The sequence below is a fragment of the Streptomyces sp. TE5632 genome (assembly GCF_054061295.1).
Window position 1 is genome coordinate 2,287,805 of sequence record NZ_JBSSEA010000003.1, and the last position, 53,669, is coordinate 2,341,473.

61 protein-coding genes and 2 pseudogenes (2 of these 63 running past the window's edge) are annotated in these 53,669 nt (G+C 71.1%); 32 read left to right on the forward strand and 31 right to left on the reverse strand.

Translation table 11 applies throughout. The features are described from left to right. On the reverse strand, positions 1-496 hold the 5' portion of the coding sequence (locus tag ACVW19_RS15485; RefSeq protein WP_457459975.1) for a hypothetical protein. Its footprint begins 17 nt before the window's first position; the window shows 496 of its 513 coding nt (coding positions 1-496); its start codon is at positions 494-496; the stop codon falls past the left edge of the window. Next, positions 493-1,428 carry a class I SAM-dependent methyltransferase gene (locus ACVW19_RS15490; RefSeq protein ID WP_457459976.1) on the reverse strand — a complete coding sequence of 312 codons (936 nt, stop codon included), beginning with the start codon at positions 1,426-1,428 and terminating at the stop codon, positions 493-495. The genes ACVW19_RS15485 and ACVW19_RS15490 overlap by 4 nt, the downstream gene beginning before the upstream one ends. Positions 1,429-1,699: 271 nt before the next feature. Between ACVW19_RS15490 and ACVW19_RS15495 the strand changes: the two genes are divergently transcribed. The 6 genes from ACVW19_RS15495 (at position 1,700) to ACVW19_RS15520 (ending at position 4,657) form a co-directional block, all read left to right on the forward strand. Next, positions 1,700-2,002 (forward strand): hypothetical protein, encoded by a 303-nt coding sequence (locus ACVW19_RS15495; protein WP_457459977.1) that lies wholly within the window; start codon positions 1,700-1,702, stop codon positions 2,000-2,002. A gap of 207 nt (positions 2,003-2,209) precedes the next feature. Beyond that, positions 2,210-2,554 (forward strand): hypothetical protein, encoded by a 345-nt coding sequence (locus tag ACVW19_RS15500; protein ID WP_457459978.1) that lies wholly within the window; start codon positions 2,210-2,212, stop codon positions 2,552-2,554. Then, positions 2,551-2,913: a hypothetical protein gene (locus tag ACVW19_RS15505; protein ID WP_457459979.1), complete on the forward strand. Its 363-nt coding sequence runs from the start codon at positions 2,551-2,553 to the stop codon at positions 2,911-2,913. The genes ACVW19_RS15500 and ACVW19_RS15505 overlap by 4 nt, the downstream gene beginning before the upstream one ends. A gap of 118 nt (positions 2,914-3,031) precedes the next feature. After that, positions 3,032-3,928, forward strand: a complete 897-nt coding sequence (locus tag ACVW19_RS15510) for a phosphorothioated DNA-binding restriction endonuclease (RefSeq protein ID WP_457459980.1) — start codon at positions 3,032-3,034, stop codon at positions 3,926-3,928. A 19-nt stretch (positions 3,929-3,947) separates the two neighbouring features. After that, positions 3,948-4,238, forward strand: coding sequence for a CopG family transcriptional regulator (locus ACVW19_RS15515; protein ID WP_457459981.1), 291 nt, complete (start codon positions 3,948-3,950; stop codon positions 4,236-4,238). Then, the gene (locus ACVW19_RS15520) at positions 4,235-4,657 is read left to right on the forward strand and encodes a PIN domain-containing protein (protein ID WP_457459982.1); all 423 of its coding nucleotides are present in this window, start codon (positions 4,235-4,237) and stop codon (positions 4,655-4,657) included. Before ACVW19_RS15515 ends, ACVW19_RS15520 begins: the two co-directional genes overlap by 4 nt. Before the next feature lie 30 nt (positions 4,658-4,687). Here ACVW19_RS15520 and ACVW19_RS15525 read toward each other — a convergent pair whose 3' ends face one another. Next, a complete protein-coding gene (locus ACVW19_RS15525; protein WP_457459983.1) occupies positions 4,688-5,155 on the reverse strand; it encodes a DUF2000 family protein in 468 nt (155 codons plus the stop codon). Between ACVW19_RS15525 and ACVW19_RS15530 the strand changes: the two genes are divergently transcribed. Further along, positions 5,154-5,972 (forward strand): helix-turn-helix domain-containing protein, encoded by an 819-nt coding sequence (locus ACVW19_RS15530; protein ID WP_457459984.1) that lies wholly within the window; start codon positions 5,154-5,156, stop codon positions 5,970-5,972. The genes ACVW19_RS15525 and ACVW19_RS15530 overlap by 2 nt on opposite strands. A gap of 23 nt (positions 5,973-5,995) precedes the next feature. Here ACVW19_RS15530 and ACVW19_RS15535 read toward each other — a convergent pair whose 3' ends face one another. Further along, entirely contained in the window at positions 5,996-6,508 is a 513-nt protein-coding gene (locus tag ACVW19_RS15535) for a YbjN domain-containing protein (protein WP_457459985.1), read from the reverse strand. Continuing rightward, positions 6,501-7,838, reverse strand: a complete 1,338-nt coding sequence (gene mshA / locus ACVW19_RS15540) for a D-inositol-3-phosphate glycosyltransferase (protein ID WP_457459986.1) — start codon at positions 7,836-7,838, stop codon at positions 6,501-6,503. The genes ACVW19_RS15535 and mshA overlap by 8 nt, the downstream gene beginning before the upstream one ends. 252 nt (positions 7,839-8,090) lie before the next feature. Between mshA and ACVW19_RS15545 the strand changes: the two genes are divergently transcribed. From ACVW19_RS15545 to ACVW19_RS15555, 3 genes are all read left to right on the forward strand, one after another. Beyond that, positions 8,091-8,930: a class I SAM-dependent methyltransferase gene (locus tag ACVW19_RS15545; RefSeq protein ID WP_457459987.1), complete on the forward strand. Its 840-nt coding sequence runs from the start codon at positions 8,091-8,093 to the stop codon at positions 8,928-8,930. 165 nt (positions 8,931-9,095) lie between these two features. Continuing rightward, on the forward strand, positions 9,096-10,295 hold the full coding sequence (locus ACVW19_RS15550) for an NlpC/P60 family protein (RefSeq protein ID WP_457459988.1): 1,200 nt from the start codon (positions 9,096-9,098) through the stop codon (positions 10,293-10,295). A 306-nt stretch (positions 10,296-10,601) separates the two neighbouring features. Further along, the gene (locus tag ACVW19_RS15555) at positions 10,602-11,993 is read left to right on the forward strand and encodes a PP2C family protein-serine/threonine phosphatase (RefSeq protein ID WP_457459989.1); all 1,392 of its coding nucleotides are present in this window, start codon (positions 10,602-10,604) and stop codon (positions 11,991-11,993) included. Positions 11,994-12,015: 22 nt separating this feature from the next. On the opposite strand, the gene ACVW19_RS15560 is transcribed toward ACVW19_RS15555, so the two are convergent. The 3 genes from ACVW19_RS15560 to ACVW19_RS15570 all read right to left on the reverse strand — a co-directional run bounded on the left by ACVW19_RS15560 (position 12,016) and on the right by ACVW19_RS15570 (position 13,838). Continuing rightward, the gene (locus tag ACVW19_RS15560; RefSeq protein ID WP_457464622.1) at positions 12,016-12,348 is read right to left on the reverse strand and encodes a DUF2516 family protein; all 333 of its coding nucleotides are present in this window, start codon (positions 12,346-12,348) and stop codon (positions 12,016-12,018) included. A gap of 151 nt (positions 12,349-12,499) precedes the next feature. Continuing rightward, a complete protein-coding gene (locus ACVW19_RS15565; protein WP_457459990.1) occupies positions 12,500-13,132 on the reverse strand; it encodes a hypothetical protein in 633 nt (210 codons plus the stop codon). A gap of 76 nt (positions 13,133-13,208) precedes the next feature. Continuing rightward, positions 13,209-13,838, reverse strand: coding sequence for a helix-turn-helix domain-containing protein (locus ACVW19_RS15570; RefSeq protein WP_457459991.1), 630 nt, complete (start codon positions 13,836-13,838; stop codon positions 13,209-13,211). A 187-nt stretch (positions 13,839-14,025) separates the two neighbouring features. On the opposite strand from ACVW19_RS15570, the gene ACVW19_RS15575 reads away from it, so the two are divergent. Continuing rightward, the gene (locus ACVW19_RS15575; protein WP_457459992.1) at positions 14,026-14,469 is read left to right on the forward strand and encodes a hypothetical protein; all 444 of its coding nucleotides are present in this window, start codon (positions 14,026-14,028) and stop codon (positions 14,467-14,469) included. A gap of 85 nt (positions 14,470-14,554) precedes the next feature. Next, complete coding sequence (locus ACVW19_RS15580; RefSeq protein ID WP_457459993.1) at positions 14,555-15,406, forward strand: PP2C family protein-serine/threonine phosphatase; 852 nt, start codon at positions 14,555-14,557, stop codon at positions 15,404-15,406. 106 nt (positions 15,407-15,512) lie between these two features. Here the strand turns inward: ACVW19_RS15580 and rox are convergent, their stop codons facing one another. The 5 genes and pseudogenes from rox to ACVW19_RS15605 form a co-directional block, all read right to left on the reverse strand. After that, positions 15,513-17,021 (reverse strand): rifampin monooxygenase, encoded by a 1,509-nt coding sequence (gene rox / locus ACVW19_RS15585; RefSeq protein WP_457459994.1) that lies wholly within the window; start codon positions 17,019-17,021, stop codon positions 15,513-15,515. Positions 17,022-17,261: 240 nt separating this feature from the next. Beyond that, positions 17,262-18,302, reverse strand: a complete 1,041-nt coding sequence (locus ACVW19_RS15590; protein ID WP_457459995.1) for a vWA domain-containing protein — start codon at positions 18,300-18,302, stop codon at positions 17,262-17,264. 47 nt (positions 18,303-18,349) lie between these two features. Next, a pseudogene (locus ACVW19_RS15595) lies at positions 18,350-18,769 on the reverse strand (aminoglycoside phosphotransferase family protein); the annotation flags it as partial. 171 nt (positions 18,770-18,940) lie between these two features. After that, complete coding sequence (locus ACVW19_RS15600) at positions 18,941-20,212, reverse strand: GNAT family N-acetyltransferase (RefSeq protein ID WP_457459996.1); 1,272 nt, start codon at positions 20,210-20,212, stop codon at positions 18,941-18,943. A 79-nt stretch (positions 20,213-20,291) separates the two neighbouring features. Then, positions 20,292-21,020 carry an RsiG family protein gene (locus ACVW19_RS15605; protein ID WP_457459997.1) on the reverse strand — a complete coding sequence of 243 codons (729 nt, stop codon included), beginning with the start codon at positions 21,018-21,020 and terminating at the stop codon, positions 20,292-20,294. A gap of 177 nt (positions 21,021-21,197) precedes the next feature. Between ACVW19_RS15605 and dtd the strand changes: the two genes are divergently transcribed. Continuing rightward, positions 21,198-21,623 (forward strand): D-aminoacyl-tRNA deacylase, encoded by a 426-nt coding sequence (dtd, locus tag ACVW19_RS15610; RefSeq protein WP_109379231.1) that lies wholly within the window; start codon positions 21,198-21,200, stop codon positions 21,621-21,623. A 55-nt stretch (positions 21,624-21,678) separates the two neighbouring features. On the opposite strand, the gene ygfZ is transcribed toward dtd, so the two are convergent. Genes ygfZ through ACVW19_RS15625 form a run of 3 tightly spaced genes read right to left on the reverse strand, consistent with a single transcriptional unit; the run spans position 21,679 to position 23,720 of the window. Beyond that, the gene (gene ygfZ / locus ACVW19_RS15615) at positions 21,679-22,644 is read right to left on the reverse strand and encodes a CAF17-like 4Fe-4S cluster assembly/insertion protein YgfZ (protein ID WP_457459998.1); all 966 of its coding nucleotides are present in this window, start codon (positions 22,642-22,644) and stop codon (positions 21,679-21,681) included. A 9-nt stretch (positions 22,645-22,653) separates the two neighbouring features. Continuing rightward, complete coding sequence (locus ACVW19_RS15620; protein WP_457459999.1) at positions 22,654-23,091, reverse strand: Fur family transcriptional regulator; 438 nt, start codon at positions 23,089-23,091, stop codon at positions 22,654-22,656. Positions 23,092-23,144: 53 nt separating this feature from the next. Beyond that, on the reverse strand, positions 23,145-23,720 hold the full coding sequence (locus ACVW19_RS15625; protein WP_457460000.1) for an FABP family protein: 576 nt from the start codon (positions 23,718-23,720) through the stop codon (positions 23,145-23,147). Between the two features lie 234 nt (positions 23,721-23,954). Between ACVW19_RS15625 and ACVW19_RS15630 the strand changes: the two genes are divergently transcribed. Further along, positions 23,955-24,317: a DsrE family protein gene (locus ACVW19_RS15630; RefSeq protein ID WP_042174837.1), complete on the forward strand. Its 363-nt coding sequence runs from the start codon at positions 23,955-23,957 to the stop codon at positions 24,315-24,317. Between the two features lie 18 nt (positions 24,318-24,335). Here ACVW19_RS15630 and ACVW19_RS15635 read toward each other — a convergent pair whose 3' ends face one another. From ACVW19_RS15635 to ACVW19_RS15670, 8 genes are all read right to left on the reverse strand, one after another. Beyond that, positions 24,336-24,605: a DUF3099 domain-containing protein gene (locus ACVW19_RS15635; RefSeq protein WP_457460001.1), complete on the reverse strand. Its 270-nt coding sequence runs from the start codon at positions 24,603-24,605 to the stop codon at positions 24,336-24,338. Positions 24,606-24,715: 110 nt separating this feature from the next. Beyond that, the gene (locus ACVW19_RS15640) at positions 24,716-25,003 is read right to left on the reverse strand and encodes a DUF1416 domain-containing protein (protein ID WP_006139129.1); all 288 of its coding nucleotides are present in this window, start codon (positions 25,001-25,003) and stop codon (positions 24,716-24,718) included. 50 nt (positions 25,004-25,053) lie between these two features. Beyond that, on the reverse strand, positions 25,054-25,899 hold the full coding sequence (locus ACVW19_RS15645) for a sulfurtransferase (RefSeq protein WP_457460002.1): 846 nt from the start codon (positions 25,897-25,899) through the stop codon (positions 25,054-25,056). Positions 25,900-26,049: 150 nt separating this feature from the next. Then, positions 26,050-26,157: an Ms5788A family Cys-rich leader peptide gene (locus ACVW19_RS15650; RefSeq protein ID WP_350849312.1), complete on the reverse strand. Its 108-nt coding sequence runs from the start codon at positions 26,155-26,157 to the stop codon at positions 26,050-26,052. A gap of 242 nt (positions 26,158-26,399) precedes the next feature. Beyond that, positions 26,400-27,140 (reverse strand): LmeA family phospholipid-binding protein, encoded by a 741-nt coding sequence (locus ACVW19_RS15655; RefSeq protein WP_457460003.1) that lies wholly within the window; start codon positions 27,138-27,140, stop codon positions 26,400-26,402. A 199-nt stretch (positions 27,141-27,339) separates the two neighbouring features. Further along, positions 27,340-28,557 carry a hypothetical protein gene (locus ACVW19_RS15660; RefSeq protein WP_457460004.1) on the reverse strand — a complete coding sequence of 406 codons (1,218 nt, stop codon included), beginning with the start codon at positions 28,555-28,557 and terminating at the stop codon, positions 27,340-27,342. Positions 28,558-28,560: 3 nt separating this feature from the next. Then, a complete protein-coding gene (locus ACVW19_RS15665; RefSeq protein ID WP_457460005.1) occupies positions 28,561-28,815 on the reverse strand; it encodes a MoaD/ThiS family protein in 255 nt (84 codons plus the stop codon). Between the two features lie 41 nt (positions 28,816-28,856). After that, entirely contained in the window at positions 28,857-29,972 is a 1,116-nt protein-coding gene (locus tag ACVW19_RS15670; RefSeq protein WP_457460006.1) for an alpha/beta hydrolase family protein, read from the reverse strand. Between the two features lie 107 nt (positions 29,973-30,079). On the opposite strand from ACVW19_RS15670, the gene ACVW19_RS15675 reads away from it, so the two are divergent. From ACVW19_RS15675 to ACVW19_RS15700, 6 genes are all read left to right on the forward strand, one after another. Continuing rightward, on the forward strand, positions 30,080-30,862 hold the full coding sequence (locus tag ACVW19_RS15675) for a winged helix-turn-helix transcriptional regulator (RefSeq protein ID WP_457460007.1): 783 nt from the start codon (positions 30,080-30,082) through the stop codon (positions 30,860-30,862). 127 nt (positions 30,863-30,989) lie between these two features. After that, positions 30,990-32,012, forward strand: a complete 1,023-nt coding sequence (locus ACVW19_RS15680; RefSeq protein ID WP_457460008.1) for a LacI family DNA-binding transcriptional regulator — start codon at positions 30,990-30,992, stop codon at positions 32,010-32,012. A 129-nt stretch (positions 32,013-32,141) separates the two neighbouring features. Further along, a complete protein-coding gene (locus tag ACVW19_RS15685) occupies positions 32,142-33,194 on the forward strand; it encodes a S1C family serine protease (RefSeq protein WP_457460009.1) in 1,053 nt (350 codons plus the stop codon). Between the two features lie 69 nt (positions 33,195-33,263). Continuing rightward, entirely contained in the window at positions 33,264-33,458 is a 195-nt protein-coding gene (locus ACVW19_RS15690; RefSeq protein ID WP_457460010.1) for a hypothetical protein, read from the forward strand. 150 nt (positions 33,459-33,608) lie between these two features. Next, a complete protein-coding gene (locus ACVW19_RS15695; protein ID WP_457460011.1) occupies positions 33,609-34,349 on the forward strand; it encodes a response regulator transcription factor in 741 nt (246 codons plus the stop codon). Further along, positions 34,346-35,806: a sensor histidine kinase gene (locus ACVW19_RS15700; protein ID WP_457460012.1), complete on the forward strand. Its 1,461-nt coding sequence runs from the start codon at positions 34,346-34,348 to the stop codon at positions 35,804-35,806. Before ACVW19_RS15695 ends, ACVW19_RS15700 begins: the two co-directional genes overlap by 4 nt. A gap of 215 nt (positions 35,807-36,021) precedes the next feature. Here ACVW19_RS15700 and ACVW19_RS15705 read toward each other — a convergent pair whose 3' ends face one another. The 3 genes and pseudogenes from ACVW19_RS15705 to ACVW19_RS15715 form a co-directional block, all read right to left on the reverse strand. Further along, complete coding sequence (locus ACVW19_RS15705; RefSeq protein ID WP_457460013.1) at positions 36,022-36,945, reverse strand: immunity 49 family protein; 924 nt, start codon at positions 36,943-36,945, stop codon at positions 36,022-36,024. Positions 36,946-37,209: 264 nt separating this feature from the next. Continuing rightward, positions 37,210-37,416 (reverse strand): DUF397 domain-containing protein, encoded by a 207-nt coding sequence (locus tag ACVW19_RS15710; protein ID WP_457460014.1) that lies wholly within the window; start codon positions 37,414-37,416, stop codon positions 37,210-37,212. Further along, a pseudogene (locus ACVW19_RS15715) lies at positions 37,413-38,239 on the reverse strand (helix-turn-helix domain-containing protein). Before ACVW19_RS15715 ends, ACVW19_RS15710 begins: the two are co-directional and overlap by 4 nt. Before the next feature lie 126 nt (positions 38,240-38,365). Here ACVW19_RS15715 and ACVW19_RS15720 point away from each other — a divergent pair. From ACVW19_RS15720 to ACVW19_RS15735, 4 genes are all read left to right on the forward strand, one after another. Continuing rightward, positions 38,366-38,671, forward strand: coding sequence for a hypothetical protein (locus ACVW19_RS15720; protein ID WP_457460015.1), 306 nt, complete (start codon positions 38,366-38,368; stop codon positions 38,669-38,671). 92 nt (positions 38,672-38,763) lie between these two features. Continuing rightward, positions 38,764-39,090: a DUF6247 family protein gene (locus ACVW19_RS15725; protein WP_457460016.1), complete on the forward strand. Its 327-nt coding sequence runs from the start codon at positions 38,764-38,766 to the stop codon at positions 39,088-39,090. Further along, a complete protein-coding gene (locus ACVW19_RS15730) occupies positions 39,087-39,326 on the forward strand; it encodes a hypothetical protein (RefSeq protein WP_457460017.1) in 240 nt (79 codons plus the stop codon). The genes ACVW19_RS15725 and ACVW19_RS15730 overlap by 4 nt, the downstream gene beginning before the upstream one ends. Positions 39,327-39,356: 30 nt before the next feature. Continuing rightward, entirely contained in the window at positions 39,357-39,557 is a 201-nt protein-coding gene (locus ACVW19_RS15735; protein WP_457460018.1) for a DUF1737 domain-containing protein, read from the forward strand. A gap of 231 nt (positions 39,558-39,788) precedes the next feature. On the opposite strand, the gene ACVW19_RS15740 is transcribed toward ACVW19_RS15735, so the two are convergent. Continuing rightward, on the reverse strand, positions 39,789-41,645 hold the full coding sequence (locus ACVW19_RS15740; RefSeq protein ID WP_457460019.1) for a bifunctional metallophosphatase/5'-nucleotidase: 1,857 nt from the start codon (positions 41,643-41,645) through the stop codon (positions 39,789-39,791). Between the two features lie 278 nt (positions 41,646-41,923). Here ACVW19_RS15740 and mshD point away from each other — a divergent pair, with 278 nt between their 5' ends. Beyond that, positions 41,924-42,874, forward strand: a complete 951-nt coding sequence (gene mshD / locus ACVW19_RS15745) for a mycothiol synthase (protein ID WP_457460020.1) — start codon at positions 41,924-41,926, stop codon at positions 42,872-42,874. A 37-nt stretch (positions 42,875-42,911) separates the two neighbouring features. Here the strand turns inward: mshD and ACVW19_RS15750 are convergent, their stop codons facing one another. Beyond that, the gene (locus tag ACVW19_RS15750) at positions 42,912-43,142 is read right to left on the reverse strand and encodes a hypothetical protein (protein ID WP_457460021.1); all 231 of its coding nucleotides are present in this window, start codon (positions 43,140-43,142) and stop codon (positions 42,912-42,914) included. Positions 43,143-43,629: 487 nt separating this feature from the next. Between ACVW19_RS15750 and ACVW19_RS15755 the strand changes: the two genes are divergently transcribed. The 7 genes from ACVW19_RS15755 to pstB all read left to right on the forward strand — a co-directional run bounded on the left by ACVW19_RS15755 (position 43,630) and on the right by pstB (position 52,083). Further along, positions 43,630-45,867, forward strand: coding sequence for an RNA degradosome polyphosphate kinase (locus tag ACVW19_RS15755; protein WP_457460022.1), 2,238 nt, complete (start codon positions 43,630-43,632; stop codon positions 45,865-45,867). Beyond that, positions 45,848-47,125 carry a CHAD domain-containing protein gene (locus tag ACVW19_RS15760; RefSeq protein WP_457460023.1) on the forward strand — a complete coding sequence of 426 codons (1,278 nt, stop codon included), beginning with the start codon at positions 45,848-45,850 and terminating at the stop codon, positions 47,123-47,125. The genes ACVW19_RS15755 and ACVW19_RS15760 overlap by 20 nt, the downstream gene beginning before the upstream one ends. Positions 47,126-47,136: 11 nt before the next feature. Then, on the forward strand, positions 47,137-47,613 hold the full coding sequence (locus ACVW19_RS15765; protein WP_457460024.1) for an NUDIX hydrolase: 477 nt from the start codon (positions 47,137-47,139) through the stop codon (positions 47,611-47,613). Positions 47,614-47,966: 353 nt separating this feature from the next. After that, positions 47,967-49,097, forward strand: coding sequence for a phosphate ABC transporter substrate-binding protein PstS (gene pstS, locus ACVW19_RS15770; RefSeq protein WP_457460025.1), 1,131 nt, complete (start codon positions 47,967-47,969; stop codon positions 49,095-49,097). Between the two features lie 106 nt (positions 49,098-49,203). Next, complete coding sequence (gene pstC, locus ACVW19_RS15775) at positions 49,204-50,208, forward strand: phosphate ABC transporter permease subunit PstC (protein WP_457460026.1); 1,005 nt, start codon at positions 49,204-49,206, stop codon at positions 50,206-50,208. Continuing rightward, entirely contained in the window at positions 50,205-51,263 is a 1,059-nt protein-coding gene (gene pstA, locus ACVW19_RS15780; RefSeq protein WP_457460027.1) for a phosphate ABC transporter permease PstA, read from the forward strand. Before pstC ends, pstA begins: the two co-directional genes overlap by 4 nt. A gap of 43 nt (positions 51,264-51,306) precedes the next feature. Next, positions 51,307-52,083, forward strand: coding sequence for a phosphate ABC transporter ATP-binding protein PstB (gene pstB / locus ACVW19_RS15785; RefSeq protein WP_202279681.1), 777 nt, complete (start codon positions 51,307-51,309; stop codon positions 52,081-52,083). A gap of 112 nt (positions 52,084-52,195) precedes the next feature. On the opposite strand, the gene ACVW19_RS15790 is transcribed toward pstB, so the two are convergent. Further along, positions 52,196-53,197 (reverse strand): anion permease, encoded by a 1,002-nt coding sequence (locus ACVW19_RS15790; protein WP_457460028.1) that lies wholly within the window; start codon positions 53,195-53,197, stop codon positions 52,196-52,198. 8 nt (positions 53,198-53,205) lie between these two features. After that, positions 53,206-53,669, reverse strand: the 3' portion of a protein-coding gene (locus ACVW19_RS15795) for a DUF47 domain-containing protein (protein ID WP_361460165.1). The gene runs 157 nt beyond the window's last position; 464 of the gene's 621 nt are visible here — the last part of the coding sequence; its start codon lies off the right edge, out of view; its stop codon occupies positions 53,206-53,208.

Genomic DNA, 53,669 nt, shown 5'->3' on the forward strand with positions numbered 1-53,669 from the left:
ACCAGCGTCGGTGCACCGCGGGTTCGACGCACAGTACGGCGGCGCCCGCGATCGTGCCGACCAGCAGGGCGGAACCGCCGCCGCCGTTGAGGACCGCGCCGAGGCAGGCGGCGGCAACGGCGAGCGGGCGCAGCAGGGTCAGCGGGCCGAGGCCGATGACCATCGCGAGGGTGCCGGCGCGGAACGGCAGGGTGAAGTAGGCGGCGAGCGAAAGCAGTACGACGGTGGCGTAGACGGTGAGCGGGAGCAGGTAGCCGAGGCCGCCTGCTGCCAGAGTGTCGTAGGTCCGTGCCTGGTCGCGTGTGGTCAGCAGCAGGAGGGCGGCGGTCAGGGTGGGGGCCAGCAACAGGACGGCCCCGACGGCCAGTCCACGCAGGGCTGCTCGGGCGGTGGCCCGTTGTTTGCGGATGCGGGCGTCGCTGCCGGCGTAGGCGCGGAAGCCGCTGCACGCCGCATCGACCAGACCGAGGAGTATGAGCGGTATGGCGGGTGTCATCGGGTGGCCTCGGCGAGGTGCTCCGGGCCGACCATGCGGCGTGCGTCCCGCCCGAGGGCTCGGCGAAGCGGCGCCTCCAGGTGCGGGCGCACCCCGATGACCGGGCGCAAGGTGGTGCAGAACGGGTTCACCGCACCGCGCGGCTCGTACAGCAAGGCGCGGATGCCGGGTACCGCGGCGGCGCGCAGCAGTGTCTCGTCGCTGTGCGCGCGCCGGGCGGAGACGACGCCGTCGTGGCGGCCGAGCGGGTTGCGCATCCGGGCGCGGTGGAAGATCCAGGCGCCGAGGGGCGCGAGACGGGTTGCGGCGATGTCGAAGTGGCAGAAGGCGTGCGCCGGTGAGGCGGCCTGGGCCTGGAAGAACTCGGCCAGGGCGGGACCACGGAAATGGTGCAGCACGCCGGTGGAGACGTAGACGGTCGCGGCCTCCGGCAGGCCGAAGGCGTTTCCGCGGACGAAACGGCAGTCGAGCCCCTCCGCCCGGGCGAGGCGGTCCGCCTCGCCGACCAGCGCGGCGTCGAGGTCCACCCCGACCAACTCGACATCCGCGCCGAGGGCGTTGGTCGCCGCCAGCCAGCGGACCAGGTAGCCCAGGCCGCAACCGACGTCGACCAGACGGTACGGACCGGGCTGCCCGGTGGCCGACCGAATCGCGGTGAAGAGCGGGCCGAGCAGGTGGACCAGCCGTTCGCCGGTCCGCAGCTCCTCGTTCAGGCGCTGGAGCTCGGTGTGCACGCTGACGAGCAGGCGGTCCACGGCGTGCGGGTCGAGTACGCCGTCCTGGTCCGTGGGCAACCCTGCGACGATCCGGGCCGCGTGTTCGTCTCCGCTCTCGCGGAGCTGCCGGATCACCTCGGCGCGCCGGACCGGGAGCCGGTGGCCGCTGTGTGGATCCACCGCCGTGATCAGGTCGGAAATCTCAAGCTGGTGCACGGGACAGAACCCTATGGTCCTCCCTGCCGAGCCCGGCGGGCCGGCTGCCCCTGCCGTGGCGTGCCGACCACGTCCCGCGTTCTTTCGACACCGGCGCTGTTCGAGACCCGTGCACATTTCGATGCGCTCACCGAAGACGGCAGGGGAGTCGCCGGTGGAGGCCCGGCGATTCACCGGTGGCTTCACGGCACGTAAGAAAAGCCGAAAAGCCTTTTCCCTGGAATGAGTTGGCGAACAAGGGAACGGCGATCGGCTGTCCTATTCTTCTGGCATGGCGAAGCAGCGGCGGTCTCTGGCTGAAGCGTTCTGGGCTCTGGACCGGGTCCTGGGTGGGCAACAGCCTCCGACCCGGCTCCAGCAATGGGTGGCCCGTCACCCGGTCGGGGCCGGTCTCTGCATGGCCGTCCCCTTCACGCTCCTCTTCTGGCTGATGGCGGAGGAGGGAGAGCCCGGTCCTTTTCTGTTCGCCGTGCTCTGCGGGCTGCCCATCGCACTTGTCTTCGGGCTCACGGCCTTCTTGGAGCGGCTCCGGCAACGTCGGCTCAGGCGTCTGGGCATATGGGACGGCCCTTGAGCAGGCGGCGATCCGCCGGAGGTGAGGGGTGGTCGGCGCTGTCGGGGGCCGGAAGGCCACGGCATGGTCTCTTTGCCGTACCGGGCAGGTACGTGGGTCCGAGCGAGCGGTCATCATGACGGATGATCGTTCCGGTCGGGCTGTCGGTCACGTCGGTCACGGCCCTGACCGGGTGCGCGTGAAGCGGTGGAGCAGATGATCGAACCCATGGCAGAGCCGGCGGACACGGCCGTGGGCGTGTTGATGCTGGTCGTGGCGGCGGGTTGCACCTGGCTGGGATGGACGTCCCTGCGTCGGCCCCGGAAGGCTCCGGTGAGCGTGCAGGGGCCCAGGTGGCTCGTCCGCGCCTGGGGCCTCGGCTACCTGGTGCTGGGGGTGAGTCTTACCGCGCAAGAGGTGGGCCGGATAGCCGGTGAGGAACCGGCCTGGCCGTTGATTCTGATCCGCTGGATCGCCAGTCCGCTGGTGCTCTTCCCCCTGGTGGCCGGGGCGGTCCGGCGGTGGCGGGAGCGCCGCGCCGGCCGGGTGGCGAACGAGGGGCGTCGGGTGTGAACCGGCACGTCTCCTGGGGCGAGGCCCTGCTCGTGGCCCTGGTCTGCTGGGTGGTCAGCGGCCTGGGGTACGCCGTGTTCGCCGCCCTGGACGAGCCGGGCCTCACGATCGCGCCCTTCCTGGTCCCGCTCCTGGTCCAGTGGTTCTGGACGCGCCACCGTGTCTGGCCGGCCGCGGTCGCGGCGGGCCTCACCGGGTTCGTCGTCCTGTTCGGGGCCGTCGACCTCCTGCGACCGGACTGGGGCCGGTACGTCGGCGACGCACTGGCGACCGGACTCGGCGCGACGGCGGCCCTGGTCGTCTTCACCCTGACGTGCCGCGTCCGCACACGGGCCGGCGACCGAAACCACACAGCCTGACCGGGCGAGGACGTTCCGTTCGCCCGCGTGGCCGGCCGGAGCACCTGGGCGCCGGACGTGCTCGGCATACGGTCCGACCGTATGCCGGGCCGCCGGGCCGCCGTTACGATCGCGGCCCATGGACTGGGCAGAGCGTGCAGCGGAGTTGAGGCAGTGGAGCAGGAGCGGGGTCCGGGCCCCGCACAAGCCGTTGCTCCTGCTGTACGCCCTCGGCCGGTTCCGGGAGGACGCCGACGGGGAGTTGGCCTACAGCGCGGTCGAGGAGGATCTGAAGCGGCTGCTGGCCGAGTACGGGCCGCCCCGTCCGACCACGCCCGCCTACCCGTTCCATCACCTGGTCGGTGACGGGGTGTGGGAGGTGCGGAGCGACCGGGGGTCCGGCAGTCCGGGTACCGGGGTGCGGGAGTTGCGGGCGACGAACGCCGCCGGGCGGCTCGCGCCGGAGTTGCGGGTGGCGTTGCGGCGGGAGCCGTCGCTGCTCGGCCGGATGGCACGGGTGCTGCTCGACGCCAACTTCCCGCCCTCGCTGCACGGCGAACTGTGCGAGGCCGTCGGCCTGGCGCCGGAGCCCGCGGAGGCGACCCGTCTCACGGCCGTTCGGCGGCAGCGGGACCGCCGGATGCGGGAGCTGGTGCTGACCGCGTACGAGCACCGGTGTGCCTTCTGCGGTTACGACGGCCGGATCGGGAGCGTGCCCGTGGGGCTGGAGGCGGCGCATGTGCGCTGGTGGGCGTTCGACGGTCCGGACGACGTCGACAACGGGCTGTGCCTGTGCTCGCTGCACCACAAGCTCTTCGACAAGGGTGTCCTCGGTGTCGGCGAGAGCCACCGCGTCCTGGTCTCGCAGCGTTTCGTCGGGCACGGCGGCACGGCCCGCGCGCAGGTCACCGAGCTCTCCGGGCGGCCCCTCATCGGTCCGCAGCCGGGGACCGCCCCCGTCGCGGCGCCGCACCGCGCCTGGCACCTCGCGCAGGTCTTCCAGGGCGACCCGCGCCCGGCCGCCGCGATCTGGTAGGCACGCCGATACCACGAGTATGGTCGCCTGTACGGCGACCAAGAAAGTGACCGTGACGATCCCCGAGGACCTCCTGGAGGAGATCCGCGGGGAAGCCGCCGAGCGCGGACTGTCCGCGTACATCGCCGATGCGCTGCGCCTCAAGCGGGACCGTGACCGGCTCCGGGAACTGGCCGACTGGCTCCAGGAGGAGCACGGCCCGGTCACGGACGAGGAGCACGCGGCCGCGCTCGCGGAACTGGAGGACCTCGACGCCGAGCACGAGCGGCGCCGCGGGGCCAACGGCTCTCATGCGGGAGAGGCCGCGTGAGGAAGGGGAGCGGTGGGCGCGGACGGCCGCTCCGGGTCTTCGTGCTCGACTGCGAGGCCCTGTCCCTGGCCGTACGGGGCGATCGGGGGATGATCGCCCGGCTCGACCTCGCGGCCCGAGGTGAAGCGGAGGTGGTGACCTCCCCGATGACGCTGACCGAGACGTACGACGGCAGAACGACCGAGCAGCGCTGGGACTGGGTGCTCTCGCGGCTCAAGGTCGTGGAGATCGGCAGGGACGAGGCGCGACAGGCCCGCCGGCTCCTGGCCGACGCGCGGCTGCACGGCCACAAGTACGCGATCGACGCGGTACTCGCGGTGGTCGCACGTCAACAGAAGGGGCAGGTCACGGTCTTCACATCGGACGTGGACGTCGTGGAGAGGCTGGTCCCGGACACGGTCGTCGTCAAGAAGGTGTGACCCCGAGAGGGTGTGACCCGCCCGCACGGCTCACGGGTGCATCCGTGCCCCCTTCAGGACCTTGTCGACCGCGTTCCTCGGGCCGTGGACGGCCAGGCCGACCAGGTCCAGGTCCGGCGTTCCCACGGCGCGGACCGCCGCGCGGTTGGCCTCGTCGTGGCCCGTGGAGAAGAGGTCCGAGGTGAACAGCGCGCGCGGCAGGGCGCGGGAGAGCGCCCGGGTGTGCGCCGCCTTCAGGGTTTCCTTGGTGCCCTCGAAGACCAGCACCGGCTGGCGGAACATCGGCAGGTAGGGCACGCCGTCCGCGTCCTCGTAGGGCTCGCCGATCAGGTCGGGTACCCGGGTGCCCAGGCCGCTGACCAGGAACGCGGTGACGTTGAGGCGCTGCCAGGTCTCCAGGTCCTCGCGCAGCAGGACGGCGATCTTCGTGTCGAAGCGTGTGCTCATGCCTTGAGACTGCCGATCAGTGCATGGCGGCGTCTTGTACGTTGTTTGCATGGCCGCAGAGCACGCCGGGCGTCCCGAGCGGACCGTCTCCGCCTGGCGGCCCGGTGTCCCGGGGGTCGTCGAGGTCTTCCACGCCCGTTTCACCGAGTACGCCTACCCGATGCACGTCCACGACGCATGGACGCTGCTCCTCGTCGACGACGGCGCCGTGCGGTACGACCTGGACCGGCACGAGCACGGCACCCCGCACGACACCGTGTCCCTGCTGCCGCCGCACGTCCCGCACAACGGCGCCGCCGCCACCCCGGACGGCTTCCGCAAGCGGGTGCTCTACCTCGACGGCACCCACCTCGGGGACGACCTCATCGGGGCCGCCGTCGACCGGCCCGACCTGCGTGACCCCCTGCTGCGACGGCGCGTCGGGCAGGTGCACACGGCGCTCGTGGGGCCCGGCGACGAGTTGGAGGCGGAGAGCAGGCTGACGCTCGTCGGGGAGCGGCTGCGGGCTCATCTGCGGTCGCGAAAGGACACCGCGCGGGAGCCCCGGCGGGATCCCCTCCTCGCCCGGCGGCTGCGCGAACTGCTCGACGCACGGGTCGTGGAGGGTCTCGGCCTGGCGGAGGCCGCGGGGCTGCTGTCCGCTCATCCCGCCCATCTCGTACGGGCGTTCAGCGGCGCCTACGGCATCGCGCCGCACCAGTACCTGACGTCCCGCCGGGTGGGCCGGGCCCGTCGGCTGCTGCTCGACGGGGGGCCGCCGAGCGAGGTCGCGGTGGTCACCGGTTTCTACGACCAGGCCCATCTCACCCGGCACTTCCGGAAGCTGGTCGGTGTCACACCGGGCCGTTACCGCGCGGGAAGCCGGTAGCCCTGCGGTGACCTGCGCGGTCCCTACTCGTCCGAGGGGCGCTCGATGAGTCGGGTGAACGCGTCCAGGTTCCGCGTCGACTCCCCGCGCGACACCCGCCAGGCGTGCTCCTTGCGGATCGCGGTGGCGAAACCCAGTTCCAGCAGGGTGTTGAAGCTGCCGTCGGCGGCCTCCAGTACCTGGCCGAGCAGCCGGTCGACCTCGTCCGGGGTCACGGCGGGCAGCGGGAAGCGTCCGGTGACGTAGATGTCGCCGAGCGGGTCCACGGCGTAACTCACGCCGTACAGCTTGAGGTTGCGTTCCAGGAGCCAGCGGTGGACGGCGGCCTCGTTCTCGTCGGGGTGCCGGATGACGAAGGCGTTGAGGGAGAGCGAGTGCCGGCCGACGATGAGGGAGACCGTCGTGGACAGTTTGCGGGTGCCGGGGAGCTTCACGACGTACGTGCCGGCCGCGGGGCTCTCCCAGTCGAGTTCGGCGTCCTTGAGGACACCCTCGACGACCTGTGCCGCCGCCTGCCGCTGTTCCGCTTCAGCCATGCTGGGAGCGTACGTGACGGCGGTGGGCCTGCGTCGCGGCCGTGTAGACGTCGGCCGTGGCGGCGGCCGACCTGTCCCAGCCGAAGGACCGGGCGTGCCGGGCGGCGGCCTCGCCCATCCGGTCGGCGAGGTCGGGCCGGTCGGCGAACTCGAGCAGCACGCGCGCGTAGGCCTCGGGGTCGTGCCCCTGGACGAGGAAGCCGGTGTGTCCGTCCCGTACGGCCACCGGCAGTCCGCCGACCGAGGCGGCGAGCACCGGGGTCCCGGCGGCCTGCGCCTCTATGGCGACCAGGCCGAAGGACTCGCTGTAGGAGGGCATGACGAGGACGGACGCGGCCCGGAACCAGTCCGCGAGCTGTTCCTGCCCGACCGGCGGACAGAACCGCACGACGTCGGCGATGCCCAGGCGGGCGGCGAGTTTCTGCAGTCCCTCGGGCTTGGCGAGGCCGCTGCCGCTGGGGCCGCCGACCACGGGGACGCAGAGCCGGGAGCGCAGCTCGGGGCGTTCGTCGAGCAGCGCGGCGACCGCGCGGAGCAGCACGTCGGGAGCTTTGAGCGGCTGGATGCGGCCCGCGAAGAGCGGTATCAGGGCGTCCTGGGGCAGCCCGAGGCGGGCGCGGGCGGCGGCCCGCCCGTCGGACGGGCGGAAGCGGGACAGGTTGACGCCGGGATGGACGACGGCGACCTTGTCCGGGTCGGCCGCGTAGTGCTGTACGAGTTCCTCGGCCTCTCCGGCGGTGTTGGCGATCAGCCGGTCCGCGGCGGCCACTATCTGGGTCTCGCCGATGACCCGGGCGGCCGGCTCGGGTGTGTCGCCGACGGCGAGGTTGGCGTTCTTGACCTTGGCCATGGTGTGCATGGCGTGCACCAGGGGGACGCCCCAGCGCTGGGCGGCGAGCCAGCCGACGTGGCCGGAGAGCCAGTAGTGGGAGTGGACCAGGTCGTAGTACCCGGGCCGGTGGCCGGCCCACGTGTGCATCACACCGTGCGTGAAGGCACACAGCTGGGCGGGCAGCTCCTCCTTGGCCAGGCCCTCGTAGGGGCCGGCGTCGACGTGCCGGACGAGGACGCCGGGCGCGAGTTCGACGGAGGGCGGGAGGGCGGCGGTGGTCGCGCGCGTGAAGATCTCGACCTCGATGTTGATCGCGGCGAGGCGCTGCGCGAGTTCCACGATGTAGACGTTCATGCCGCCGGCGTCGCCGGTTCCCGGCTGGTGCAGCGGGGACGTGTGCACGGAGAGCATCGCCACGCGGCGGGGCCTGCGATGCAGTCGCAGCCGCGGGGGTGTGGCGGGGGAGCGCCGACCGAGCCTGGCGATGTACTGGCTCACGTGGCGTTCCTCCTCGTTGCGGGCCTGACTTTCCGGCATGGCTTTCGGGGGCGTGCGGGCCCTCCAGCTCCCCAACACCGGAGGGGCCCGCTCCCATTTCCGGGTGACCTCTCCGGATCGGGTCTTTGCCGAATCATTACCGATGGTCGCTCAACCGTTCGAGTGCCGGGTGCGTAGGCGCAGGGGCCGTCGCCCGGCGGCCCTCCCCGGTCGATTCCCGGCGGGCCCGGCCTCCCCCATACCCTCGTACGCATGACCGCCCGCGCCGCCGCCCTCCCCCACTCCCGGAGGTCCCCCGTCGTGGGCGCGGTGACGCGCGGGACGACCAACCCCAACCGTCTGCGCCGCATGGACCGCTGGATCGCGGCCACGCACGGCACCGCGCTGCGCCGCGCCGACCACCCCGTCGCCGTCGACCTCGGCTACGGCGCCGCCCCCTGGACGGCGGTCGAACTGCTGCACCGCCTGCGCACCGTGGCCCCCCGCACGCATGTGGTCGGCGTCGAGATCGAACCGGCCCGGGTCGCGGCGGCCCGCCCGTACGAGCGCGAGGGGCTGGCCTTCCGGCACGGCGGCTTCGAGGTCCCGCTCCCCGGACGGCCGACGCTGATCCGCGCGGCGAACGTCCTGCGCCAGTACGACGAGGCCGAGGTCGCCGCCGCCTGGCAGCGGCTGTGCGCACGACTCGCCCCGGCCGAACCGGCGAAGGGCGCGCACGGCGGGCTGCTGGTCGAGGGGACCTGCGACGAGATCGGGCGGCGGCACGTATGGGTCGCCCTCGGCCCGGAGGGGCCGCGCACGGTCACCTTCGCGACCCGGCTCGGCTCCCTGGAACGCCCCTCGGACCTGGCGGAACGCCTGCCGAAGGCACTCATCCACCGCAACGTCCCCGGCGAACCGGTGCACGCCTTCCTGCGCGACTTCGACCGCGCCTGGGCCGCCGCCGCACCCTACGCCTCGTACGGTGCCCGCCAGCGCTGGATCCGTACGGTGCGGGACCTGACCGCCGACTGGCCGGTGACGGACGGGCCGACCCGGTGGCGGCAGGGCGAAGTCACGGTGCGGTGGGAGGCCTTGGCGCCACGGGGGTGAACTCCGGGAACGATCTCCGTGAGTCGTTCGTCACATCGACGGGGCGAGCGCCATAACGGGGAGGGGGAGCCGGGAAGCGTCACCTCTGTCACTTCGGGCGCCGACATGGCAACATCCCCCTGACGCAGGATGTTACTGACGGTTAATCAGTTTGGGGGCGGGGTCATGGAGACGGGCAGGCGCATGCTGACCACGGCGGCGGTGGCCGTGGTCTGCGCGATCACCGTGCTGGCGGCACCGGGCACGGCGTTCGCGACCCCCGCTCCCCCGCCGCCCCCGGCCGCGTCTCCGAGTGCGAGCGCGAGCGCGAGCGCCGATGTCGCGCCGTCCAAGGACCTCGAAGCCGTACGCAAGAAGCTCGACGGGCTCTACCGCGCCGCGGCGGTGGCCACCGAGGAGTACAACGCCGCCGAGGAGAAGGCGAAGCAGCAGTCCACCGAGATCGCCCGGCTGGCCAAGAAGATCGTCAAGGGCAGGGAGAAGCTGGACGAGTTGAAGGACCGCGCGGGCGCCGCGGCCGCGTCCCAGTACCGCGGTGGCGGACTCCCGCCCGAGGCCCACCTGATGCTGAGCGACGACCCGCGGGAATTCCTCGTCGGTGCGGTCCGGATCCGTCAGGGCCAGCACGCGACCAAGGGCCTGCTCGGTGAAATGAAGCGCACCCAGGAGGACTTGGAGCAGTACGCGCAGGACGCCGACGCCCAGTGGCGGAAGCTGGAAGCCGGCCGCAAGGCCAAGGCCAAGGCGCAGAAGAAGATCGAGAAGCAGATCGCGGCGGCCGAGAAGGTCGAGTCCGAGCTGGAGCAGGAGGAGAAGGAACGGCTGGCCGAGCTGGAGCGGCGGGCCGCCGAGAAGGCCCAGTCCGCCTGGCTGAACTCCGGCGTCCTCGACGGCATCGGGGCGGAGGCGACCGAGCAGGGCAGGAAGGCCGTCGCGTACGCCACCGCGCAGATCGGCAAGCCGTACGAGTGGGGCGCCGAGGGCCCGAAGACGTACGACTGCTCGGGTCTGACCTCGCAGGCGTGGAGAGCGGGCGGGCAGGGCATCCCGCGCACCTCGCAGGAACAGTGGAAGCAGCTGACGCGCGTCGCCGTCGCGGAGATGCGGCCCGGTGACCTCGTCATCTACTTCGACGACGCCAGCCACGTCGGTATCTACGTCGGAGACGGAGCCATCGTCCACGCCCCGCGCCCGGGACGGGCGATCACGATCGCGGGAGCCGGTTCGATGCCGATCCTCGGGGTGGTCCGCCCGGACCCGAATGCCGACGAAACCGGCGATGGCTCAGAGAAGAAGGACAAGAGGGGCAAGAGGGGCGAGCAGGGCAAGAACGACGAGAACGGTGAGCACACGGGCGCGGACTGAGCGCCCCGTGACCTGCGCCATGTGACCCAGTCCACGCCGATGACACGGCCACACCCCTGCGGGCGTGACGTTCGTCATCCCGGCCGCATCATCGACGTGTCCAACTGCTGCCCATAACGCGGCATATGACACCGCCTGGTGGCCGAACGGCGTGCTCCACACCATTCCGCTGCGGCGCCGACACCCGCTATCGTCCCCGCTGGAAGGGGCATCCCCCGCTCATCCGAAGTGGAGAGCACGGGGTGCACGGGCCGAGATCCCGCGCCCCCCACCACGCCCTCGGGGGGAGGGAAGGAACCCGGAAGAATGCCCGCACCCGTACCGCGGCAGAGAACGCTCCCGGCCGCGGAAAGCGGTCAGGCGCACGCCGCATCACCGAACGGTGGCCCCGCCGAGGACGCCTCGGAGGCCGGAGCAACGGCCCCGCGCACGGCGGAGCACACCGAGGACGACACCAGGAACGAGACGACCTCGACCGCCCCCACCAACCTCACACTGCTGCTGATCGAGGACGACCCGGCGGGCCTGCCGATCGTGCCGGACCTGCTCGACCAGACCGGCAAGCCGATCCGCGTGCGCACCGCCCGCAACCTCACCGAGGCCGAGCGGCTGCTGACCGACGACGTCCACTGCATCCTGCTGGACCTCGCGCTGCCCGCACCCGGCAGCCGGGCGGTCAGCGGTGGCGGCAACAGCGGTGGCGGTGCCGGCGACGACGAGCTCGCCGTGCTCAAGCACGTGCTGGAGCTCGCGCCCCGGCACGCCGTCCTCGCGCTGACCGCGTCGGGCGACGCCGAGCGCGGCGCGGAGGCGGTGCGCGTGGGCGCCCAGGACTACCTCTTCCGCAACGAACTGGACGGTCGGCTGCTGAGCAGGGCGATCCGGTACGCGGTGGAACGGAAGCGTTCCGACACCGCCGAGCGGCGGCTCGCCGAGGGCAGGCTGCGCGCCCAGGAGAACGCCCGCCTGGAACGCGGCCTGCTGCCGACCCCGCTCCTGGACGGCTCCCCGCTCCACTTCGCCGCCCGCTACCGTCCGGGCCGTTCGCGCGCCCTGCTCGGCGGTGACTTCTACGACGTCGTCCGCACCCCGGACGGCACGGTGCACGCCATGATCGGCGACGTCTGCGGCCACGGCCCGGACGAGGCCGCCCTCGGCGTGGAGCTGCGCATCGCCTGGCGCGCGCTGACCCTGGCGGGCCTGTGCGGGGACGAGCTGCTGGGCACGCTGCAACAGGTGCTGGAGCACGAGCGCGCGGACGACGAGATCTTCGCGACCCTCTGCGCGGTGGACATCTCCCCCGACGGCCGCCGGGCGGGCCTGTGCCTGGCCGGCCACCCCTCACCGCTCCTCGCCCGGCCGGGCCGACCGGCGCGGCTGCTGCCGTACGACAACAACGGCCCGGCGCTCGGGCTGCTGCCCGGCGCCCGCTGGCCGCGTACGGAGGTGGAACTGGGCACGGAGTGGAGCCTGATGCTCTACACGGACGGCCTGATCGAGGGCCGGGTCGGCGACAGCGGGGAACGGCTCGGCCAGGACGGCATGGTCGGCATGGTCCACCGCCAGCTCACGGACGGTCTGCGGGGCGAGGAACTGCTGCGGGCGGCCGTCAACGAGGTCCGTGACCTCAACGGCGGGGAGCTGACGGACGACGTGGCGGTACTGCTCCTGGACCGGGTGCCACCGCAGCGGCCGTGACGGTGCGGTGGCCCTGCCCTCCCTACCGTCCGCCGTTGTACGGGCCGTAGGGGCCGTCGCTGCTGGAGCCCCGGTGGCTGCGCCCGCCGCCGGAGAGGCCGCGCAGGGCGGGACGGACGTCGACCATGTACACGATGGTCGCGATCAGCCCGATGATCGGCAGGAACGACAGGATGTCGAAGATCAGGTTCACCACGAAGGCGAGCCCGAGGATGATCAGCCAGAACGGCTTGGTCTTCTTGTCCGCCGCGCGGTAGGCGTCCTCGCGGCGAGTGGCCGCGTCGATCAACGCGAAGCCGCTGAAAACGATCAGGGCCATGCTCAGCAGCCACATCAACCCCGCGAAGCCCTGCATCAGCACAACGTCCACCACCCGACTCGGTTCGTCCTTACGCGGTCACCGTACCCGCAAGCGCCGGCCGGCTACCCCGTGGAACGGGCCGGACACCGCGAGAGTGCCCGGCCCGTACCACTCGACGGCACCGCTGTCGCTCGTTCCCACGTGCCTACTTGGCGGGCGGCGTCTTCTTGGCCGTCGTGGGCTTGCGCGTCGGGGCCTTCTTGGCGCCGGGCTTCGTCGCCCCGTTGGGGCTGTCCCCCCTGTCGCCCTCAATCCCCACCGACTCGAGCTTCGGCGTGGCCACGGCCTTCGGTCCGGGCTCGGGCTTCGGCTCGACGGCGACGGCCACGTCCTCGACGGCGACGGCGACGTCCTCGATGCCCTCGGCGGCCTCGCCGCGCCAGGTCTTCACGGCCTGCTCACCGTGCTCGGCGACCTTCTCGTAGGTCTCGCGGGCCTTGACCGCGTACTCGGCGGCGACGCCGACCCCGCGCAGGGCCAGGTCCTGGGCGGTCTCGCCGAACTTCTTCAGGTCGGTGTCGAGCGAGCCGAAGAACTCGCTGACCTTGGTCTGGACGGTCTCCTGCGTCTCCCTGACCCGGATGGTCGCCTTCTCCTGGACGGCCTTGGGGTCGGTGTTGCGGACGGCCTCGATGCGCGAAGGCGCCTCGGCGCGGATCTGCTCGACCAGGCCCGGAACCTTCCTGGCCTGCTGCAGGGCGAGGTCGGCGGTGCCGGCGGCGAAGTAGAGCGGGGTCGGGTCACTGAAGGTCTTGCGCAGGTCGTCGGTGATGGCCATGGTGATGGTCCTCCCGGATTCGTTTTCGGCTGAGGGTTCGTGTGATCCGCGGCGGCGGCCGGTGCCCTGGTCCGGCTCAGCCGGCCGTCTGCTGCGGATCGTTGTCACTGCTGCTGGTGCTGGTGCTGGTGCTGGTGCTGCTGTTGGTGTTGTTGCCGGAGGGGCCCCGGCGCCCGGCGTCCGTACCGCCACCGGCCTTACGGCCGCCCCGGCGTATCGCGGAACCACCGTCGGAGCCGCCGCTCCCGTCGGCACTTCCGGAAACCTCCGAGGTCTCCGCCCCTTGAGCCACCTCGACAGCATCAGCGGCATCAGCGGCACCGACGGTCCCGGTCGCCTCACCGTCCTCGGCGCCCCCAAACCCGTTCTCCTTGCGGAAGGACTCGTAGATCTGGAGCAGTACCTGCTTCTGACGCTCGCTCAGCGTGGGATCGGCGAGGATGACGGCCCGCGTCTCCACTTCCTCCCGGTCCCGCTCGGCGTCGAGGATGCCGGCGCGCACGTACAGCGTCTCGGCGGAGATCCGCAGCGCCTTGGCGACCTGCTGCAACACCTCCGCGCTCGGCTTGCGCAGCCCGCGCTCGATCTGGCTCAGATACGGATTGGACACCCCGGCGGCATCGGCGAGCTGCCGCAGCGACAACTGCGCGTTGCGCCGCTGCTCACGGAGATACTCACCGAGATTGCCGACATTGAGTGACGCCATACCCCCACCCTGCCCCACCCCGCTAACTATTGCAAGCACCTGCTTGCAATAGTGCGCCACGCCCGTGGCCTAGCGCTTCGGGTCGGCCACCGGCCCACCCGCCGATGCCAGGGACCACACCCCTACGATGCTTCGTACGACTCATTCCGCACACCGGGTCACATCCGCACCACGGGGGAGCACACACATGCGCAGGGCAATGACCATGACGGCGCTCATCGCGGCAGCCGGGCTGATGGCCGCGTGCGGCAGCAGCGGCGGCGAAGCCAAGGAGGAACGCGCCGACAAGGGCACGGCCACCTCGTCACCCAAGCCGGCCCCCGAGGGCCAGGACAAGACGTACGAGGTCACCTTGGAAGTCGGCGGCGAGGGCAAGTCCAGCATCTACTACAACCTCGGCACGAATCACTTCGAGCAGGTCACGCTGCCGTGGAAGAAGTCGGACAAACTCACCTTGAACAGCACCCAACGCAAGGTCGGGACCATCGTGTCCGTCGTGCCGGGGCCGGTGAAGCTGCCCAACGGCCAGCTCGGCGCGGCTCCCTGCTCGATCACCGTCGACGGGAAGAAGGTCGTCGAGGATCCGGGTGGCGTCGACGGCAAGCACCTGTGCGAGTACACCCTCCACTGACAGCGCGCCGATCACGTGCGGACGGGGTGGGGGCTCTCCGCTCGTGCAGGCCGGAGAGCCCCCACCCCGCGGGCGTGCGGCCGCAGTGCGATGCGACGGCGGTGCGCTACTCGGCCGGTTCGAAGCCGGGGCCCCGGGGGCTCATCATGACCCGCAGGGTCCGGTAGCCACCCTCGCCGTCGTCGGCGTTCTCAGCCCAGTACCGGCACGTGTAACCGGTGTCGGCGTTTACGCCGCACTGTCCGACACGGGCCTGGTCCGCGAGAGCAACCAGGACACCGCCTACGCCGGTTCCCGCCTGCTCGCCGTCGCCGACGGCTACGGCAGTCGGGGAGCCGTGGCCAGCGCGGCCGCCGTCGACGCGCTCAAGCCTCTCGAAACCGACGGCATCCCGGCGGGCCCTCTCCTCAACGTCCTCGAGGACGCGATCGACCGGGCCGAGCACGCGGTGCACGGCGTCGCCGGGAACGGCCCCTCTCCCGAAGAGGCCGGAACCACACTCACCGCGATGCTCTGGACCGGCTCCCAGCTGGCCCTCGTCCACATCGGCGACTCCCGGGCGTACCTCCTGCGCGACGGGGAGCTGTCCCGGATCACCCACGACCACACCGTGGTGCAGTCGATGGTCGACGAAGGACGCCTCAGCCCGGAAGAGGCCGCCTCCCACCCCCAGCGGTCGTTGCTGATACGAGCCCTGGGCCGAGGAGCCGATGCCACCCCCGACATGCACCTGCACGACGCCCGGCGAGGAGACCGGTACCTGCTCTGCTCCGACGGTCTGCCGGCCGTCGTGCCGGCCGAGGAGATCCACCGGGTGCTCTCCGGGACCGGGGAGCCCGAGCAGGCGGTCCGCGAACTCATCGCCCTCGCCAACGGCTTTGGCGGCCCCGACAACGTCAGTTGCCTGGTCGCCGACGTCGTGGCGCTCCAGCGGTGAGCGGTGAGCGGCACGCACCTCGAGTTGCACCGGATCCGCTCCCGGCAACTCATCCGTGAAGCCGACGCGTACCGGCTCGCGCGACGCCTCGGGAAGGCCCGGCGATTCAGACGGTGGGGGCGCCGAACCACCGGGGCAGACGGTCGAGGAGGTCCTGCTGGTCGTCGCCGGCCCATGCCACATGGCCGTCCGGCCGCAGCAGCACCGCGGGAACGTCCAGTTCCTCGCCGGCGTCGACGACGTGGTCGACGCGGTCGGCCCAGCCCGCCACCGAGAGCCGGCCGGTCCGGTCGAGCAGCAGTCCGCGGCCGCCGTGCATCAGCTCGTAGAGACGGCCCTGCTTCAGCCGCACGTCCCGCATCCGCCGGCCGAGCAGTTCGTGTCCCTCGCCGAAGTCGTAGCGGACTCCGGTCGCGGTGATCATTTCGGTGACGTACCGGTTCACCTCCTCGAAGTCCATCAGCTTCGAGAGCAGTTCCCGCAGCGCGGTCGCGCCCGGATCGGTTCCCAGCAGTGCGATCTGCGCGCGGGTGTTGTCCAGCACGGCCGCGCCGACCGGGTGCCGTTCGGCGTGGTAGCTGTCCAGCAGTCCTTCCGGTGCCCAGCCGGCCACCGCGGCGGCCAGCTTCCAGCCGAGGTTGAAGGCGTCCTGGATGCCGAGGTTGAGCCCCTGCCCACCGGTCGGCGGGTGGATGTGCGCCGCGTCGCCGGCCAGCAGCACCCGGCCGACCCGGTAGCGCTCGGCCTGCCGGGTGGCGTCGCCGAACCGGGACAGCCAGCGCGGGGAGTGCACGCCGAAGTCGGTGCCCGCGCAGGCCCGCAGCTGCTGCTTGAACTCCTCGAGGGTCGGCGCGGTCGCACCGTCCTCGGCCACACCGTCGGCGGGCACGATGACGCGGAAGACGCCCTCCTTCCCGTCGTCGTTGGGGATGACGCCGAACCGCAGCTGGGTCTTGCGGACCTCCGCGACGACGGCGGCGACCGTCTCCGGGTCCTCGGTCATCTCCATGTCGCCCAGCAGCGTCTCGACCGTGGCGGGCTCGCCGGGGAAACCGACGCCGAGCCGCTTGCGCACCACACTGCGGCCGCCGTCGCAGCCGACGAGGTAGCGGGCGCGGAGCTGCGTGCCTCCTCCCCCGGCGGCTACGCCCCCGTTGCCGGGGGTACCCCCACCGGCCACCTTGACGGTCACCCCGTCCTCGTCCTGGCTCAGACCGACCACTTCGCAGCCGCGCCGGATCTCGGCACCGAGTTCGAGGGCACGCTCGCCCAGCAGCCGCTCGGTGACCGGTTGCAGGGTGGAGAGGCCGTACGGGTGAGCCGTGTCCAACCGGTCCGGCCACGGCTTCATGATGCCGCCGAAGAAACCGCCTACCTGGAACTTCTCACTGACCGCGAGGAACCGGTCCAGCAGGCCGCGCTGGTCCATCATCTCGACGCTGCGCGTGTGCAGGCCGCGGCCGCGTGACTGCTCGGTCGGCTCGGTCAGCCGCTCCAGTACGACCACCCGCACGCCGTGCAGCCGCAGCTCCCCCGCCAGCATCAAGCCGGTCGGCCCGCCGCCGACCACGATCACGTCGATGACGTCGCTGACGTCCATCACGGAAACCCCCATGAACGATGTCGATTGCCGGCCGGCTCTCCGCGTCGCGCCGCGAGCCCCGCACAGCGACAACAGCGCACGAACTGCGCGAACACCTGATTTCCCCGGGTTCCGGCCTCGGGCGACGATTCTGCGCCACAACCCGGGCCTTGCCGCAAGCCCCCCGGTGCGCTATACGTTGAGAGCGGCAAGGAGTGGACGAACCTCCTTGCCTTTTCCTTCCTTCGTCGGCGGCCTCTTCCTCCCCAAGCCTCAGAGCATGAGCAGCAGCCGCGTGTGCGCCACGAGCTTCCGGTTCACGCTGGTGCTCTGCACGAAGATCGTGAAGTCGTCGTTGTGGTCCGGCTTGACGCGGACCTCCACGTCCGGCAGGCCGAGCAGGGCGCGGGCCTCGGGCCCCGTGTACACCCGGTCCGTCTTCTTCTCCAGCACCGCGATCTGCTTCTGCGCCTGGACCTTCTCCGACTTGCTCAGCTGGTAGTACGCACCACCGGTGCGGTAGGCGTGCCCGCATTCGAGGACCCACTCCCGGATCCCCGCGTCACGGGCCACCGGGATCAGCTGGTACTTCGACGGGTCCACCGGGGTGAGGCCGGCCGCCTTGATGGTGTCCTTGTTGACCGCGTCCGCGCCCGTGGAGAACACCGCCCGCGATCCCCGGATGCCCTGGGTGCGGCCCACCATGAACTTCTCGGTGGCCTGCTGGATGACCTGCCCGGCCTCCTCCAGCCCCTGGGTGCTCGTGGCGTCCCAGATGGCGATGTTGTCCTTCGGGAAACCGCACTGCATGGCCTCGCGCTTGCCCATCTGGTCCGGCACCAGGACGGCCAGCGTCCAGTTGTCCTCCTGTGTCTGGAACATCTCGGCCACGGCCCCTATCAGTTCACGCTGATCCCTGGCGGGGGCGTCCGGGCAGCGATGGCTCGCGTTCTCCTGCCCGTCGGTGAGGACGAACGTCAGGAAGCTGTGGTCGCCGTACAGTTGGGCCGTCTGCGCCAGCTCCCGCTGGGACTTCAGTGCGGCCGCCAGCAGAGCCGTCATCCCCCCGACCCGGTACATCTGCTTCAGCGACGGCATCCGCAGCACGTCCTTGTCGTAGATGACGCACTCCACCTTGTCGGCGAAGACGTACACCGTGACACGGGTCTCCTGGTCCAGTTCCCGCGACCGGCGGGCAAGGTACGCGATCTGCTGGTCGGCGACTTCGACGACCTTGCCGCTCAGGTGCGACATGGACGAACTGGCATCCAGGACAAGGGCGACGTGGTTGATGTAGTTCTGGGTTCCGGACATGACAGATCCCCCTCTTTCCGGCTTTCCGGCTTTCCGACTCGGTGCCCCTACCGTCTCACCCACCACTGACAATCGGCCTCGGCTCCCGGGCCGGGGACGCAGCACCCCCGCCCCGCACCCGGCTGCACCAGGGCACGCGCCAGATGCGGGTTGGCGGTGGTGCGGACGGGCGGGCCCAGGGAGCCGGTGGCGACGGCCAGGGTGACCGCACAGGAGCCCACCGCGCGCTGGACGTTGGGAGCGTCCAGGCTCGCGCCGGTCACGATGCGGTTCAGGTCGACATAGGCGGAGCGCACGGTCTCCAGCAGGCGGTACACCCGCCGGTCCTTCCGCCAGTCACGGGTGTACCCGGAAGGCAGCCCGCGTTCCCAACGGCGGAACATCCGGTCGCGGATCTCCGGCCGGGTGGGCGTCAGGTGCGTGTGCCGCACCAGGTCGTCGAGGGGGTCGCCGACTTGGGCTACCTGGTCGAACCTCTTGAGAGGCCGGCCCCCACGGTGACCGTCGGGGCACCTCTCAAGGAACCGGCCGGGCCTCCCTCCTGAACAGCACGCAGCTACGGATGACGATCGGACACCCGCCGTCGGCAGACAGGCCGGCCGGGGAGGAGGAGGGAAGGTGAGCAGCAGCGGAAGCGCTCAGAAGAGGTCCGGGCACCACGGGCGCCTGGACGTACGCAGCAGGGCGTCGGCCTGACGGGCGGCGCCCGCTCGTTCTTCCCGCACCCGGCCCAGCACCGCCAGCCGCACCGCCGACTCGTCGCCCAGCCACAGCGACGCCAACTCGGCGACATCCAGGGTGAGATCGGCGTCCTCCGTGGTCGCCGCGCAGGATCCGGTCCCGTCCGCCGACGCCTCCAGCCGGTAGCGGCCACCGGCCAGTCCCGCGCCGTCCGCCACCTCCAGCACCAGCGTCCCCGCCGCGCCGTACGTCCGGGCCTCCAGCGCCCGTACGACGTCCAGAACGCGCACCCAGAGCCAGTCCGTCTGGGTCGTCACGGCTGCCGCGCGCGGGTCCGGCAGGAAGAACGGAAGCAGGTCGTCGGGGGCCCGCCAGCCGCTCTTCACCTTCACGATCCAGTCGATCGAGCACAGGTAGCGCCACAGCGCGCGCTCCGCGGCCGGGCTCACCGCGAGCAGCCAGTTCACACTCGCCGTGTTCAACGGCTGCATGGTGTCGCCCCAGTTGTCGTCCGACTTGTAGGAGACAAGACCCTCGATCTCGCCGTCCGCCGAGCGGTACACGGCGAAGTAGGGCTCGGTCCAGGTCGGGCGGTGGCTCAGGGCGCCGGTGGCGAACTTCCACCACCGCTCCGTGCGGCTGACGGCTCCCGGCTGGGCCCCGCGCAGCCGCTCGTGCAGCTCCGGGCCGAGCTTGCGCACGTCCTCGGCGTCCACGAGGTCGACGCGTCCACCGTCCTCGGGGCCCGCCCAGCGCGGGTCGAGGCCGCTGCGCGGGACGTCGACGGTCCACTCGGTCATCCAGGTGGCGGGGCCGAAGCCGTACCGGCCGTAGATCGGGTACTCGGCGGCGATGAGCGTCGCGACGACGTCCCCGCGCTCCTTCGCGGCGGCGAGGTCCTGGGCCATCATGCGGGTCAGCAGGCCGCGCCGGCGGTGGGTGGGGCTGACGGTGACGTTCGATATGGCGTCGGCGGGCACGGCGGCGCCGCCGACGGCGGTGAGCTCCTGCGCGAAGGAGCGGAACGTCGCGACACACCGGCCGCCGTCGAAGGCCCCCAGCGACCGGCCCGGCTGGAACTCCGGGCGCCGCGCGTCGAGCTCCTCCGGAGCGGGGGTGGGCTCGCGCAGGAACCCGGTGTTCAGCGCCCGGTTCCAGTCCTCGAACTCGGTCTCGGTGATCGGGCGTACGTCGATGTCGGCACGGGAGGTGTCGGCGCTGGAGGTCATGCGTTCACGGTAGATCGCGCCCGGGCAGGGTGTCGCGCACTTTTCCGCCCGTCCGACCGCCCGCTCCGGCGCCCCCGCCTCACTCGAGCAGGTCGTCGACCTGGGCCTCCCCCTCGCGGTACCGGCGCGCGATCTCCGCGCCGCAGTCGTCGGCGGTGCGCTGCAACCCCTGCCGCCGCCGGGAGACCTGCTCCTCGTACCGCACGAGCCGGCCCATCGCGGCGCGCAGTTCCCCGTCCGTACGCGCTCCCAGGTCCGAGAGCTCCACCTCGGCGAGCATCTCCGCCGCCAGCCGCCGGGACTCCTCGCTGCGCGGAGTGCCCAGGGTCACATGGCGGGCGGAGGAACGGTGGCGGGCCGGGGTGTCCCGCAGGATCTCCGGAAGCCGCTCCACCACGGACGCCTCCACCGGAGCGACGACCGGGACCGCGCCTCCGCCGGACGTACCCGCGCCGGACGTACCCGCGTCGGACGCGCCCACGTCGGCACCGGCACCCGTCGACCCGTCCACCGGCGCACGCCGGGCCAGTTCCGCCCGCAGGATGTCGATGCGCCCCTGGAGCAGCCGCCGCACATAGCTGAGGTCTGCCTCGTCGCGCTGCGCGTCACGGCGCAGCGCGCGCAGGTCGGGCAGGCTGCGCGTGATCAGCTCGGGCTCCGGTGCCGGATCGGGTTCCAGTGTCGGACTGTCCGTGCGCTGGGCGGGCGGACGGTGGAAATCGTGTTCCCCGACGCGTTCTTCGACCCCCACTCCGGTCGACGCCGACAGGACAGGGCCGGGCCGCTGCCCGGTTCCTGGTGTGCTCATGTGCCTCAACCGTCCCCTCGACCGGTGTGTGCCAGCATCGTGCCACCCCCGGTGGCCGCTATGTGACCGAGTGCCCCCGATCCACCCCAGATGGGGGGTAAGGAGTAAAAATAGCCCGACCGGGGCCCCGCACGGGCCGCCGTCAGTCATCCGTTCGCCGACCGGCATGATGGACGTATGCGTGCGGTGGTGCAGAGGGTGGACGGCGCGAGCGTCGTCGTGGACGGCGAGACGGTGGGGGCGATCGAGGGCGAGGGACTGTGTGTCCTCGTCGGCGTCACCCATGAGGACACCAAGGAGAAGGCGGCCCAGCTGGCCCGCAAGCTCTGGTCGGTCCGGATCCTCCAGGACGAGAAGTCGTGCAGCGACATCGACGCGCCGCTCCTGGTCATCAGCCAGTTCACTCTTTACGGCGACGCCCGCAAGGGCCGTCGCCCCACCTGGAGCGCCGCGGCCCCCGGGGACGTCGCCGAACCGCTCGTCGACGAGGTGGTGGCCCGGCTGCGGTCCCTGGGCGCGACGGTGGCGACGGGCCGCTTCGGCGCGCAGATGCGGGTGTCGCTGACCAACGACGGCCCGTTCACCGTCCTGCTGGAGGTCTGACTCGAGGGTCCGCGGGCCCGCGGACCCTCGAGCCCTCAGGTCAAAGGCCCGACGATCAGGGCTCGACCACGGTCTCCTGCGCCGCCGCCGTGTCCCCGGCCATCAGGCGGGCGTCGACGGGGACGTTCCGCTTGATCAGCGCGAGGGCGACCGGACCCAGCTCATGGTGGCGTACGGACGTGGTGACGAAGCCGATCTTGCGCCCGTCCGGGCCTGCGTCGGCGAGCCGGATGTCGGTCCCGGCCGGCGGCAGGTGGACCTCGCTGCCGTCCAGGTGCAGGAAGACCAGCCTGCGCGGCGGCTTGCCCAGGTTCTGGACCCGGGCGACCGTCTCCTGGCCCCGGTAGCAGCCCTTCTGCAGGTGCACCGCACCGCCGATCAGGCCCAGCTCGTGCGGGATGGTGCGGTGGTCGGTCTCGAAACCGAGCCGCGGGCGGTGCTGCTCGACCCGCAGCGACTCGTGGGCGAGAATGCCCGCGGGCGGCCCCGCCTTCTCCGCGAACGACTCCAGGTCGGCGCGGGGCAGGAACAGGTCACGGCCGTACGGCGTCTCCCGGACGACCACGCCCTCGGGCACCTCCGCTATGGAACCGGCCGGCAGGTGCACCACCGCGAAGTCGGCGGTGCGGTCGGCGACCTCGACCCGGTAGAAGAACTTCATCGACTCCAGGTAGGCGATCAGCGCGTCCTGGGTGCCGGGCTCGACATGGGCCCAGACCGTCTCACCGTCGTCGACCAGGTAGAGCGCGTGCTCGATGTGGCCGTTCGCGGAGAGGATCAGCGCCTCGGTGGCCTGATGCGGCGGGAGGTCGCTGACGTGCTGGGTGAGCAGCAGGTGCAGCCAGCTCAGTCGTTCCGCCCCGGAGACGGTGACGATCCCGCGGTGGGACAGGTCGACGAAGCCGGTGCCGTCGGCGAGGGCGCGCTGCTCGCGGAACAGGTCGCCGTAGTGCGCGGCCACGCCTTCGTCCACGCCCTCGGCGGGAACGGCGCCGGACAGGGTCAACAGGGGGCTCTTCATACCCTTAGCCTACGACTCGGTAGTTGAACGCTTCAGGGAACAGTCCTCGCAGCGGCCGAAGATCGCGAAGTGCTTCATGTCCGTGTCGAAACCGAACATGCCGCGCAGCTTCGCCGTGAACTCGGCGGCCACCTCCACGTCCGCCTCGATGACGCCGGTGCAGTCACGGCAGACGAGGTGGATGTGGTGGTGCCGGTCGGCGAGGTGGTAGGTCGGGGCGCCGTGCCCGAGGTGGGCGTGGCTGACCAGACCCAGCTCCTCCAGGAGCTCCAGCGTGCGGTAGACGGTGGAGATGTTGACCCCCGACGCCGTCTTGCGCACTTCCACGAGGATGTCGTCGGGGGTCGCGTGCTCCAGCGTGTCGACGGCTTCGAGCACGAGTTGGCGCTGCGGCGTCAGCCGGTAGCCGCGCTGTCTGAGGTCGCTCTTCCAGTCGGTGCTCACCACACCACGAGTCTAGGACGTGGAGCCCGGAACCCGGGGTCGTGCGGCCCGGGAGCTCACTTGAAGAAGGCGATTCCGTCGTCCGGCATGTCGTCGGGGAGGGCCTTGGCCCAGCGCTCGACGTCCTCCGGGGTGACGACCTTCTTCAGGTGCGCCGACATGTAGGGGCGCAGCTCGACCTCGGGGGTCTGCTTCTCGCCGACCCACATCAGGTCGCTCTTGACGTAGCCGTACAGCCGCTTGCCGCCGCTGTAGGGATCGGCGGCGGCGGTGCGTGCCACCGCGTCCGTCACCAGGTCGATCTGCGGCTTCTGGTCGGCCAGCTCGCCGTACCAGATCTCGATGACGCCGTCGTCGCGGGTCATCGTCACCTCGACCTTGCGGGCGGCGTCGATCCGCCAGAAGCCGTGCTCGGACTCCAGGGGCCGGACCTTGTTGCCGTCCCCGTCGAGCACCCAGGTGTGGGAGCTGTACTCCAGGAAGTCCCGGCCGTCGTGGGTGAAGGAGACCTCCTGCCCGAAGTTGCACTGCTCGGCGCCGGGGAAGTCGTGCACCCCGGCGCCCGCCCAGTCGCCGAGCAGAAAGGCGAGCGGCACGAGGTCCTTGTGGAGGTCGGACGGGATCTCGATCATCAGTGGCAGTTCCTGGACGTGGGCGGTCAGCGCTGACCCTGGTACAGCTTCTTCACGGCCAGTCCGGCGAAGGCGAGAACGCCGACGGCGACCAGGGCCAACAGGAACGAGAAGAAGAACTCCACGGGGTGCTCCTTGAGCGGGTGCGGTGTGGTTCGTGTACACAGGGCCGGCCCCCAGCTTACGCGGCCGGGACCCGGCCCCGTCGTGCACCCGGTTGCTTACGATGCAGCCATGGCGAAAAAGCTTGTGATCAAGGTGACCGCGGGGGCCGACGCCCCCGAACGCTGCTCGCAGGCGTTCACGGTGGCGGCGGTGGCCGTGGCGAGCGGGGTCGACGTCTCCCTGTGGCTCACCGGCGAGTCCGCGTGGTTCGCGCTGCCGGGGCGTGCCGCGGAGTTCGAGTTGCCGCACGCGGCCCCGCTGCCCGACCTGCTGGACTCGATCGTCGCGGGGGGACGTCTCACCCTGTGCACGCAGTGCGCGGCCCGCCGGGACATCACGGAGAAGGACGTCATCGAGGGCGTACGGATCGCGGGCGCGCAGGTGTTCGTGCAGGAGGCGCTGGCGGACGACACGCAGGCACTCGTGTACTGAGGATCCGCCGCCGGCCCCTCACCGGGGCGGCCGCGGTCCCTTCTTGCCGTCCAGTTCGTCCCACCATTCGTCGGACTGGGGGTCGCCGGAGGGGTCGTCCCACCAGCGGTCCTCGGGGCCGCGCCGGTTGGCGATCATCGCGGCGACCGGCGGGATGACCATGGCCACCACGCACATGCCCACGGCCACCGGCACCGACCACAGCCGCACGACGCCCCAGGCCAGGACGAACAACACGATGCACGTCCCCATCATGGCGAAGTAGACATGACGCCTGCGCGCGTACATGTCTCCAGCCTAGAACCGAACAGCACGAAGGGCCGCATCCCGGCGTCCAACCCGAGGATGCGGCCCTTCGGTCGTCACTCGTCCCGCGGACGAGTCCGCGGGACGAGCCCTCACACCGCGATGGCGACCTCGGCCAGCCCGCCCTGCTGGGCGACGACCGTGCGGTCGGCGCTGCCGCCGGGCACCAGGGCACGGACGGTCCAGGTGCCCTCGGCCGCGTAGAAGCGGAACTGTCCGGTGGCGGAGGTCGGGACCTCGGCCGTGAACTCGCCGGTCGAGTCCAGCAGACGGACGTAGCCCGTCACCGGCTCGCCGTCACGGGTCACCTGACCCTGGATGGTGGTCTCGCCGGGCTTGATCGTCGAAGCGTCCGGGCCACCGGCCTTCGCACCGCACATGGTGTACTCCTGAAGTGGTCTAGTGGTCTGGAAGGATCGGCCGACCGGGCTTACTTTCCGTCGCCGAGCGCGATCGGCACGCCGACGAGGGAGCCGTACTCGGTCCAGGAGCCGTCGTAGTTCTTGACGTTCTCCACGCCCAGCAGCTCGTGCAGCACGAACCAGGACAGCGCGGAGCGCTCACCGATGCGGCACAGGGCGATGGTGTCCTTCGAGAGGTCGATCTGCTCGTCCTCGTAGAGCTTCTTGAGCTCCTCGTCGGACTTGAAGGTGCCGTCGTCGTTGGCGTTCTTGGACCACGGGATGTTGCGGGAGCTCGGCACGTGGCCGGGGCGCTGCGACTGCTCCTGCGGCAGGTGGGCCGGCGCGAGCAGCTTGCCGCTGAACTCGTCGGGCGAACGCACGTCGACGATGTTCTGCGTGCCGATGGCGTCCACGACCTCGTCACGGAAGGCCCGGATGGACAGGTCCTGCGGCTTGGCCCGGTACTCGGTCTTCGCCCGCTCCGGCACCTCGTCGCCGGCGACCAGCTCGCGGGCGTCCAGCTCCCACTTCTTGCGGCCGCCGTCGAGGAGCTTGACGTTCTCGTGGCCGTACAGCTTGAAGTACCAGTAGGCGTACGCGGCGAACCAGTTGTTGTTGCCGCCGTAGAGGACGACCGTGTGGTCGTTGGAGATGCCCTTCTCCGACAGGAGCTTCTCGAAGCCCGCCTGGTCGACGAAGTCACGGCGGACCGGGTCCTGGAGGTCCTTGGTCCAGTCGATCCGGATGGCGTTCTTGATGTGGTTCTTCTCGTAGGCGGTGGTGTCCTCGTCCACCTCGACGATGGCGATCGTCGGGTCGTCCAGGTGCTCCTGGACCCAGTCGGCGTCGACCAGTACGTCGTTCCGGCTCATGTTCTGTCTCCTCCGGGGCAGTTGCGGCGGGGCGTGCGAGTAGAGAGGCTGCGCGCCCCTACGGGGTCGGCGCATGGGTGCCCCTCGGCGGGGCGAGGCGGGAAAGCTGGAAACCGGGAACCCGGAAACCACGGACGGCGATGCGGCCGCTCAGAAGGGTCGACAGAGCATGGCGGCGACGCGGCACAGGTCGACTGCCCGCCGCTTCGTGAGATCCGCTTGTCCTCGCGCTCGGAGGACGCTCGTCTGACACTGCATGCCGTCGATCGTAGGGAGGGCAGGGCGGGCGTGTCACCGACGTGTCACATGTTGATACAGGATTGTCCGTGATGTGGGACGACTGTACTGCCGGGTCCGCCCCCGCGCATCCCGGGCGGGGCCGCGTGCGCCGCCGCATCTGCTCTACGGACGCCTTCGTCTCGCCTGTCGGACGCCTGAGGTCCGCCGGGGATTCGTCGGGGGTCCTCCGGGGCGGGCCCCCGGGGCCCGCCGCTCGCTACCTACCCGGCCAGGCGGACGTCGGAACCCTTCACGGTGATGTGGACGCCGCCCTCCGCCGCCTCGACCTTGTCCAGCTTGATGCCGCCGGGCAGGCCGTTGATCTTCTGCTCGAAGTCGGTGATCGCCCGCACCCGCGTCTCGGCGATCTCGACGCCGCCGAACTTCGGCAGCCCGTCCGCCTGCACCCGCACGGTGTCGCCGTCCACGACCGTCACGGAGCTGAGCACGGAGACCGGCTCGGGCAGCTTGGTGCCGAGGACGGTGGCCTCCACCGTCACCTTGATCTTCCCGTTGCCGCCGTCGGAGAGGCCGACGACGCCGGCGGTGACACCGGGGGCCACCTGCGTCGGCTCGGACTTGGCGGTCTTGAGCAGCTCGTCGTAGGCGACGGTCGCGCTGCCGGTCGCGGCGGCGGCGGTGGCGGAGCTGAAGTCGCTGGAGAACTCGACGCCCTCCATGTCGGCGCGCAGGTCGGCGATGCGGATGTTCTTCGCGCCGTCGCCGGTGGCGGCCTCGTAGCCCTCGATGCCGATCTGCACCTCGTCGAGGGTGCCGCCGGCGACCTGGGTGAGGAAGGGGAAACCCTTGATGGACACGTCGGGAGTGGCGGCGAGGTTCTCCGTCGACTTGAGCCGGTCGGCCACCTCGCCCTCCGCGAAGTTGACCGCGACCCGGTCCACGATCACGAAGATGCCGCCCAGAATCACGACGACGACCAGCAGTATTCGCAGTGCGCGCATGCGGTTGGTTCCCCCACCTAGGTGCTTTCGACGGCAGTCCCCCACGGACGGCCGGGCAGCCGTCCTGCGCGAGGGTAACCCGCACGACCGGGGAAACCCCGAGATTGTCGATCACCTGTGACAGGGGCCGCAGGTCCACCGGTCGTCCGTGCCGTCAGTACTGTCCGTGCCGCCTGTGCCGTCCGTGCCGCCTGTGCCGTCAGCCGGCGACGCGCCCCAGTACGTACACCGCCGGTGCCGCCGCGGCCAGCGGCAGGGCCACCCCGGCCGTGAAGTGGACGAACCGGGACGGGTAGTCGTAGCTCGCGACGCGGTGCCCGATCAGGGCGCACACCGCCGCGCCCGCACCGATCAGCGCGCCCGAGGCGCCGAACCCCGTCATCCCGCCGACCGCCGCGCCCGTGCCCGCCGCCACGAGCAGCGCGGCCACGAGGGACGCCGGCGTCGGCAACGGCAGCGCACGCGCCACGACCGCCGCCGCCAGCGCGACCCCGCCGACCGTCACCGCGTCGGTGTCGGCCGCCAGGTATCCGCTCGCCACGATCGCCAGCGCCGACGCGGCGACCGTCGCCGTCAGGCCGTACATCCGCTCGTCGGGGTCGGCGTGCGAGCGCAGCTGCAGCACCAGCGACAGCACCACCCACACCCCCAGCGTGCCGAGGACGGCCGACGGTGAACGGTCGGACGCCAGCAGCGCCACGTCGGCGACCAGCGCCCCGAGGAAGCCCAGCGCGATGCCCTGCCGCGCGGGCCACATCCCGTTCAGCCGGAACCAGCCCGCGGCGGTGAGCCCCTGGAGGGCCACCAGCGGTACGAGCAGGGCGTACGTGCCCAGCGCCGCCCCGCCGGCGAGCAAGAGCCCCAGCAGCGCGGTGAGCGCCGCCGGCTGCATGCCGGGTTCGATGATCGGCGAGCGCCCCTCCGCGCGGGCGCGCTGCGCGTCCGTGACCCTGGTGTTCCCGGCGAGGGTGGCGGGCCCGTACTCGGGACCGTCAGCGGGAGCGGGGGCCTCGGGTGCGGAGGGTGCGGGCGGGGGTGTGGGTACGGCCCCACCCGTGGGAACGGCGCCCGCCGGGGCCCCGTGGGTCGGGGCCGCGCCGTACCCGGCGTGCACCGCGGGCCCACCGTGCCCCTGCGGGGGCGGCGGGGTCTGCGGCAGGTACGACGTCTCCTCCGCCGAGGTCGCCGCCGGGACCGGCGGCTGCATCTGCGTCTCCCACGTCTGCCCCTGCCACTGCTGCGTGTACTGCATGGCGGCGTGCGGATCCTCGTACCCCTGCTGCCCCCCGGGCCACGCCTGCGACTCGGGGGGCCGGGGCTGCTGGTTCTGCTGGGGCTGGGGCTGGGGCCGCCCGTAGGGGTCGTGGCCCCGCTGTCCCTCGTGCCCGTCGTAGCCCTGATACGGCTGGTTGGTCATCCCTCACCCTCCTGCGAACGGCGGGAGCACCTCGACCGTGCCGCCGTCGGCCAGCCGTACCGTCTCATGTTCGCGGGTGCCCACGGGATCACCGTCGACGAGGAAGGAGCACCGCCGCAGGACGCGCGTGAGTTCGCCGGGGTGCCGCTCGCGTGCCGTGTCGAGCGCCTCGGCGAGCGTGGCCGCCTCGAACGTCTCCTCGGCCACCCCGGCCGCGGCCTTGGCGGCGGCCCAGTACCGCACCGTGACCTTTGCCATCTGCTGGTTCCTCAATCGGGTTGACGGTGAACACGGTCAGGCTAGCCCGACCGGGCCACCGCCCAGTCCCCGATCCGGTGCAACAGCCCGTCGGACACCGCGTTCTCCGCGTGCCCCATGCCCGGCTCCACCCACAGTTCCCCGTGCTCGCCGGCCGCGGCCGCCAGCATGCGCGGATGGTCGAGCGGGAAGTAGCCGTCACGGTCGCCGTGCACGACCAGCAGCGGCGTCGGCGCGATGCGCGGCACCGCCTCGACGGGGGACAGCGGGACGGGGTCCCAGTCCCAGCGGTGGATCCGCGTCCGCAGCCCGTACCGACTCACCAGCCGCCCCGAGGGCCGGGTCACCAGCCAGTGCAGCCGCCGCATGGGAGCCGTCCCCCGGTAGAACCACCGGGCGGGCCCGCTGACGGACACCACGACATCCGGACCGCCCGCACCACCGGGATCACCGGCACCACCGGCACCTCCCGCGCCGAGCGCCGCGTGCCGCAGCACCACCGAGCCGCCCATCGAGAACCCGACCGTCGCCACGCGCGCGTGCCCCAGTTCCCGCGCCCACGACACCGCCGCCGCCAGATCCAGCACCTCGCGGTCCCCCACCGTGGACCGCCCGCCCGACGCGCCGTGCCCGCGGAAGGAGAACGTCACGACCGCCCCGTGCCGCGCGAAGGCCCGCGCCACCCTGCGTACGTGCGGCCGGTCCGCGTGCCCCGTGAACCCGTGCGCGATCACGAACACCGGATCATGGGAAGGCGGTCGGAAGCCGTTGTTCCCGGTCGCCGCCGGCACGGCCGCCGATTCGTACACGGAATCGATCCGTACGCCGTCCGCGGTACGCAGAAACGTCCGCAAAGACGTACCACCGCGTGCTGCGTCACGCGTCTCGGAATTCGGACGAATGGCGGAACGTGCCACATGACCTGCCGAACCGGTGCTCATGTCGGCTATTCTGCGGGGAGAGGACTCGGGCAGCGAAGCCCCCGGGTCCTTTTGTGCTTTCGGAAGCGTTGTATACAACGCGGGAAACCGCCGGTGTACGGGCCGTCGAACGCACGAAGCAAGCCGCGGACTCCCCCACTGCCCCGGCGGCGTGGGAGGTACCCCGTCGCAGGGACCGAGGAGGAACCAGACGTTATGGGCGAGCGAACCGTGCACGACCGTTTGACCACCCGGGAGTGGGCAGCACCCGCGCCGGACCGGGAGCCCGGCAGCCGGCTCCGCGAGCTCGGCTCCCGGCGCCGAGATCTCGAGGGAGGGGTGCGATGAGTTCGCTGCTCCTGCTGACCAACGCCCTCCAGCCGTCGGCGGAGGTGCTCCCCGCCCTCGGCCTGCTGCTCCACAACGTGCGTGTGGCCCCGGCGCAGGGTCCCGCCCTGGTCGACACCCCCGGTGCCGACGTCATCCTCGTCGACGGCCGGCGCGACCTCCCGCAGGTCCGCAGCCTCTGCCAGCTGCTGCGTTCAACCGGCCCCGGCTGCCCCCTCGTCCTCGTGGTGACCGAGGGCGGCCTCGCCGCCGTCACCGCGGACTGGGGCATCGACGACGTCCTCCTCGACACCGCCGGACCGGCGGAGGTGGAGGCCCGGCTGCGGCTCGCCATGGGCCGGCTGCAGATCACCGGCGACGACTCCCCCATGGAGATCCGCAGCGGCGACCTGTCCGTCGACGAGGCGACCTACAGCGCCAAGCTGAAAGGGCGCGTCCTCGATCTCACCTTCAAGGAGTTCGAGCTGCTGAAGTACCTCGCCCAGCATCCCGGCCGGGTGTTCACCCGCGCCCAGCTGCTGCAGGAGGTCTGGGGCTACGACTACTTCGGCGGCACCCGCACGGTCGACGTCCACGTACGGAGACTGCGGGCCAAGTTCGGACCCGAGCACGAGTCGCTGATCGGCACCGTCCGGAACGTGGGTTACCGATTCGTTACGCCGGAGAAGGGCGAGCGGGCCGCCAAGGAGGGCAAGGGCAAGGCCACCGACCGGCAAAAGGCGGCGGACACGGACGAGAAGGCCGTCCGGGGGACCACGGAGGCACGGACGCAGGCGTGAGATTTCGCGCGCGTTCGCGGGCACGCATCCTTTTCCCACCGTTTCCCACTGTTTCTCGCTGTTTCTCGCTGTTCACAGGCTCCTTCTCACTCTGCCGGGACCGGTTATATCCGCGTAGACTCCGCGCGTGGCCAAGGTGACAAGGGATGACGTGGCACGGCTGGCGGGTACCTCCACCGCCGTCGTCAGCTATGTCATCAACAACGGACCCCGGCCGGTCGCCCCGGCCACGCGCGAACGCGTACTCGCCGCGATCAAGGAGCTGGGGTACCGGCCCGACCGGGTCGCCCAGGCGATGGCGTCGCGGCGCACGGACCTGATAGGCCTGATCGTCCCGGACGCGCGCCAGCCCTTCTTCGGGGAGATGGCGCACGCGGTCGAACAGGCCGCGGCCGAGCGCGGGAAAATGGTGCTCGTCGGGAACTCCGACTACATCGGCGAGCGCGAGGTCCACTACCTGCGGGCGTTCCTGGGGATGCGCGTCTCCGGGCTGATCCTGGTCAGCCACGCGCTCAACGACCTGGCCGCCGCGGAGATCGACGCCTGGGACGCCAGGGTCGTCCTGCTGCACGAGCGTCCCGAGGCCATGGACGACGTCGCCGTCGTCACCGACGACCTCGGCGGCGCCCAGCTCGCCGTCCGCCACCTGCTGGAGCACGGCAACGCGTACGTGGCCTGTGTCGGCGGCACCGCGGAGACCCCCGCCGTCGGCGACCCGGTCTCCGACCACGTCGAGGGCTGGCGGCGGGCGATGAAAGAGGCCGGCATCCCGACCGAGGGCCGCCTCTTCGAGGCCCCGTACAACCGCTACGACGCCTATCGCGTCGGGCTCGACATCCTCTCCGGGCCGAACCGCCCGCCCGCGATCTTCTGCTCCACCGACGACCAGGCGATCGGCGTGCTGCGCGCGGCGCGCGAGCTGCGCATCGACGTGCCCGGCGAGCTCGCGGTCGTCGGGTTCGACGACATCAAGGAGGCGGCGCTCACCGATCCGCCGATGACCACGGTCGCCTCCGACCGTTCGGCGATGGCCCGCGCGGCGGTCGACCTCGTCCTCGACGACGGGCTGCGGGTGGCCGGCGCGCAGCGCGAGCGGCTGAAGGTCTTCCCGTCCGGACTGGTGGTCCGCCGCTCCTGCGGCTGCGCGTAGCGGTCAGGCCGTCGACTGGACCACCGTCCGGGCCACCGAGAGCGTCCTTATATCGGGCATACGAGGTTCTGTCGGGCTTCTCAGCGGGCACTCAGGGTGCTCTCATGGTCGGACGGGAGGCTCGTCGACATGACCGAATCCTTTCGCCGCAGCGGCGTGCACGAGGGCCCCCACGCGGGCGGCCCGCAGCACCTCTCCTCCCCGGTGAACCCCGAGTGGCCGTCCCCGCCGTCGTTCGCGCCGGGGCAGCCGGTCACCGCCGACACCGCCGGCCCCGGCGGGCCCGGCGGGCCCCGCCGGAAGCGGAACCGGGGCCCGGCCGCCCTGCTCGCCGCCGTGGCGATCGTGGCGGCGGCTGTGGGCGGCGGCACCGCCTACGGCATCCAGGAGCTGACCGGCAACGGCACCGTCGCCTCGTCGAGCGCGAGCAGCACCCCTGTGGTGCCGACCGGTCAGCAGGGCACGGTGTCCGGCGTCGCCAAGGCGGTCAGCCCGAGCATCGTCGAGATCAACGCCACCTCCGACGCCGGATCGTCCACCGGCTCCGGTGTGATCATCACCAAGGACGGCGAGATCATCACCAACAACCACGTCGTCGCCGGTGCCTCCTCGGTCAAGGTGCGGACCAGCGACGGCACGACGTACACCGCGGACGTCGTCGGCACGGAGAGCTCGAAGGACCTCGCGCTGATCAAGCTGAACGACGCCTCGGGCCTGTCACCGGCCACCCTCGGCGACTCCGACGGCGTACAGGTCGGCGACGAGGTCGTGGCGATCGGCTCCCCCGAGGGCCTGACCGGCACCGTCACCAGCGGCATCGTCTCGGCGCTCAACCGTGACGTGACCGTCTCCACGGACGGGAGCCAGGGGCAGCAACAGCAGGGACAGCCGGGCGGCGGCCGGCCCTTCGGGTTCGGCGGGCAGCAGTTCAACGGCGACACCGGCGGGTCCACGACGACGTACAAGGCGATCCAGACCGACGCGTCCCTGAACCCCGGGAACTCCGGCGGCGCGCTGATCGACATGAACGGCGACATCATCGGCGTCAACTCCGCGATGTACTCGTCGAGCGGCAGCGACTCCTCCTCGTCCGACGCCGGCAGCGTGGGCCTGGGCTTCGCCATCCCGGTCAACACGGTCAAGGCCGACCTCCCGGCCCTGCGGTCCGGCGCCATGAACTGACGGCGCCGCGAACCGCCGCCCCACCCGGTACGCACCGATCCGACGCGGTTCCCACCCGAGGAGTCCGACATGATCACACAGGCCAGGCAGATCAAGCAGGTCACCCACGAGGTCCCCGGCGCCGACCCGGCCGGTCTCGCCCTCGCGCTGGAGGTCGCGGCCGAGCTGCCCACCCCGGCACGGCGGGCCCCGGAGGTCGCCCCGGCCACGCCCCGCCGCAGGACCGCCAACGGGCACGGACACCGCCGCACCGCACGCGGCTGATCCGCGGCGCACGCGCCCCGGGCACTCGTGCGAGCCTGGGATCCTGAGAGTTCGAGTTCCCAGCCGCGCGTTCCCCCTCCAGTCCAGCAGACCAGCAGCCCGACACACCGCCGGCCCGACACCCCGGCAGACCAGAGGATCCCCGACCCCATGAGCCCCGCAGACGGCGACCGTGACCGCGAACCCCAGCGCATCCTGATCGTCGACGACGAGCCGGCGGTACGCGAAGCGCTCCAGCGCAGCCTGGCCTTCGAGGGATACGGCACCGAGGTCGCCGTCGACGGCGCGGATGCCCTGGAGAAGGCCGCGGCCCACCGGCCCGACCTGGTCGTCCTCGACATCCAGATGCCCCGGATGGACGGCCTGACCGCCGCCCGCCGCATCCGGGCCACCGGCGACACCACACCCATCCTGATGCTGACCGCCCGGGACACGGTCGGCGACCGGGTGACCGGGCTGGACGCCGGGGCGGACGACTACCTGGTCAAGCCGTTCGAGCTGGACGAGCTGTTCGCCCGTATCCGCGCGCTGCTGCGCCGCAGCTCGTACGCGGCGGCCGTGGCCGGCGCCGCGGAGGAGAACGACGTCCTGGCCTTCGCCGACCTGCGCATGGACCTGGCGACCCGCGAGGTGACGCGGGGCACGCGACGGGTGGAGCTGACCCGTACGGAGTTCACGCTGCTGGAGATGTTCATGGCGCACCCGCGCCAGGTGCTCACGCGTGAACAGATCCTGAAGGCGGTCTGGGGCTTCGACTTCGAGCCCTCGTCGAACTCCCTCGACGTGTACGTCATGTACCTGCGCCGCAAGACCGAGGCGGGCGGCGAACCGCGCCTGGTGCACACGGTGCGGGGCGTCGGCTACGCCCTGCGGCAGGACGGCGCCGAGTGACGGCTCTGGCCCGCCGGTTCCGCGCGCTGCCCATCCGGGCGCGGCTGTCGCTGCTGGTGGCGGCGGCGGTGGCGTTCGCGGTGGCGGCGGTCTCGGTGACGTGCTGGTTCATCGTGCAGGGGAAGCTGTACGAGCAGGTCGACAACGACCTGAAGAAGGCGACGGTGCTGCAGGCCCCGCAGCAGCGGGGCGAGATCCGCAGCGCCCTCAACAACTGCACGGACACCCCCCGGGACAGCATGGACGGAGGCTTCGGGGAGACCTTCTCCCAGGTGGTCAGGGACGACGGAACCGTGTGTCTGTTCCCCAGCTCGGCGGGCAGGATCGAGGTCACCCCGTCCGACCGGGACGTCATCGCGAGCGCGGGGAGCAGCTCGACGGGCCTCTACCGCAACGGCACCGCCCAGGACGGTGCCGAGGTGCGCGTACTGACGCTGCCACTGGTGATCAACAACCCGAGCACGCTGACCAGTTCGAAGGCCGCGGTCCTCGTCGCCGTGCCCCTCAAGGGCACCGAGTCGACGCTGGGCGACCTCGCGCTGATCCTGCTCCTCGTCTCCGGCGTCGGAGTGCTCGGCTCGGCCGCCGCCGGCCTCGCGGTCGCCCGCGCCGGTCTGCGTCCCGTCGACAAGCTCACCGAGGCCGTGGAGCACGTGGCGCGCACCGAGGACCTGGGCGTCCGCATCCCCGTGGAGGACGACTCCGAGGACGAGGTCGCCCGCCTCTCCCGCTCCTTCAACTCGATGACGTCCGCCCTGGCCAGCTCCCGCGACCTGCAGCAGCAGCTCATCGCGGACGCCGGCCACGAGCTGCGCACCCCGCTCACCTCCCTCCGCACCAACATCGAACTCCTCACCCGCAGCGAGGAGACGGGCCGCCCCCTGCCCGCCGAGGACCGGAAGGCCCTGCTCACCTCGGTCAAGGCGCAGATGACGGAACTGGCGGAGCTCATCGGCGACCTGCAGGAGCTGTCCCGGCCGGACACCGGCCAGCACGGGGGCCGCGCGCAGATCGTCGCCTGGCAGGACGTCGTGGAGTCGGCGCTGCGCCGCGCCCGGCTGCGCGGCCCGGAGCTGACCATCACGGCTGACCTCCGGCCCTGGTACGTACGCGCGGAGCCCTCCGCGCTGGAGCGGGCCATGGTCAACATCCTGGACAACGCGGTGAAGTTCAGCCCGGAGGGCACCACGATCGACGTACGGCTCACCGACGGCGTCCTCACCGTCCGCGACCACGGCCCCGGCATCGCCGCCGACGAACTCCCCCACGTCTTCGACCGGTTCTGGCGCTCCCCCACCGCCCGCGCCCTCCCCGGCTCGGGCCTCGGCCTGTCCATCGTGGCCCGCACGGTCCAGCAGGCGGGCGGCGAGGTCACCCTGACCCGCGCGGACGGCGGCGGCACGACCGCCACGATCCGCCTCCCCGGCGCCCCCACCCCACCACCCGAGGTGCCGTGACGGGACAAGGCCGCGAGCCGGGCGGTCACGGCCTCGCGGGGCCCTCTTCCCGCTCCGCCGGGCCCAGCTACCGCGAGAGTTCGCGGGACAGGCCCCACGCGTCGGTCTCCGTATCGCGCACCCTGGACGACAGCCGTGCAAGCGGGACAAGCGAGCCGGCCGGCGGTCGAAGTCCCACCCGGAACCTCCGCCCGAACGGGGGCCGGGACGCTGATTCACCTACTGACCGACGGAGCGCCTTCCGGGGCATTGAGCAAGGCGGTTGGCAGGTAGGCGGATCGGACGCGCAAGTCCCAGCCGTGTACCTGGACTGCCAGTGCGGCCAGGGCGATGGTCTTCTGCGGAAGCAGGCTGCGGAGCGCCGCATCGGGCGGTGCGCTCTCCCGGTGCTGGGCCAGACGATGCGCCAGAGCCTGTTCGAAGGCTGACTGGTCGTCCTCCAGGAGCACGCGCAGCAGTCGCTGATCCGGCGTCAGGGTGCCGAGGGCATTCAGCCGTAGCGCCGCATCGAGGCGTTCGTCGACCTCCGGCATGCGCAACGTCACCGACGGCCAGTCCCGGGGCAGGTGCCCGCGATCCCGGGCCAGATAGCAGGCGAGGGTGTCCATCTCCACCAGTTCCGCCGGATCCGACTTCGATTCCAGCTTCGAGTACGGCACCCCGTCCTGGATCGTGGACGCGTGCTCACGCAGCAGGAGCCCGATGACACGGTCCTGTTCCCACACCATGCCGCTCATCAGGCACAACGCAAAGGCATCCAGCCAGTCCCTCGCGGTGGAGGCGTGCTCCACCGCGGCCTCGAAGTCCGTGTCCTCACTGCTGATGCTCTCGCCGATCAGGGGAAAGAGGATTTCCTGGTCGCCGTTGGGATAACAGCCGAGCTCCAGGAACCCCAGGGCGCACTCCGCCGCAGTGCGCAGGACGCTGCTGAGCGAGGCGCTGCCGAGTCGGGGGTCCACCACCGTGCGGGCGGCGAGGTGATCGAGAAGGTCGTCGCGCATGGCCTGCAACTCCGTGTCGGAGTAGCAGTCGTACTGCATCGTGTGCCAGCGGCGTCTGGTCCGCCACTCGATGTCTTCCAGTGCCTGCTCGACACCCCGCTCACTCACGCCATGCCGAACCACATCCTTGATCGTCATGCGTTTCATCCTGGCAGCCGCCACTGACACCGCAGGCCCCCGGCCTCTCCCCGTGCGTGAGGCTCGGGCCTCTGTCAGGAACGTCGCCCATGCGTCAGAGCCGAAGGCGAACACTGTGCCGTCCGCGCCTCGCTGCCGCGGGCCGGGACGAGGCCGGTGCTCCTCCAGTACCGCGTGGAAACCGTGAGCACATCGGCCTCTGCTGTCCCCATGTCACTCATCTGAGCGCTTGAGTGGCATTCGGCCGCCGAGTGCTCACGGTTTTCAGCAGGTGGCTGCCTTGACCTCCGCCAGGAAGGGCGTCCACGAGGCCGAGCCGAAGACGAGCACCGGGCCGTTCGGAGCCTTGCTGTCACGGACCGGGACGAGGCCGGGGCAGCCGTGGGCGACCTCGACGCAGTTGTTATCTCCCCCGTCGCTGTGACTCGACTTGCGCCAGACGGCGATGCTGAGGTCGGGAGTCTGCTTCATGATCGGTGCTCCTCCAGTACGTCCCGGATGAACGTCAGCGAGTCCGACGGGGTCAGCGCCAGATCCCGCAGCCGATCGTAGGACAAACGGTGGCGCAGAACGTCCCCCGGATCGTCCATCAGCAAGCCTCCGCTGTCACCTTCCGTGTAGGCCACAGCGCTTCCGTCCTTCTGCCACAGCAGGGTCAGTGAACCTCTCCCCATGAGGTCGTGGATCCCGGCCGAGAACGGCAGCACCTGGACAACGACAGTGGGCCACTGCGCGATCGTTTCGATGTGCCTCAGCTGACCCGCCCACGTCTCCGGGCCGCCTGCGGGACGGCGGAAGGCGAGTTCGTCGATGACGAAGCGGACACTCGGGGCCGGACTCTTGCTCAGCAGAAGTTGTCGGCCCAGACGGGCGGCCACCTGTTCCTCAACGGCCTCGCGCTCCTGATCCGTTGCCCGGGCCCGGACAACACCTCCCTGGCGAAGTCTTCGGTCTGCACCAGACCGGGCACACTCGGCGTGTACTTGTGCATGACCCGCGCCGTCGTCTCCAGTCGCATGAACTCCTTGTACTTGTCCTTGAAGGCGTCGATCCGCGCCAGCTTCCAGAGGCTGACCAGCAGGTCGCCCGACCCGTAGTACCCGTCGAGATCCTCCATGACCGTCACCTTGGACAGTCGCTCGCCCGACTCCAGGCGGCACAGGTAGCTCTTGTCGTACCCGGACTCGTCAGCCAGTTGCCCCAGGGACCTGCCCTCCTTCTCCCGCAGGAACCGGAGCGTCCGCCCCAGCACCGCGCGCCCCGACTCCGCTTGCGTGTCCGTCTCTTCGGCCATGACACCTCTACCTGTTGTCCGGAATGACGGACAACGCCGCCCCTCTTCCGCAGCGTACGTGCGATCAGTGACGATCGAGACACAAACGGTGATCACCGCCGGCCGACGCTTCGAAAGAGCACCGACATGAGAGAACGCATGAACCGCACCCCACTCCGCCTCCTCCCCTGGACCACCCCCGACGGCAAACCCTGCTACCTGAGCACCGACAGGGACGACAGCCGGCTCTCCCTGCTCGCCGACGACATCGAGGCGGCACAGTTGGACTCGGGTGAGCAGGTGCTCGCGGGTGCCAGGGCCGTGCTCGGCGACCCGGAGGCCGGGGAGCGGGCGGTGCGCTTCGCGCTCACCAGGGCGACGGAGTCCCTGGACGACGTCCTGCGGGTCGCGGTCAGTCGGGGGGAACGCATCGGGGCGGGTGGTGGCAGGTGACACACCCAACCACCCCCGTCCGGTATCTCCCGCGTTCTACCGTGGACCTCCGGCCCCCACGTCACACCCCGGCCGGAGATGAGGAGCCGACCATGGCCCACGAGGTGGATCCGAACTCCTGCGAAAGGACGCCCGAAGCGATCCGAGCGGCCCTGCAACGGCGCCGGGACTGGTTGCAGGCCTTCGAGCAGGAGTGGCTGAGCGCCGCCGCCGACTTCGACCAGTCGGCGCTCGACGCCGTGATCGACAAGTGGTTCCCCTTCGCCTGCGCCTGCGCCACACCGGGCTACCTCGACGACGTCGAACAGACCGTCAAGCGCATGACGGAGGACGACGCCGACGGCCTCGTGTTCCGCGACGCGCAGGGCCACGGCTATGACGCGGACGGCCGGCCCGTCGAAGCGGGCGGGCGCCGGTGAGCGCGTACTCCATCCGGTACGTGGACCGCGCGGCGGTGCGGAAGGCCGCGTTACCGGACTCCCAGCGGACCTCGCTCGAGAACCTCGAGAAGCTGCTCACCCTCAACCCGTTCGGTCCGCCGGCGCTCAGCAACCGCGACAACAGCTGGTCCGCGGGCTTCCAGGGCGGTTTCGTCACCTACGTCGTGTCCAACCGCCACGTCGTCATCAACGTCATCGACCTCGTGGCCCTCTGACACCGAGGGCGCGTGTGACACGCTGGGATCATGAAGACACCCCCGAACGGCCTGCCTGTCTACCGCGTGCTGACCGGTCCTGACGACGTGGCGTTCTGCCGTCGTGTGAGCGAGGCCCTGGCGATGGGTTACCGACTCCACGAAGGGCCGTCGGTCACGTTCGACGGCGACCGGGTGATCGTCGCGCAGGCGGTCGTGTGGCCCGGAGCGGGAGACACCGCCTCGACGTGACGGGCACGCGCCGGGCGTGCGCACGGTCGGCCCGGCCGGACGTCGTCCTCATCCGATCGAGTAGCCGGAGCCGTTTCCCTGGTCAGCCGTACCGCCGCGCCTACCGTGATCGGAGAGGCGATCGCCGGCCCCGAGCGGACCTGACCCGGAACGGGAAGGAGGGGCCCGGCGCCCGTGGGCCTCGTACGGCCTGCCGGGTGTGCCGGACCCCTCTCGAGGGCCGTCCGCCGACTACTGGACGACCGTGATGCGGTCCGCCGCAGGCGGGGTGAGCGGGGTCGTGGGGGAGGAGCTGGCCGTCAGGTACTGCTCCAGGGCCGTCAGGTCGTCGTCGCCGACCAGGTCGGCCGTGCCCTCGCCGAGGGTCGGGAAGCCGTCGCCGCCGCCCGCGAGGAAGCTGTTCGTGGCGACGCGGTAGGTGGCGCCCGGGTCGATCGCGGAGCCGTTCAGCCTGATGGAGTCCGTGACCACCCGGTCCGCGCCGGTCCTGGTCAGGTCCAGGGTGTAGGTCAGACCGGCGGAGATCTGGAGGATCTTCGGCGCCGCCTCGTTCGCGCCGCTCACCTGCTCCTTGAGAGCCTGGATCAGCTGCGCGCCGGTGAAGTCCTGGAGGTTGACCGTGTTGGCGAACGGCTGGACGGTGAAGCCCTCGGCGTAGGTGACCACGCCGTCGCCCTCGGCGGCGCTCGCCGCGTAGGTCAGGGGCGCGCGGATGCCGCCGGGGTTCATCAGGGCCAGGTCGGTCTCCGGGTCCAGCGTCCGGCCGTACGCCAGTTGGGCGTCGGCGATCAGGTCGCCGAGCGGGGACTCGGTGGTGCCGTCCTTGACGACGTCACCGGAGATGTAGCCGATCGGGCGGTTGCCGATGGGGGCGGCGAGGGTGTTCCACTTGTCGATCAGCCGGGTCATGTCCGGCGCCTTCGGGACGTCCCGCGTCACCACGTGGTTCGCCGACTTCACGGCCGTACGGGCGATGTCACCCGTCGCGCGGTCGTACGTCAGCGTCGTGTCCGTGTAGAGGCGGCCGAAGGACGCGGCCGAGGTGACCATGCGGGGCTTGCCCGCCGGGTCCGGGATCGTGCACACGTACGCCGCGTGGGTGTGGCCGGTGACCAGCGCGTCCACCTGGGGCGAGACGTTCTTGGCGATGTCGGCGATCGGGCCGGAGACGCCGTCGCCGGCGCCCGGGGAGTCGCAGTCGTAGTTGTAGGAGGACGAGGCGGGGAAGCCGCCCTCGTGCACCAGGGCCACGATCGACTTCACACCCTGGCGCTGGAGCTCCTTGGCGTACTTGTCGATCGTCTCGACCTCGTCCTTGAAGGACAGGCCCTTCACGCCCTCCGCCGAGACGATGTCGGGAGTGGCCTCCAGCGTCACGCCGATGAAACCGACCTTGACGCCCTTGTGCTTCCACACCCAGTACGGCTTCAGGACGGGCTTGCCCGTCTTCTCGTTCAGGACGTTGGCCGCCAGGTACGGGAAGTCGGCGCCCTTGAACTTCTTGTCCGTGTAGCAGCCCTCGACGGGGTGGCAGCCGCCGTTCTGCAGGCGGCCCAACTCCTTGGCCCCCTCGTCGAACTCGTGGTTGCCGACGGAGGTGACGTCCAGGTCGAGCTTGTTCAGCGCCTCGATCGTGGGCTCGTCGTGGAAGAGGCCGGAGATGAGGGGGGACGCGCCCACCATGTCGCCACCGGCCGCGGTGACGGAGTAACGGTTGCCCTTACGGGCCTCGCGCAGGTGGGTGGCGAGGTACTCCACACCGCCCGCGTCGACGGTCCTCGTCGTACCGTCCGGGTGCAGTTCGGTGACCCGGCCCGAGGAACCCGTCGGGGGCTCCAGGTTGCCGTGCAGGTCGTTGAAGGACAGCAGTTGCACGTCCTGGTAGCGGCCCGGGTGGCCCTTGTGGTGGCCGTGCCCGTGCGACGTGCCGCCTCTGCTCTCACCCGCGCTCGCCGCCTCCGCGGGCAGGGCGGCCGCGGCCAGCGCGCCGACGGTGAGCACACCGGCGGCAGACGCGAGAAGACGGTTCGTACGGCGTCTGCGGCGCGGACGGTACGTCAAGGACGTGGACGTGGGTGTGGCTGGCATGCGCCCCCCTGCGGGTCTGCGGGTCTGCGTGGGTCGGAGTCGGTCGGGGCCTGTCTACGCGGGACCGGGCCGGGCCCGCGTGAGGCGCGCGCCGACCACCCGGCGCAGCCTAGAGTCAACGCGCGTAGCGCGACAGGGGATTCGTGGTCACATCCTGGTTATCTTTCACGTCCCGGCACCGGTCGCGCCGTGCCCGGATCCGGTCGTACCGGGCGGTCGGGGCCGCGTCCGACGCCGCCGTCGTCCGTTTTCGGCGCCCGCCGCTTACCCTCGTACGCATGACCAGCGACGACTTCGCACGGCCGGGCCGCACCCGCTCGCTCCAGACGTACACCGCGCTCTCCCCCGAGCAGGTCGAGGCGGTTCTCGCCCTGCTCGACGAGGCCGCCCGGACCGACGGACAGCAGGCGGTGTCCGAGCAGGGGCGGTTGCAGCTGCGCGGCGGGGAACGGGCGGGCGTGACCCATCTGTTGCTCTCCCTCACCCGTGAGGGAAGCGAGGGCAAGGACGACGAACTCGTCGGTTACGCCCAGCTGGAGGACACCGACCCGGTCGAGCCGCCGGCCGCCGAGCTGGTCGTGCACCCCTCTCACCGGGGGCAGGGGCACGGGCGGGCGCTCGGGTCCGCGCTGCTCGCCGCCTCCGGCAAGCGGCTGCGGGTGTGGGCGCACGGCGGTCACTCCGCGGCCCGCCACCTCGCCCAGGTCCTCGGGCTCACCCTCTTCCGCGAACTACGGCAGATGCGGCGGCCGTTGGCCGGGCTGGAGCTGCCCGACCCGGTGCTGCCGGAGGGCGTGACGGTGCGGGCCTTCGTCCCCGGACGGGACGACGCCGCCTGGCTCGCGCTGAACGCCGCCGCCTTCGCCCACCACCCCGAGCAGGGCGCCCTCACCCAGCGCGACCTGGACGACCGCAAGGCCGAGCCCTGGTTCGCCCCCGAGGGCTTCTTCCTCGCCGAGCGGGACGGCGGGCTCGTCGGCTTCCACTGGACCAAGGTGCACCGGGCGGAGGGTCTCGGCGAGGTGTACGTCCTCGGCGTGAGCCCGCAGGCCCAGGGCGGCGGCCTCGGCAAGTCCCTGACGACGATCGGCCTGCGGTACCTGGCGGGGCAGGGGCTGCCCACCGCGATGCTGTACGTCGACGCCGACAACAAGGCGGCCGTGGCCGTCTACGAACGGCTGGGCTTCCTCACCCACGAGACGGACCTGATGTACCGGACGGAGACCTGACGGACCTGACGGACGGGAGGGGCCGGAGAGACCGGGCTCACGACCTGCGTACCGGCTCCGCCCCGCACACCGTCCAGGCCCCCCCGGCCGCGCACAGCAGGATCGTCCAGCGGGCGTGGGCGGCCGCCCCCCGCTCGTCGTCCGGTGCCACGAACAGCGCCCAGCGCTCCGGCCGCAGCACGGACACCGACAGCGCCGTGCCGAGCAGGGCACCACCGGCCGGGGGCCGTACGGCAGGCGGGACCAGCAGCGGTACAACCGCGTCCACCACAGGGCCGCCACCGACGCGACGAGGACCGGGCGCAGGCCGTGCCGGGCGAGACGCCGGGCTCCGGCACGCCGTCTCCGCCGAGGGTCCGAATGCCGAGGGTCCGAATGCCGAGGGCCCGGATCCAGCCCCCGGCACAAGCCCGCCCGGAGCGGGCGCACACGGTCGGCGGAGGGCCGTGGGGCCGGCCCGGGGCGGGCGAGACCGTCACCCCGGCACGGGGCACATGATCGACGTGGGGACATACCGCCGGGAATGTGCGGTTCGCACCCCGGACGCGCTCCCCGCGAGCCGCCCCTCGATATCCCGCACGTCATGTCTCCGTAACCACTGATTCAGACAGCCTTGCGACGCTCAGCGAATGAATCCCGCCGCCTCAGAGCCACCGCCGCCCCGGAGGGGCGACTGGGACGTCCCAGGGGCACCATCCATCCCACCCGCGCTTTCCGACGCGCCCGTGAGGCTGCCGGCGCGGAACAATGGGTCCATGAGCCAGCCGAACGCCGACGCAACGGCACAGGTACAGCACGCGCAGCCCTCCGTGGGCTCCATCGCCGCACACCGGCCGCACACCGTGGCCGGTACGGTCTCCGACCTGGCACCCGACATCGACGCGGATCTCGACGCCTACGAGGAGTCGCAGGCGGGCGGCGAACCGCTGCCCCAGGGCCGTTTCCTCGACCGGGAGCGCAGCTGGCTCGCGTTCAACGAGCGGGTTCTCGAACTCGCCGAGGACCCCGCCACCCCGCTGCTCGAGCGGGCCAACTTCCTCGCGATCTTCGCCAGCAACCTGGACGAGTACTTCATGGTCCGGGTGGCCGGCCTGAAGCGCCGTATCGCCACCGGTGTCGCCGTCCGCTCCGCCTCCGGCCTCCAGCCGCGCGAGGTGCTGGAGATGATCTGGGGCCGCTCGCGCGAGCTGATGGCGCGGCACGCCGCCTGCTTCCACGAGGACGTCCTCCCCGGGCTGACGGAGGCGGGCATCCACCTGGTCCGCTGGAGCGAGCTGACGGAGAAGGAGCAGGCCCGCCTGTTCACCCTCTTCCGGCACCAGATCTTCCCGGTCCTCACACCCCTCGCGGTCGACCCGGCGCACCCGTTCCCGTACATATCGGGCCTGTCGCTGAACCTGGCCGTGGTCGTGCGCAACCCGGTCACCGGCCACAAGCACTTCGCCCGGGTCAAGGTGCCACCGCTGCTGTCCCGCTTCCTGGAGAGCTCCCCGGGCCGCTACGTCCCCGTCGAGGACGTCATCGCCGCCCACCTGGAGGAGCTGTTCCCGGGCATGGAGGTGCTGCAGCACCACGCCTTCCGGCTCACCCGCAACGAGGACCTGGAGGTCGAGGAGGACGACGCGGAGAACCTGCTCCAGGCCCTGGAGAAGGAGCTCATGCGGCGCCGCTTCGGGCCGCCGGTGCGCCTCGAGGTCGAGGAGTCCATCGACCGCGACGTCCTGGACCTGCTCGTGCGCGAGCTGAAGATCAGCGAGGCCGAGGTGTACCCGCTGCCGGGGCCGCTCGACCTCACCGGCCTCTTCCGGATCCACCGCCTGGACCGGCCCGAGCTGAAGTACCGCGCGTTCGTCGCCGGCACCCACCGCGACCTCGCCGAGGTCGAGTCGGCCTCGGCACCGGACATCTTCGCCGCGCTCCGCAGCCGGGACGTGCTCCTGCACCACCCGTACGACTCGTTCTCCACGTCCGTGCAGGCCTTCCTGGAGCAGGCCGCCGCCGACCCGGACGTCCTCGCCATCAAGCAGACCCTGTACCGGACCTCCGGTGACTCCCCGATCGTCGACGCGCTGATCGAGGCCGCCGAGGCCGGCAAGCAGGTCCTCGTCCTGGTCGAGATCAAGGCCCGCTTCGACGAGCACGCCAACATCAACTGGGCGCGCAAGCTGGAGGAGGCCGGCTGCCACGTCGTCTACGGCCTGGTCGGTCTGAAGACCCACTGCAAGCTGTCCCTCGTGGTCCGCCAGGAGGGCGAGACGCTACGGCGTTACTGCCACGTCGGCACCGGCAACTACCACCCCAAGACGGCCCGGCTCTACGAGGACCTCGGCCTGCTCACCGCCGACCCGCAGGTCGGCGCGGACCTCTCCGACCTGTTCAACCGCCTCTCCGGCTACTCCCGCCGCGAGACGTACCGGCGGCTGCTCGTCGCACCCAAGTCCCTGCGCGACGGCCTGATCTCACGGATCGACAAGGAGGCCCAGCACCACCGGGCCGGACGCCCCGCCTACGTCCGCATCAAGGTCAACTCGATGGTGGACGAGGCGGTCGTCGACGCCCTCTACCGGGCGTCGCAGGCGGGGGTGCCGGTGGACGTGTGGGTGCGCGGGATCTGCGCGATCCGGCCGGACGTCGAGGGCCTGTCGGAGAACATCCGGGTCCGTTCCGTCCTCGGCCGCTTCCTCGAACACTCCCGTGTCTTCTGCTTCGGCAACGGCGGTGAGCCCGAGGTGTGGTTCGGCAGCGCGGACATGATGCACCGCAACCTGGACCGCCGTATCGAGGCCCTGGTCAGGGTCACCGACCCCGCCCACCGGGCGGCGCTGAACCGGCTGCTGGAGACCGGCATGTCCGACGCCACCTCGTCCTGGCACCTCGGCTCGGACGGAACATGGACCCGACACGCGGTGGACGCGGACGGCCGGCCCCTGCGGCACGTCCAGGAGATGCTCATTGACGCCCGGAGGCGCCGGCGTGGCACAGCAACACCTTGAACCGACGGATCCCGACCCCCTGATCAGCCCGGTGACCGGCCCGGTGCCCGCGGGGGCCCTCGCCGGTTACCTGCGGGCCCAGGCCACCGAGTTCCTGCGGGCGCTGCGCCTCCACCGGGAGGCGGGGGCGGGCGCGGCGTCCTCGGAGGGTTCCGTCGAGGCGGCGCTCGCGCTGCGCCGCTCGGCCCGCCGGATCAGCGGCAGCCTGCACACCTTCCAGGCGGTCCTGGACCCCGACTGGTCCGAGGCGATGCGCCCGGAACTGGCCTGGGTCTCCGGCACGCTGGCCCTGGAACACGCCTGCTCGGCACGCCTGGAGCGGCTGCTCCTGGCCCTGCACCGGCTGTCGGGCACGGTGTTCCCGGCCCAGGCGGACGCCGGGAGCGGAACCGGGACGGCCCGGTCGTCCCCTTCGGCCGCCGTCGCCGCCGTCGCCGCCGGGGCGAGCGCGCGTACCGGCACGCGTACGGCGACCGCCTCCGGCCTCGCCGGGACGACGGCCGCCACCGCGGTGTCCGAACGCGGCAAGCTCACCGTGGGCGCCGCGAAGGCCGGTGCCCTGCTGGACCGGCAGCTCACCCTGGCCCGGACCCGGGCGCACTCCGCGGCGCTGCAGGCCCTCGGCTCCTCCCGTTTCCACGCGGTCGCCGACAAGGTCGCCGTGCTGGCCAGCGAGGTTCCGCTGACCGCGGCCGCCGGCTCCGCCGACCTGCGCCCGCTGGCCGCGGCCGCGCGGGAGCGGCTCGTCGACGCCGTCGCCGCGCTGCCCCTGGTCACCGCGGGCAGCCCGTACAACGCGGAGGCGCTGATGCACGGGCTGTCGCCGGACCCGGCCCCGCATCCGCAGGACGTCCCCTGGCACCAGGTCCGCCTGCTGCTGCGCCTGCACCGGTACGCCCGCGAGGTCCTGTACACCACCGTCCCGGCCCCCACCGGCACCGAAGGTCCCGCGGACCGCACCGACCGTGCCGGAAGCCACGCCGGAAGCCACGCGGGAAACCGCGCCGGAAGCACCGGCGACACCGCCCCGGTCCCACCCCCGAACGTCGGCCTCGTCGCCGCGGGCGAAGCCCTGGACCGGCACCGGGACGCCTCCGAGGCGTCGGCGGCCGCGGCGCACGCCGCCCGTACCCCGCGGATCGCCCCGGCCACGGCGTACGCGCTCGGCGTGCTCCACGCGGACCAGCGGCACGACGTGGAGGCGGCGCGGTACGCGTTCCAGCACTGCTGGCAGACGGACGTCGTCGGATCGTTGTAGGGAGGCGCCCGGTGAGCCCGTCCGACAGCTCCCGCCGGCCCGCGGACCCGCACCCGGGCCCGCACCCGGCCGCCGTCACACTCACCGTCCAGGCGGCCGGCTGTGTCCTGTGGCGTCGCTCCCCGGTTGGGGGGACGCTCGAACTGTGTCTCGTGCACCGTCCCAAGTACGACGACTGGTCCTGGCCCAAGGGCAAGCTGAAGCGGGGCGAGGATCCGCTCGCCGGGGCGCTGCGCGAGGTCGCGGAGGAGACGGGCCACTGGGCGGTGCCGGCCGTGGAACTCCCGTCGGCGCACTACGTGGCGAACGGCCGTCCGAAGCGGGTCCGGTACTGGGCCGCCGAGGCCGTCTCCGGCACGTTCACCCCCACCGACGAGGTGGACCGCATCCTCTGGCTCCCCCCGCACATGGCCCGCCGCCGGCTCACCGAGCCGAGGGACACGGACCTGGTGGACGCCCTGCTCGCCACCTTCCGCCCGGGTCGCTAGCGCCCGCCCGTCCCTCTGTCACCACCCGCACCGCCTCCAGGCAACGCGCGGGCAGCCCTCCGGCAACGCCCGGACGACGACCCGGCCGCAGCCCCCCGCCGTACGGGACTGCCCCGTTCCGGCCCGGTATCCGCCCGTGTCCTTGGCGTAAGCGTTCCGTGACCTCACCGCACCGTCCTCAGGGGTTCACCTCTCGTTCATTTACGCCCATCGGCGCCGTCACCTCTTCAGCCTAATTTCGGCCTTACGCGATGCGAACCGCCCGCCGATCGGGCGCCCGCACCGCCCAGACTTCTGACTTCAGACTTCGCACGCCGCCGGATTCAGGACGGCGGCACCTGGAAGGAACTCAAGTGAAGCTTCAGCGCAAGAACCGGCGGGCCCTCGCTCTCGGCGCTCTCGCCGTCTCCGGCGCCCTGGCCCTCACGGCGTGCGGGTCGGACGACACCAGCGGCGGCGACGGCAGCAGCGACTCCTCCGCCAGCGCGCAGACCGGCAACATCCAGTGCGACGACGCCAAGGGCCAGCTTCAGGCCTCCGGCTCCTCCGCGCAGAAGAACGCGATCGACGCCTGGGTCAAGAACTACACGGCCGCGTGCAAGGACGTGCAGATCAACTACCGTCCCGACGGTTCCGGCGCCGGCATCACCGCCTTCCTCCAGGGCCAGACCTCGTTCGCCGGCTCCGACTCGGCGCTCAAGCCGGAGGAGATCGAGGACTCCAAGAAGATCTGCACCGACGGCCAGGCCATCGACCTGCCGATGGTCGGCGGTCCGATCGCGATCGGTTACAACGTCCCGGGTGTCGACGAGCTCGTCCTGGACGCCGCGACCATCTCGGCGATCTTCGACAGCAAGATCACCAACTGGAACGACGAGAAGATCGCGAAGCTCAACCCCGACGCGAAGCTCCCCGACCTGAAGATCCAGGCGTTCCACCGCTCCGACGAGTCCGGCACCACGGACAACTTCACCAAGTACCTGAAGGCCGCCGCGCCGAAGGCCTGGCCCTACGAGCCGGGCAAGTCGTGGGAGGCCAAGGGCGGCCAGTCCGCTCAGGGCTCCTCCGGTGTGGCGCAGCAGGTGAAGCAGGTCGAGGGTGCGATCTCGTACTTCGAGCTCTCGTACGCCAAGGAAGGCATCAAGACCGTCGACGTGAAGACCGAGGCCGCCGAGCCGGTCAAGGCCACGATCGAGAACGCCACGGCCGCCATCGGCGCCGCCAAGGTCGTCGGCACCGGCAAGGACCTCGCGCTGGAGCTGGACTACACCCCCGAGGCCGAGGGTGCCTACCCGCTCGTCCTGGTGACCTACGAGATCGCCTGCGACAAGGGCAACAAGGCGGACACCCTGCCCGCCACGAAGTCCTTCCTGAACTACATGGCCTCCGAGGACGGTCAGGGCCTGCTGGCGGACGCCGGCTACGCCCCGATGCCCGAGGAGATCATCACCAAGGTTCGCGACACCATCTCGAGCCTGAGCTGACCCCGAGTGCGGTCCGGCTCCCCACCAGGGGCCGGACCGCACCGTCCGGTGCACCGCCGCCAGGGGGCCTCGACCGACCAGAGGCCCCGCAGACCGGAGAACCCTGATGGACATATCGACACAGCAGACCGCTCCACCCTCCGTCCCCCCGCCGCCCTCGGCGGAACACAAGCGCGCCGCCCGCGGCGCCACCCGCCCCGGCGACCGGATCTTCCTCGGGTTCTCCCGGGGGTCCGGCATTTTCGTGCTGGTGCTCATGGCCGCGATCGCGGCCTTCCTCACCTACCGCACGGTGATCGCGCTCAGCGAGAACGAGGCCAACTTCTTCACCTCGTTCGACTGGAGCCCCACCGGTAACCCGCCGGAATTCGGCATCGCGGTGCTGGTCTACGGCACCATCGTGTCGTCGGTCATCGCCATGATCATCGCGGTCCCGGTCTCGGTGGGCATCGCGCTGTTCATCACGCACTACGCCCCGCGCAGGTTCAGCGGCGCCGTCGGGTACGTGATCGACCTGCTCGCCGCCGTGCCGTCCATCGTCTACGGCCTGTGGGGCGCCCTCGTCCTGATGCCGCACCTGAACGGCCTCTACGGCTGGCTGAACGACTACCTCGGCTGGACCGGCATCTTCGCCTGGGACGGCGGCGTCGCGCGCTCGCTGTTCACGGTCGGCATCCTGCTCGCCCTGATGATCCTTCCGATCATCACCAGCGTCAGCCGTGAGGTCTTCCGGCAGGCGCCGCAGATGCACCAGGAGGCCGCACTCGCCCTGGGTGCCACCCGCTGGGAGGTCATCCGCATGTCGGTGCTCCCCTTCGGCCGCTCCGGCGTGATCTCCGCCTCGATGCTGGGCCTCGGCCGCGCGCTCGGCGAGACGATGGCCGTGGCCATGGTGCTCTCGCCGGTCTTCGACATCAACGCCAGCCTGCTCGACCCGGGCGGCGGCACGTTCGCGCAGAACATCGCCAGCAAGTTCAACGAGGCCAACCCGCTGGGCCGGGACGCGCTGATCGCGTCCGGTCTGGTGCTCTTCGTGATCACCCTGCTGGTCAACGGCAGCGCCCGTCTGATCATCGCCCGTCGCAAGGAGTACTCGGGGGCCAACGCATGAGCCACGCAACCATCACCCCCAAGTCCGCGAACTCCTTGCGTGGTGCCCGGCTCCCCAAGTGGTACGCCGCCGCCGTCGCCGCCGGCTCCGTCGCGCTGGGCCTCGGCATCAGCACGGTGGCCGGCCTGCACAGCAGCATCCAGTGGGCGCTGATCGCCGCGCTCCTCTTCGTCGTCGGCTCCTACGCCCTGTCGGCCGCGGTCGAGGGCAAGCGCCAGGCCAAGGACCGCACCGCGACCAGCCTGGTCTGGGTTTCCTTCATCATCGCCGTCATCCCGCTGGCCTCCCTCATCTGGGAGACGGTCAAGCAGGGTGTGAAGGTCCTCGACGGCTTCTTCCTCACCCATTCCATGGGCGTCGTCGCCGACGCCGAGCCGGGCGGCGGTATCTACCACGCCATCCTCGGCACCCTGGAGCAGGTCGGCATCGCGGCCCTCATCTCGGTCCCGCTCGGCATTCTGACCGCGATCTACCTGGTCGAGTACGGGCGTGGCAGGCTCGCCCAGGCCGTCACCTTCTTCGTCGACGTCATGACGGGCATCCCGTCCATCGTCGCGGGTCTGTTCATCCTCAGCCTGTGGATCATCATGCTGGACATGGGCTACTCCGGCTTCGCCGGCTCGCTCGCCCTGAGCATCCTGATGATCCCGATCGTCGTCCGCTCCACGGAGGAGATGCTCAAGCTCGTCCCGAACGAGCTGCGCGAGGCCTCTCTCGCGCTCGGCATCCCGAAGTGGCGCACCATCCTGAAGGTCGTCCTGCCGACGTCCATCGGCGGCATCGTCAACGGCGTCATGCTGGCCATCGCCCGCATCACCGGTGAGACCGCTCCCGTGCTGCTGCTGGTCTGGGGTACGGCCACCATCAACGCCAACCCCTTCGACGGCCCTCAGGCGTCACTGCCGATGTACATCTATCTGCAGTACAGCAACGGCTCCGAGCCGGCCTACGACCGTGCCTGGGCGGCGGCCCTGACGCTCATCGCGTTCATCATGATCCTCAACCTCGCGGCCCGCGGCATCGCCCGCTGGAAGGCCCCGAAGACCGGTCGCTGACGCGGCCATCAGCGACACGGACCCGAAAGAAGCAGTGATCCACATGGCCAAGCGCATCGACATCAGCGGCCTCAACGCCTACTACAGTTCCTTCCTCGCCATCGAGGACATCTCGATGACCGTCGAGCCCCGTTCCGTGACGGCCTTCATCGGCCCGTCCGGCTGCGGCAAGTCGACCTTCCTGCGCACCCTCAACCGCATGCACGAGGTCACGCCCGGCGGCAGGGTCGAGGGCAAGGTCATGCTCGACGACGAGAACCTCTACGGCGCCGGCATCGACCCGGTCGCCGTGCGGCGCGAGGTCGGCATGGTCTTCCAGCGCCCCAACCCGTTCCCCACCATGTCGGTCTACGACAACGTGGCGGCCGGTCTGCGCCTGAACGGCAAGTACAAGAAGTCCGAGCTGGACGGCATCGTCGAGAAGTCCCTGAGGGGCGCCAACCTCTGGAACGAGGTCAAGGACCGCCTGAACAAGCCCGGCTCGGGCCTCTCCGGTGGTCAGCAGCAGCGGCTGTGCATCGCCCGCGCGATCGCGGTCGAGCCGAAGGTGCTGCTGATGGACGAGCCCTGCTCCGCCCTGGACCCGATCTCCACCCTCGCCATCGAGGACCTGATCGGCCAGCTCAAGGAGCAGTTCACGATCGTCATCGTGACGCACAACATGCAGCAGGCCGCGCGTGTGTCGGACCGCACGGCGTTCTTCAACCTGGCGGCCGTCGGCCAGCCGGGCAAGCTGATCGAGATCGACGACACGGAGCGCATCTTCTCCAACCCGTCGGTCCAGGCCACGGAGGACTACATCTCCGGCCGCTTCGGCTGATCACTGACCCCTCGCGGTGCTGCATGGCGGTGCCACCGTGAGGACGCGAAGGGCCCGCCCCCCGGTAGCGGGGGCGGGCCCGAGCGCTTTTCGGCACTGCGTGAGGATCCTGCTACATGAGGATCACCAGATAGACCAGCCCGTACGAGGCCGCCGCCACCAGCCCCGCCGCGGGCATGGTGATGAACCACCCCAGGATGATGTTCTTGGCGACGCCCCACCGCACCGCGTTGATGCGCTTCGTCGCCCCGACACCCATGATCGCCGACGTGATCACATGCGTGGTGGAGACCGGCGCCTTGAACAGGTACGCCGTGGCGAACATGATCGACGCGCCGGTCGCCTCGGCCGCGAACCCCTGCGGCGGGTCCAGCTCGATGATCTTCCGGCCCAGCGTCCGCATGATCCGCCAGCCGCCCGCGTACGTACCGGCCGACAGCATCACCGCACAGGCGATCTTCACCCAGATCGGGATGGGATCGCCGTAGTCCTCGACGTCCGCGATGACCAGGGCCATCACCACGATGCCCATCGTCTTCTGCGCGTCCTGGAGACCGTGCCCGAGCGCCATGGCCGCCGCGGACACCGTCTGCGCGATGCGGAAACCGCGCTTGGCCTTGTGCGGGTTGGTCCGCCGGAAGATCCACATGATCGCGGTCATGACCAGGTAACCGGCGATCAGACCGACGACCGGCGACACGAACATCGGGATGACGACCTTGTCCAGCACCCCGTTCCAGTACACGGTCGTCCCGCCGGCCAGCGCCGCCCCCACCATGCCGCCGAACAGGGCGTGCGAGGAGGAGGACGGCAGTCCGAAGTACCAGGTGATGAGGTTCCAGGTGATCGCGCCGACGAGCGCGGCGAACAGGATCCCCATGCCCGTCGAGCCCTCGGGGGTCTGGATCAGCCCCTCACTGACCGTCTTGGCGACCCCGGACCCCAGGAAGGCACCGGCCATGTTCATGACGGCGGCCATCGCGAGGGCCACCCGCGGGGTGAGCGCACGGGTCGAGACCGAGGTGGCGATGGCGTTCGCCGAGTCGTGGAAGCCGTTCGTGTACGTGAAGAAGAGCGCGACCCCGATGGTCACGACCAGAGCGAAGGTGTCCATGAAGGGGCTCAGGACTCCTTGACGGCAATGGTCTCGACTGTGTTCGCCACGTGCTCGAAGGCGTCGGCCGCCTCCTCCAGGACATCCACGATCTGCTTCAGCTTGAGCACCTCGATGGCGTCGTACTTGCCGCTGAAGAGATGGGCCAGCAGTTTCCGGTGGATCTGGTCGGCCTGGTTCTCCAGGCGGTTGACCTCGATCCAGTACTCGGTGAGGTTGTCCATGGTGCGCAGGTTCGGCATGGCCTCGGCCGTGAGCTCGGCGGCCCGCGCCAGCACCTCGATCTGCTGGTCGACGCCCTTGGGCAGTTCCTCGACGTTGTAGAGGACGACCAGGTCGACGGCCTCCTCCATGAAGTCCATGATGTCGTCGAGGGAGGAGGCGAGGGAGTAGATGTCCTCGCGGTCGAAGGGCGTGATGAACGAGGAGTTCAGCTGGTGGAAGATCGCGTGCGTGGCGTCGTCACCCGCGT

What these genes read in the sequence shown, in the direction of transcription:
- ACVW19_RS15645 (WP_457460002.1), bottom strand. Translation starts at nt 25,899, where the DNA reads ATGAGCCGGAACGACGTACTGGTCGACGCCGACTGGGTCCAGGAGCAC.
- ACVW19_RS15630 (WP_042174837.1), top strand. Translation starts at nt 23,955, where the DNA reads ATGGCGAAAAAGCTTGTGATCAAGGTGACCGCGGGGGCCGACGCCCCC.
- dtd (WP_109379231.1), top strand. Translation starts at nt 21,198, where the DNA reads ATGCGTGCGGTGGTGCAGAGGGTGGACGGCGCGAGCGTCGTCGTGGAC.
- ACVW19_RS15640 (WP_006139129.1), bottom strand. Translation starts at nt 25,003, where the DNA reads ATGTGCGGTGCGAAGGCCGGTGGCCCGGACGCTTCGACGATCAAGCCC.
- ACVW19_RS15705 (WP_457460013.1), bottom strand. Translation starts at nt 36,945, where the DNA reads ATGACGATCAAGGATGTGGTTCGGCATGGCGTGAGTGAGCGGGGTGTC.
- ACVW19_RS15635 (WP_457460001.1), bottom strand. Translation starts at nt 24,605, where the DNA reads ATGTACGCGCGCAGGCGTCATGTCTACTTCGCCATGATGGGGACGTGC.
- ACVW19_RS15665 (WP_457460005.1), bottom strand. Translation starts at nt 28,815, where the DNA reads ATGGCAAAGGTCACGGTGCGGTACTGGGCCGCCGCCAAGGCCGCGGCC.
- ACVW19_RS15500 (WP_457459978.1), top strand. Translation starts at nt 2,210, where the DNA reads ATGGCAGAGCCGGCGGACACGGCCGTGGGCGTGTTGATGCTGGTCGTG.
- ACVW19_RS15495 (WP_457459977.1), top strand. Translation starts at nt 1,700, where the DNA reads ATGGCGAAGCAGCGGCGGTCTCTGGCTGAAGCGTTCTGGGCTCTGGAC.
- ACVW19_RS15575 (WP_457459992.1), top strand. Translation starts at nt 14,026, where the DNA reads ATGCGCAGGGCAATGACCATGACGGCGCTCATCGCGGCAGCCGGGCTG.
- ACVW19_RS15695 (WP_457460011.1), top strand. Translation starts at nt 33,609, where the DNA reads ATGAGCCCCGCAGACGGCGACCGTGACCGCGAACCCCAGCGCATCCTG.
- ACVW19_RS15660 (WP_457460004.1), bottom strand. Translation starts at nt 28,557, where the DNA reads ATGACCAACCAGCCGTATCAGGGCTACGACGGGCACGAGGGACAGCGG.
- ACVW19_RS15655 (WP_457460003.1), bottom strand. Translation starts at nt 27,140, where the DNA reads ATGCGCGCACTGCGAATACTGCTGGTCGTCGTCGTGATTCTGGGCGGC.
- ygfZ (WP_457459998.1), bottom strand. Translation starts at nt 22,644, where the DNA reads ATGAAGAGCCCCCTGTTGACCCTGTCCGGCGCCGTTCCCGCCGAGGGC.
- ACVW19_RS15570 (WP_457459991.1), bottom strand. Translation starts at nt 13,838, where the DNA reads ATGGCGTCACTCAATGTCGGCAATCTCGGTGAGTATCTCCGTGAGCAG.
- ACVW19_RS15590 (WP_457459995.1), bottom strand. Translation starts at nt 18,302, where the DNA reads ATGTCCGGAACCCAGAACTACATCAACCACGTCGCCCTTGTCCTGGAT.
- ACVW19_RS15560 (WP_457464622.1), bottom strand. Translation starts at nt 12,348, where the DNA reads ATGCAGGGCTTCGCGGGGTTGATGTGGCTGCTGAGCATGGCCCTGATC.
- ACVW19_RS15675 (WP_457460007.1), top strand. Translation starts at nt 30,080, where the DNA reads ATGAGTTCGCTGCTCCTGCTGACCAACGCCCTCCAGCCGTCGGCGGAG.
- ACVW19_RS15710 (WP_457460014.1), bottom strand. Translation starts at nt 37,416, where the DNA reads ATGAAGCAGACTCCCGACCTCAGCATCGCCGTCTGGCGCAAGTCGAGT.
- ACVW19_RS15790 (WP_457460028.1), bottom strand. Translation starts at nt 53,197, where the DNA reads ATGGACACCTTCGCTCTGGTCGTGACCATCGGGGTCGCGCTCTTCTTC.
- pstA (WP_457460027.1), top strand. Translation starts at nt 50,205, where the DNA reads ATGAGCCACGCAACCATCACCCCCAAGTCCGCGAACTCCTTGCGTGGT.
- ACVW19_RS15650 (WP_350849312.1), bottom strand. Translation starts at nt 26,157, where the DNA reads ATGCAGTGTCAGACGAGCGTCCTCCGAGCGCGAGGACAAGCGGATCTC.
- ACVW19_RS15690 (WP_457460010.1), top strand. Translation starts at nt 33,264, where the DNA reads ATGATCACACAGGCCAGGCAGATCAAGCAGGTCACCCACGAGGTCCCC.
- ACVW19_RS15530 (WP_457459984.1), top strand. Translation starts at nt 5,154, where the DNA reads ATGGCCGCAGAGCACGCCGGGCGTCCCGAGCGGACCGTCTCCGCCTGG.
- ACVW19_RS15755 (WP_457460022.1), top strand. Translation starts at nt 43,630, where the DNA reads ATGAGCCAGCCGAACGCCGACGCAACGGCACAGGTACAGCACGCGCAG.
- ACVW19_RS15735 (WP_457460018.1), top strand. Translation starts at nt 39,357, where the DNA reads ATGAAGACACCCCCGAACGGCCTGCCTGTCTACCGCGTGCTGACCGGT.
- ACVW19_RS15515 (WP_457459981.1), top strand. Translation starts at nt 3,948, where the DNA reads ATGGTCGCCTGTACGGCGACCAAGAAAGTGACCGTGACGATCCCCGAG.
- rox (WP_457459994.1), bottom strand. Translation starts at nt 17,021, where the DNA reads ATGGGGGTTTCCGTGATGGACGTCAGCGACGTCATCGACGTGATCGTG.
- ACVW19_RS15740 (WP_457460019.1), bottom strand. Translation starts at nt 41,645, where the DNA reads ATGCCAGCCACACCCACGTCCACGTCCTTGACGTACCGTCCGCGCCGC.
- ACVW19_RS15605 (WP_457459997.1), bottom strand. Translation starts at nt 21,020, where the DNA reads ATGAGCACACCAGGAACCGGGCAGCGGCCCGGCCCTGTCCTGTCGGCG.
- ACVW19_RS15720 (WP_457460015.1), top strand. Translation starts at nt 38,366, where the DNA reads ATGAGAGAACGCATGAACCGCACCCCACTCCGCCTCCTCCCCTGGACC.
- ACVW19_RS15550 (WP_457459988.1), top strand. Translation starts at nt 9,096, where the DNA reads ATGGAGACGGGCAGGCGCATGCTGACCACGGCGGCGGTGGCCGTGGTC.
- pstB (WP_202279681.1), top strand. Translation starts at nt 51,307, where the DNA reads ATGGCCAAGCGCATCGACATCAGCGGCCTCAACGCCTACTACAGTTCC.
- ACVW19_RS15685 (WP_457460009.1), top strand. Translation starts at nt 32,142, where the DNA reads ATGACCGAATCCTTTCGCCGCAGCGGCGTGCACGAGGGCCCCCACGCG.
- mshD (WP_457460020.1), top strand. Translation starts at nt 41,924, where the DNA reads ATGACCAGCGACGACTTCGCACGGCCGGGCCGCACCCGCTCGCTCCAG.
- ACVW19_RS15525 (WP_457459983.1), bottom strand. Translation starts at nt 5,155, where the DNA reads ATGCAAACAACGTACAAGACGCCGCCATGCACTGATCGGCAGTCTCAA.
- pstC (WP_457460026.1), top strand. Translation starts at nt 49,204, where the DNA reads ATGGACATATCGACACAGCAGACCGCTCCACCCTCCGTCCCCCCGCCG.
- ACVW19_RS15600 (WP_457459996.1), bottom strand. Translation starts at nt 20,212, where the DNA reads ATGACCTCCAGCGCCGACACCTCCCGTGCCGACATCGACGTACGCCCG.
- ACVW19_RS15555 (WP_457459989.1), top strand. Translation starts at nt 10,602, where the DNA reads ATGCCCGCACCCGTACCGCGGCAGAGAACGCTCCCGGCCGCGGAAAGC.
- ACVW19_RS15510 (WP_457459980.1), top strand. Translation starts at nt 3,032, where the DNA reads ATGGACTGGGCAGAGCGTGCAGCGGAGTTGAGGCAGTGGAGCAGGAGC.
- ACVW19_RS15625 (WP_457460000.1), bottom strand. Translation starts at nt 23,720, where the DNA reads ATGATCGAGATCCCGTCCGACCTCCACAAGGACCTCGTGCCGCTCGCC.
- ACVW19_RS15535 (WP_457459985.1), bottom strand. Translation starts at nt 6,508, where the DNA reads ATGGCTGAAGCGGAACAGCGGCAGGCGGCGGCACAGGTCGTCGAGGGT.
- ACVW19_RS15565 (WP_457459990.1), bottom strand. Translation starts at nt 13,132, where the DNA reads ATGGCCATCACCGACGACCTGCGCAAGACCTTCAGTGACCCGACCCCG.
- ACVW19_RS15725 (WP_457460016.1), top strand. Translation starts at nt 38,764, where the DNA reads ATGGCCCACGAGGTGGATCCGAACTCCTGCGAAAGGACGCCCGAAGCG.
- ACVW19_RS15545 (WP_457459987.1), top strand. Translation starts at nt 8,091, where the DNA reads ATGACCGCCCGCGCCGCCGCCCTCCCCCACTCCCGGAGGTCCCCCGTC.